This window comes from Nocardiopsis kunsanensis DSM 44524 (genome assembly GCF_000340965.1).
GTDB lineage: Bacteria > Actinomycetota > Actinomycetes > Streptosporangiales > Streptosporangiaceae > Nocardiopsis > Nocardiopsis kunsanensis.
This window is the reverse complement of sequence record NZ_ANAY01000042.1, coordinates 1-47,818: the sequence shown is the minus strand read 5'-3', so window position 1 is coordinate 47,818 and position 47,818 is coordinate 1. Positions and strand designations below refer to the sequence as shown.

Genomic DNA, 47,818 nt, shown 5'->3' with positions numbered 1-47,818 from the left:
GCGGTCACTGGTCGCCTACGACCACTGACCAGGGCACACATTTCCCATCAACGATCTAGAGTGTGGCCCGTGACACACTCTCCAGTCATCGCAGACCCAGAGGAACACGTTGCCGTGCGCCGGGTGTGGGAAGAACTCGGGCTGCCCGGGCTCGTGGACGTGCACACCCATTTCATGCCCGGCAACGTGTTGCGCAAGGTCTGGGCCTACTTCGACGACCTCGGCGAAGGCGTCTGGCCCATCACCTACCGCGACGACGAGGACTCGCGTGCCGAACGCCTCCGCTCCTTCGGGGTGCGCCGCTTCACGTCACTGTTCTACCCGCACCGCCCCGGTATGGCGCGCTGGCTCAACGGGTGGGCCGCCGACTTCGCCGGACGCAACCCCGACTGCCTGCGCAGCGCCACCTTCTATCCCGAGCCGGACGCCGCCGACTACACGGCCGAGGCCGTCGCCGACGGAGCCCGTGTCTTCAAGGCCCACCTCCAGGTGGGGGCCTACGATCCCCGCGACCCCCACCTGGACCGCGTGTGGGGCGTACTCGCCGAGTCGGGGACACCCGTGGTCGTGCACTGCGGCTCCGGCCCCTACCCCGGACGGTTCACCGGCCCCGGGCCCTTCGCCGAGGTCCTGCGGCGCCATCCCGCGCTCACCGCCGTCGTCGCCCACGCCGGGGCACCCGAGTACAGCGCGTTCCTCGACCTCGCCGAACAGTACGAGCGCGTGCACCTCGACACCACGATGGCCTTCACCGACTACATCGAACGCGATGCCCCGTTCCCGAGGGAGGAGCTCCCGCGCCTGCGTGCGATCGGCGACCGGGTCCTGCTGGGCACCGATTACCCCAACATCCCCTATCCCTACATCGACCAACTCCGTGCGCTCACCCGGCTCGGCCTGGGCCGGGACTGGCTGCGCGCGGTCATGCACGACAACGGCGCCCGCCTGTTCGACCTGCCACCAGAGCGGATGTAGAGAGAAGGCACCATGGAGCTGGCACTGACGCCCCTGGAGTTCGCCCGCCGCACCCGGAGACTGCACCCTCAGCGCGAGGCCGTCGTCGACCGCGGTCTACGACTGACCTACGAGGAGTTCTTCGACCGCTGTGACCGGTGGTCCGCCGCGCTCCAGAGCATGGGCGTGGCCAAGGGCGACCGGGTCGCCTACATCGCCCCCAACACCCACGCGCAACTGGAGTCGTTCTACGCCGTCCCGCAGCTCGGTGCGGTACTGGTCCCGGTGAACTTCCGCCTCACCGCCGACGACTTCGTCTACATCGTCAACCATTCCGGCGCCAAGGTCGTGTGTGTGCACGCCGACCAGCTCGAGGCCGTGGACAGTGTCCGGGACCGGATGCCGGGCGTGGAGCGGTTCGTCGCACTCGAGGACCCGAGTCCCGGCTGGGAGGACTACGAAGCGCTCGTCGCGGACTCCTCCCCCGACTACACCGCGCCCACGATCGTCGAGACCGACCTGCTCACCATCAACTACACCTCGGGGACCACCGCCCGGCCCAAGGGGGTGATGATCACCCACCGCAACGCCTACATGAACTCCGTCGGCACTCTGCTGCACCTGCGCATGGACATCGGCGACCGGTACCTGTGGACGCTCCCGATGTTCCACGCGAACGGCTGGACCTACACCTGGACGGTCACCGCTGCGGGCGCCACACACGTGTGCCTGCCCGCGATGGACCCGGCCCGGGCCTTCGAGCTCGTCCGCGACGAGCAGGTGACCTGGCTGTGTGCGGCCCCGACGGTCCTGATCATGCTGTCCAACGCATCGGAGTCCCAGCGCGGCGAGGTGCCCTCCGGCGTGCACGTGGTCACCGCCGGCGCCTCCCCGGCCTCCGACACCATCGAACGCCTGGAGGACGGCTTCGGCTGGACCGTCACCCACGTGTACGGGCTGACCGAGACGACGCCGTTCATCACCGTCTGCGAGCCGCGCCCCGAGCACCGGGAACTGGACACCGGCGAACGCGGGCGCCTGAAGGCCCGCCAGGGCGTCGAACTCATCACCTCCGGTGAACTACGGGTGGTCGACGAGCAGGGTGAGGAGGTTCCGTGGGACGGCGAGACCGTCGGGCAGATCACCGTGCGCGGCAACGTCGTCATGGCCGGCTACTACAAGGACTCCGAGGCCACTGCGAAGGCGATGGGCAACGGCTGGTTCGGTACCGGTGACGCCGCCGTCGTCCACCCCGACGGGTACACCGAGATCCAGGACCGGCTCAAGGACGTCATCATCTCCGGCGGCGAGAACATCTCCTCCGTGGAGGTCGAGGGTGTGCTCCTTCGCCACCCCGCCGTGTTGGAGGCCGCCGTCGTCGGTGTGCCCCACGAGCGGTGGGGTGAGACCCCGCTCGCGACCGTGGTGCTGCACGAGGGTGCCACCGCGACGGAGGCGGAGATCATCGCTTTCGCGCGCGAGAACCTCGCGCACTTCAAGGCACCCACACAGGTGGCGTTCACCGAGCAGCTGCCGAAGACCGCGACGGGCAAGATCCAGAAGTTCGTGCTGCGCGGCGGTGCTTCCGCCGTCACGCGGCAGTGACCGGGGCGTGTGTGGATCGGGCCGGCACCGGACGCATCCGTGGTCGGCTCCCCGGGAAGGGGTAGGGATGATCAGGAGGGAGGAACCATGGACGACGAACAGCTCTTCGACGAGCTCCTCCGCAGGCTGAACTCCGAGGGTGACTCGGCCGAGTACTCCGATGACCGGAGCGGGGTCCTCCTGCATCGTTTCCAAGGCACCGACCATGATCCGCCCTTCGTCCTCCACGTGGACGCGCGGACACTGGGTGAGCACCTGCGGTCGATGGGCGGCCTGCGGGAGCTCTTCCCGGACGAGTCCCCGGACATCTCCGCCCTGCAGCTCTTCCTCGTCCGGGTCATGGAGACCGTCGACCTCGTTCTGAGCAGTTCCGGCGCCTCGGACTCCGACCGCCGCCACCTGGTACCGGTCGCTTCCGGGGTCAGCTCGCGGACCGAGCCCCCGGTTTCCTCCTGACCCGTCCCCCACTTCTTCGGGCCCACGGCAGGGGGCCGGGCTGTGCTGCCGGCCGCGTGCCGTGGGCGGCCCTGCCGTCGGGAAGCGCGGACGGGCAGGACCGGATGACGGATGTCATGGCACGGGCCGTGCGGGACGCAGGGTCGAGCGGTGATGCGCGGCACTGCCGCACCGGGGGCTCGGCGTTCTAGGTTCGGGGCATGGACAACGAGCATCCTTCCTCCGCGCATCCGACACCCCCTGCCACGGATCCGGGCCCGGTGGGGCCCACGCCGCCCCCGCGGCGGCGCGGGCCACGGTCTGCGCCGCCGGGGGTTCCGTACCACCGCGTGCTCGCGACGGAGAAGCGGCAGTTCTGGCGGGGCGTCGCCGCGCTCCTGCTCCTGCTGGCCGGCCTGTTCGCCTTCTCCTTGGGTTTCGGGGCCCTCGGGCTCTTCGCCGAGTCGGCGCTCGGCCTCACCGATCCGGCCTCGGACGACATCGAGATCACCCCGGTCTCCCAGGCCACGGCGCTGTTCTCGCTCGCTCTGCTCCTTCCGTGGAGCATGCTGGTCCAGCGTTGGGTCTACAAGGTCGAAGGGGTTTCGCTGCACTCGGTCCGGTCGTTCTTCCGGTTCGACCTGATGGCGCGGGCTCTCCTCGTCGTCCTGCCGGTCTGGACGGTGTACATGGTCGCCTTGAACATGTTCCTGCCGTACGGGGAAGGGCACTGGAGCAGCTTCGACCTGTTCGCCACGTTCGCGATCGTCATCGTTCTGACGCCGTTGCAGTCGGCCGGTGAGGAGTACGGGTTCCGCGGGCTCGCGTTCCGGGTCGCCGCGAGTTGGGGGCGGGGGCCGCGCACGGCGCTCTTCCTCGGCGTGGTCGTCTCCAGCCTGTTGTTCATGGTGGTCCACCTGGCGCTGGACCCTTGGCTCAACCTGTACTACTTCTCGCTCGGTGCGACCCTGGCTCTGCTCACGTGGCGGACGGGCGGGCTCGAGCTCGCCGTCGTCGTCCACGCGGTCAACAACACGGTCGCCTTCCTCCTGGTGCTCATCACCCGCACCGACCTGGCCGAGGGCATGGACCGGTCGGTGGGTACGGGATCACCGGTGTTGCTGCTGCCTTGTGTCCTGCTCCTGGTGTTCACGGCCGTGGTGTGGCGGCGTGACCGGCGGTCCGGCCCTCCTCTGACCACGGGCCCGCCGCCGGCGTGAAACGCGGAGATGCGGGCTCCAACGGGTCAGCGGCCGATCCGTAGGGCGAGGTCCACGTGCCCGCCCGCTGTGAGCTCCTCCCAACCGTGGACGGCGGCGTACCACTCGTCGGGCACAGCCGAGGCGCCCCAGCGTGCGCCGAGGAGGGAACCGGCAATGGCGGCGACGGTGTCGGTGTCGTCGCCGGCGCGCACGGCGGCCTCCAGTGAGGACCGCAGGTGACCGGTACCGCCGTCCGTGAGCGGGGTACGGGTGATCGCCGACCAGGCGGCCTGGAGCGCGGTGACGACGAACCCGTTGCTGCCGAAGGTATGGGGCTCGGCGGACTCGGCCGCGTCGAGACGGGTGTTCCAGTCCGCGCGCCGTTCCGCGGGCAGGAGTCCCACCCCTGCACGTACCCCGTCGAAGGTTCCGTGGACCACGGCGTGCCGGATCCCTTCGCACCAGATCACGCAGGCGTCGCCGGCGAGGGGGTCGGCGTGGGTGAGGTCGCTGACCAGGCGCGCGGACTCGGCCGTGGTCCCGGCGTCGTCCACGGTGTGGAGGGCGACGGGCCCGGTGCGCATGAGCGATCCGTTTCCGGCGGTGCGTCCTCCGTCGCGGTGGAGGCCGCGCGAGGTACGCAGTAGCGCCGCGGCCGTCCCGTGCGGGTCGGCGGTCTCCAGTGCGGAGTCGAGGACGGCACGGGTCTGGTTGCCGATGTCGGTGGCCCCGGAACGGCGCCAGTGGAGGAAATGGTCGGCGACGGCGTCCAGTACCCGTGTGTCCCGGAGGGGGAGACCGTCGGCTCCGGCGAGGGCCCGGGCGATGCACACGGCCATCTGGGTGTCGTCGGAGTACTCCCCGGGCGCGTAGGGGCCGAGGCCGCCGCCGATCATCCCGGGGACGCTGTCCTGTCCGAGGCGTGGAGCGAATTCGTAGGGGACCCCGAGGGCGTCGCCGCAGGCGGCGGCGAGCAGGACGCCTGCGGCGCGGTCCTCGCGTCCGGTGGTTGGTGTGAGGGGATGGGGCATGGGCGGCGCTTCCCTTCGGGACGGTGAGTACGGGCCGACCGCCGACGGGGCGATCGGCCCCTCGATTCTTCCGCCGGTGACGGAGGACCGCCAGGTTCTGCCGAGAAGGGCCGACACCGGTCACCAACGCATACACCGGGTGCCGGAGGGACGGTCCGCGGGTCTCTTCGGGGGCAGCGGTGCGGAAGGCCGACCGACATCCGGGTGAGGGGCCTCCACCAGAAGTCGCAAACCAGGTTCCTGCTCGGGGCAGAAGACCGGGACCACCCGTCTCCGCGATTCTGAAGACATACAAAACGGGTGCTTTCCACGGCACCGCCCCCGATCCGTCGATCCTCAGGAGTAGCTCGTGTTCCCGAGCAGGCCAACCCCCCGGGCCCAGCGCCCCCGGCACGGTCGCCGTCCCCTCGCCGTACTCGCCGCGGCGGGCACCGTCGCGGTCCTGGCTACCAGCTGTGCCGGCGCCACCGGGGCGGGCCCCGCCCCGCCGCCGAGCGTCCCCAACCCGGAGGCCGCCGGTGCAGAGCTCACCGAACAGGACGTCAACGCCTGGCTCGACGGGGTCCTGCCCGCCTATCTGGATCAGGCCCAGATCGCCGGAGCGGGTGTGAGTGTGGTCGCCGACGGCGAGTTGCTCACCGCTCGCGGGTACGGCTACTCCGATGTGGAGGCCCAGGAACCGGTCGACCCAGAGGAAACACTGTTCCGTGTGGCTTCGGTGACCAAGACGTTCACCGCGACAGCGGTGATGCAGATGGTCGAGGCCGGAGAGCTCGACCTGGACACAGACGTGGACGAGTACCTCGACTTCGAGGTGGACAAGTCCTACGACCAGGACCTCACCCTCCGCCACCTGCTGTCGCACACGGGCGGGTTCGAGGAGCGTGTCGCCAACGCGATGCTCGGCGAGGGCAAGGAGGTGGACCTGCGCTCGGTCGTGTCCGAGGACCCGCCGGAGCAGGTCTACGAACCGGGGACGACACCCGCCTACTCCAACTACGGCATCGCGCTCGCCGGTTACGTCGTCGAGAACACCAGCGGGACGCCCTTCACCGAGTACATCGAGGAGAACGTGCTCGCCCCGGCCGGGATGGACTCCTCCACCCTCGAGCAGCCGCTGCCCGAAGAGCTGGAGTCCCGTCTCTCCGAGGGTTACGTCCTCGACGAAGAGCCCGCCGTCGAGCGGTTCGAGACCGTCTCCGACTCCCCGGCGGGGGGCCTGACCTCATCGGTGACCGACATGGCCGAGTTCATGCGCGTGCACATGGAGGCGTCCGAGGGCGCCGGTGTGCTGGAGCCGGAGACGATCGCCCAGATGCACGAGCCGGCACTGGGTGAGGAGAGCCTCGGCGGTCTCGCCGGCGGCGCGCAGATGGGCCTGGGCTTCTTCCAGGAGGAGCGCAACGGGAACCGGGTCGTCAGCCACGGTGGGGACACCGACGTGTTCCACTCCGAGATGCAGATCTACCCCGAGGAGAACGCGGGGATCTTCATCACGTTGAACAGCTCCGGCAACAGCAGCCTCATTTCGCACAGCATGCGTCTCGCGCTGGCCGAGGGCTTCGCTGACCGCTACTTCCCCGGTGAACAGGCCGACGGTGGGCAGGTCGAGCCCACTGCGGGGGAGCACGCCGCGCTTTTGGAGGGCAACTACACGAGCTCCCGGTCGATCCACAGCAACTTCGCCTCTGCCCTCTACACCGTGGACGAGACACAGATCGTGGCGACGGAGGACGACACGATCGTCCTGACCAGTCCCGAGACCGGGCAACCCACGGAGTACATCGAGGTCGAACCCTGGGTGTGGCGCGAGATCGACGGGCATCGCACGCTGGCGGCGGACGTGGTCGACGGCGAGGTCAGGGCGATCGGGACGACGGCCTTCACCTTCATTCCGGTCGACGAGAACACCCAGGCCGCAGTGGTCCTGCCGGTCGCCATCAGTTCGGTCGCTGTGATCGTGGTCGCCATCCTCTCGTGGCCCGTTTCGGCCTTCGTGCGCTGGAGGACGTCGCTGCCCAAGCGCGACCGGACCGGCCTGTGGGCACGGCTCCTGACCCGGACCGCCATGATCCTCACCCTGCTCGGGTTCGTCGGCTGGGCCCTGGCGCTCAACGTCGCCCTGAGCTTCGAGCCGGTCTCCTTCGGGGAGCTGAGGAGCATCCAGGTCGTGCAGGGGCTGGGCGCGCTCGGGATCTTCCCGGCGGCCTATGTCCTCTACGACAACATCCGCCGCGGTGAGGGCTGGGGCCGCTACATCGGCAGCTCACTGGTCCTGTTGGCACTGTTGGGCACCGGCTGGATCGCCACCGTGTTCGGGATGGTGGCCGGAAGTGTCTCCTTCTGAGTAATCTCTGCGGTACCCCGAGGGTGCGGGCGGGCCGGATCCCGCCCGCACCGGCCGCCCCTCCCCCACCCACGAGCAGAGCGGAATCGATGAGCCGTGAGAACTCGGCGTGCCCGGTCGTGGCCGACGCCGGACAGAACACCTTCGACCGGCCGTTCCCCGGGCCGTTGGCACCGCTCGACAAGGGGCTCACCCGCCTGGGCTTCCGCGGTCCGTTCAGCCGCGATCTCCTCCTGAGCGTGGTCGTCACACTGGCCTCGCTCGCGATGCTCTCCTCGATCGTGGGTCTGGCGAAGGCGGAGGGGACCCCGTTCACACCCGCCGCCGTGGCCGTACTCGCTGCCCTGACGGCCGCACAGTCGATGGTGGTGTGTGTACGCAGGACCGCGGCGCTCCTGTGCCTGTTCGCCGTGGTGGCGACCCAGGTCGCGATCATCGCCCTCCTGCCGGCCGACGTCGCCTTCCAGGGGTTGGCGGCCTTCTTCGTGGCCTACACCTGCGGCACCGTGCTCCCGCTACGGCAGCTGGCCCGGGTGGTCGCGGCGGTCACGGTCGTCCTGGGCCTGTTCGGGGTCCTGTTCGCCTTGCCGCCGTTGGCCTCGCTCTCACCCCCCGCTCAAGTACCGGATCCCCTTCTGGCCGGTGCGGGGCGTGCGCTGTCCTCCTTGCTCGCCTTCGGCGCGCTGGGCCTGGTCGGCAACGACGTGGCCATGCGGCGCCGTTTCGCCCGGTTGGAGCGGCTCAGGATGGTCGAGATGGAGAAGGAGCGGACCGAGCGTGCCATCAGGGAGGAACGCACGCGTGTGGCACGGGAGCTGCACGACGTAGCCGCGCACCACCTCTCCGGGATGGTGGTGCAGGCGGGTGCGGCCGAGAAACTCGTGGGCCGGGACTCTCCGGCCGTCGCGGAGACGGTCGGCTGGATCCGGGTCCAGGGCAAGGAGACCCTGGAGAACATGCGGCTGGTGGTCGGTGCGCTGCGCGAGTCCGGGGAGCAGTCGTACGAGGAGGTCGAGGGCGCCCCGTCCACGGACGGGGCGCCCGTCCCCGGGATCGCCGATCTCGACCACCTGGTGGCGGGGGAACGCGCGCAGGGGTGCGAGGTCGCCCTGGAGCGCACCGGCACCGCCCACGAACTCCCGCCGGCCGCCGATGTCACCTTCTACCGGGTGGCCCAGGAGGCGTTGGCCAACGCGCGCGACCACGCGTGGGGAGCATGGGTACGTGTGGAGCTGCACCACCGCGAGGCCGAGATCGTGCTCCAGGTCGACAACGGCCCCGGCTCGGAGCGCGAGGAGTCGCCGAAGGGGACCCGGGGGCTGGGTCTGCTCGGGATGAAGGAGCGCGCCGACCTCATCGGCGCGGAATTGGAGACGGGGACGACGGACTCGGGTGGGTGGCGCGTCCGACTCACTCTGCCCCTCGGTTGACCGCGCTCGGCCGGAGGACGGGCCCGGCGGAAGGGTCCGCCGGGCCCGTTCCCGTTCTCCGCGCGCGTTCATCGCCCGCCGAATCGGCCTTAGACTTCCGTGTGCAGAGCGGCCAGGCCCTTCCGGCCGCCGGACCTCTCGACCCCCGAAAGCCGCGCCTGGCGCCTCCTGCAGCTCCGATGCCGCTGCGAAGAAAGGCGAACTCCATGGTCAGGGTGGCCCTGGTCGACGACCAGTTCGTGGTCCGGGCGGGTTTCCGGGTGATGTTGGAGACCGCCGAGGACATCGAAGTGGTCGGTGAGTGCGGGGACGGCCGGTCCGCGGTCGAACTCGTCGAGCGGGTGCGCCCGGACGTGGTCTGTATGGACGTGCGTATGCCGCGCGGGGACGGGTTGACGGCGACCCGGGAGATCCTCGCCCGTGCCTCGGAGATGCCCCCGGCGATCCTGGTGGTGACCACCTTCGACCTGGACGAGTACGTGTTCGGGGCGCTCGAGGCCGGCGCGAGCGGGTTCGTCCTGAAGGACACCGCCCCCGACGACCTGGTCGAGGCCGTACGTCGGCTCGCCGACGGGTACGGCCTGGTCGACCAGGCCGTCACCCGCCGGGTCATGGCCGAGTTCGCCAGGCGGCGGTCCGTGCGTGGTACGGACAACGGCTCGCTCGATCTGCTCACCGAACGCGAGCTCGAGATCGTCCGGTTGCTCGCGCAGGGCATGTCCAACGTCGAGATCGCCGACAAGCTCATCATCGAGGCGAGCACCGTCAAGTCACACCTGGGTCGGGTGATGACCAAGATCGGTGTCCGCGACCGGCTGCAGACCGTTGTCTGGGCCTACCGGAGCGGTGTCGCCACCCCTTGACGCTCTCGGGCACGGCGCGGGTCAGGCCTCCAACCCGCGGCGGGCCAGCAGCGGCTCCAGGCGCGGCTCGCGCCCGAGGAAGTCCCGCACCGCACCCATCGGGTCGACGCTTCCTCCCACCGCCAGCACCTTCTCGCGGAACCGGTCGCCGTTCTCCCGCCGCAGCCCGCCGTGCTCACGCAACCACTCGACACTGTCGGCGTCCAGCACCTCGCTCCAGACGTAGGAGTAGTAACCGGCGCTGTAGTCCCCGGCGAAGATGTGCAGGAAGTACGTGCTGCGGTACCGCGGCGACACGAGCGGGTGCACGACCCCGGCGCGCTCCAGTGCGCGGGCCTCGAAGGTGGCCGGGTCCTCGATCTTCTCCCCCGGTGCGAGCCGGTGCCAGGACCAGTCGAGCAGCGCTGCCGCCAGGTACTCGAAGGTCGAGAACCCCTGGTTGAACCGGTTGGCGCGTTCCAGCGCCGACACGAGCTCGGCGGGCACGGGCTCCCCGCTCTCGTGGTGGCGCGCGTATCCGGCCAGGACCTCCGGGTCGGTCGCCCACACCTCGTTGACCTGTGAGGGGTACTCCACGAAGTCGCGGGGCACGCTCGTGCCCTCCACCAGGGGGAACCGCACCGCCGACAGCAGGCCGTGCAGGGCGTGGCCGAACTCGTGGAAGGCGGTCTCGACCTCGTCCCAGGTGAGCAGGGTGGGGCCGGAGGCGGGTTTGGTGACGTTGAGGTTGTTGACGACCACGGGGCGGTCGTCGAGCAGGAAGGACTGTGCGACGAGGTTGTGCATCCACGCGCCGCCCTCCTTGGTGGGGCGTGCGTAGGGGTCGAGCAGGTACAGGCCCAGGCCGGTGCCGTCGGTGTCGAAGACCTCCCACACGCGTACGTCCGGGTGGTACCCGTGCAGGTCGGTGCGTTCGGTGAAGGTGATCCCGTACAGCAGGTGGGCGGCGTGCAGGACCCCCTGCTCGATGACCCGGTCGAGTTCGAGGTAGGGGCGCAGCGCCTCCTCGTCGAAGTCGTAGCGCTCCTTGCGCACCTGCTCGGCGTAGTAGGCCCAGTCCCACGGCTCGATCTCGTGGCCGGCCTGTTCGGCGAGGGCGGCGGCCTCGCGTTCGACGTTGCGGCGGGCCGGTTCGACGAGGCGTCCCAGGCGCTCCTCGACGGCTTCGACGGTCTTGGCGGTCTGGTCGGCGACCTTGTAGGCGGCGTGGTCGGTGTAGCCGAGGAGGCCGGCGTGTTCGGCGCGCAGCTCGGCCGTGCGGGCTGCGATGGCGAGGTTCTCGGGGGCGCGTTCGGTGCTGAGCCGGTACAGCTTCTCGCGGGTGGCGCGATCGGTGAGCTGGGCGAGGGCGGGCTGCACGGAGGTGTTGAGCAGGGGCAGTACGTAACGCCCGTCCTGTTCCAGGGCGGCTATACGTTCCTCTCCGAGGCCGTGGAGGTCGGCCGGGTCGTCGGTGACCAGCGCGGAGTCGGCGCTCGCGCGGACCAGGTTCTGACCGAAGTCGGAGGCCAGCTCGGCGAGTTCGGCGTTGATGGCGCGCAGCCGCTCCTGCTGTTCGTCGTCGAGGTCGGCGCCGGCCTTGACGAAGTCGGTGCGGTAGTGCTCCAGGAGTTGGCTCTCCTCCGGGTCGTCGGTGGCGACCTGCTTGATGCGCTGCCAGAGTCCGCGGTCGAGGAAGACCGCGTCCCGGTGGCCGGCCGAGCGGGGCGCGAGTTCGCGTTCGATCTGTTGGATCCCGTCGGTGGCGTCGGATGCCGCGAGGGTGTGCAGGGCGACGGTCTCCACCCGGTTCAGGGTCTGCCCCGAGCGCTCCAGCGCCGCAATGGTGTTGTCGAAGGTCGGGGGGTCGGGGTCGGCGACGATCGCGGCGATCTCGGCCAGGTGTTCGGCCGCGCCCTGTTCGAAGGCGGGCACGATGTGCTCCTCGCGGACGGCCGCGAAGTCGGGGAGACCGTAGGGGAGGTGGCTGGGTCGCAGCAACGGGTTGTCGGTCACGGGTGGTTGCTCCTTGCTGTAGGGCGGTCGTGCCGTTCTACCGGATCCTGACCGAGGTCGATGTGTTATGAAAATGTTACTCAGATCGCCGGAGTCGGTACCCCTGTCCCGGCCGTGTTCCGGCAAGCCGCCCGTATCGGGGAAACATGTCTCACAACGCTCTCGGGGAAAGTGCTGCGTGCGCACGGTCACACCCGTGTTCGGTGGCGGCGTTCGGGGACGGAACCCCCACGACTCGGGGCATCCGAAAACGATCAACGGTCACGAAACACCCGTCCGGGACGAATAGCACGTGGTTACACGCATCACTCATGTAACCCCAGAATGGACAGCGACCCAACAGGTTTTTACGTCGGGGTCGCGGTGCACCAACCCCGCACCCACCACCGACCCGTCAAGGAGGTCTACCGTGGCCGAGACAACGGAGAAACCCCCCGGCCGGGCCATGGGCCTGCTCCTGGGGTCCCTGCGCGGGATCGAGAAAGCGGGCAACAAACTCCCCCATCCCTTCTGGATCTTCGCCTTCCTCGGGGGATTCGTGATCCTGCTCAGCGCAGTGCTGAGCTGGGCGGGCGCACACGCCGTCTCACCGATCGACGACGAGCGCATCGATGTACAGAGCCTCCTGTCACCGGAGGGCTTCCAGGTCATCTTCGGTGAAGCCGTCACCAACTACGTGAACTTCCCACCGCTGGGCCTGGTCGTGGTGATCATGCTCGGTGTCGTGGTGGCCGAGCAGACCGGCCTCATCAACGCGATCCTGCGCGGCAGCATCACCCGGGTCCCGGCCAAGTACATGACCTTCGTCGTGGCCCTCCTGGGGATCTGCGGCAGCATCGCCAGCGATGCCGCCTACGTCATCCTGATCCCGCTGGCCGCGGTCGTTTTCCAGGCAGTGGGCCGTAGCCCCACGCTCGGCATCGTGGTCGCCTTCGCCTCGGTCTCGGCCGGATGGAACGCCACGTTCGTCGTGGCCCCCACCGACGCCCTGCTGGGCGGTATCAGTACCGAGGCCGCCCGCGTCATCGACCCCGAGGCGACCGTCACCCCGCTCGCCAACTACTTCTTCAACGCGGTCAGCGCCGTCCTGCTCGCCGTCCTGATCACGCTCGTCACCGAGCTGGTACTGCGCAAACGCACCGAGGGCCTGGACGACGCGACCACCGAGGACGACACGCTCGGCGACTTCCACCTCCAGCCCGAGGAACGCAAGGGCCTGCGGGCCGCCGGCTTGACCCTCCTGGTCATGGCAGTGTTGTTCGTCGCCGCACTGGTGCCGGAGAACTCCTGGTTCCGCGGCGCGGACGGCACGGTCATGGAGTCCCCGCTGGTCAGCGGCATCGCCGTGGTCCTGGCCGTGGCCTTCCTCGCGGTGGGTACCGCTTACGGCCTCGTGGCGGGCACGGTCCGGCAGGCCGCGGACGTGCCCGCCTTCATGGCCAAGGGCATCAAGGACCTCGCACCGGCTCTGGTCCTGTTCTTCGCCGCCTCGCAGTTCCTGGCCTACTTCCAGTGGTCCGGGATGGCCGAGGTGCTCTCGGTCCGCGGCGCCGAATTGCTGGAGGCTCTCGATGTCCCGGTGGCGGTACTGTTCATCGGATTCATCCTCATCGCGACCCTGATGAACCTGTTCATCACCAGTGGTTCGGCCCAGTGGGCGCTCATCGCACCGGTCTTCGTCCCGATGCTGATGCTGCTCGACGTGAACCCGGAGACCACCCAGGCGATGTACCGCATCGCGGACGCCTCCACGAACATCGTGACGCCCATGAGCCCGTACTTCGTACTCGTGCTCGGCTTCATGCAGCGTTACCGCAAGGACTCCGGGATCGGCACACTGGTCTCGCTGACGCTGCCCTTCACGGTGACGATCCTGATCGTGTGGACGCTGTTCTTCCTCGGCTGGTACACGCTGGGTCTCCCACTCGGTCCGGGTGCCCCGGTCAGCTGACTCACGGAGACCGCATACAGAAGGGGTCCCGCGCTGTACATGCGAGGGACCCCTTTCCGTGCTCCCGGGTCAGGAGGCCGGGGTCCCCAGGCGCACCGGGAGGGCGAGCGGGGAATTGATGAAGACCGACGGCATCTCGGCCGGGTCGTCATCGTCCACGGCGGCCCGGGGGAACCGGGTGAACAGGCCCCGCAGGGCCGTCTCCAGTTCCATACGCGCCAGCGACGCACCCAAGCACGTGTGCGGGCCGTGCCCCAGCCCCAGGTTGCGCGGCCGGTCCTCGGTCAGGTCGAAACGCTCGGCGCTGTCCCCGTAGCGCTCCTCGTCGAGGTTGGCCGCCAGGTAGCCCAGCAGCAGGGGCTCACCCTTCGCGACGGTCACACCGCCGATCTCCACGTCCTCCACGGCGAAGAGGAACGGCAGCGCGGCCACGCTCGTGGAGTGGCGCAGGACCTCCTCCACCGCCGTCGCCCACTCGGCCTTCCCCTCTCGCAGCAGGGCCAGCTGTTCGGGGTGGGCCAGCAGCACCTGCACACCGTTGGCGACGGCAGAAGCGGTGGTCTCGAACCCGGCGGTGATCATGAGCCACAGGGTGTCGCGCAGTTCCACGTCACTGAGGCGGTCCCCGTCCTCGTTCGCGGTCACCAGCACCGACGTCATGTCCTCCCCCGGCTCGGTCTGCTTGGCGGACACGAGCTCGTCGACGAAGGCGTCGACGTCGGCGCGCAACGCGGCGACCTCCTCCGGGGTCCCCTGGGAGAAGGCGGTGGCCACCATCGCGCGCATGCGGTCGTGGTGGGAGGGGTCGAACCCGAACAGCGCGGCGAAGACCGCGACGGACAGCGGGTAGGCCAGCTCCTCCTTGACGTCGACCGGTTCACCCTCCGGCCGCTCCGCCAGAGCGTCGATGAGCTCTCGCGCCGTCTTCTCCACGACCGGACGCAGCGCCTCGATCCTGCGCGGGGTGAAGGCGCGTGAGATCAAGCCCCGCAGGCGGCGGTGTTCGGCTCCGTCGGAGGTGAGCATGTTGTCGAGGTGCACCATCGCGCGGACCGGGTGGTTCTCGGGCACCTCGCCCTCGCCGAGTGCCCGCCAGGACCGCCAGTTGCGGCGGAAGCGGGGGTCGTTGAGGGCCGAGCGCAGGGCCTCGTCACCGGTCAGCGCCCAGACTTCGAGATCCGCGACCACAACGCGCGCAACGGGCCCGGCATCCCGGAGTGTGCGTGCGAGTCCCCGCTGGCCTCCTGGTTCGAGGACGATGGGTCGGGTGTGTGCGGACATGACTGGTCTCCAGAGGTCGGGGTCTTCTGCTGGGGCCGGGGGGCGGTCTGCACGGGGGTGAAGGTCACCGGCAGGCTCTCCAGTCCGTGCGCGAAGGGGGACCGCCTCCAGGCCAGGTCGCTCGGGGGCACGGAGAGCGCCATGTCCGGCAGCATCCGGAAGACCGTGCCGACCGTGTCGACACCGATCTGCCGAGCCAGGTTCCGGGCCGGGCACTGGTGGGGGCCGGTGCCGAACGCCAGGTGGGCGCGGGTACCCGAAGGTGAGGTGAGGTCGAGGTGCTCGACGACTCGGGGGTCGGAGTGCGCGGGACCGTACCCCGTGATCAAGCAGTCGCCTTCCCCGACGGTCCAGCCGCCGAGTTCCATCTGCTGAGCGGGGTAGCGGCCCGGCATGAGATAGATCGGGGGAGCCTTCCACAGCACGATGTCGACGAGCTCCTCGATCCGCGCGTTGCCGCTCATGATGTCGGCGCGGGAGCTGCGGTCGGAGAGCAGCGCGTGGAAGGTGTTGGCGATGAGGTTCATCAAGGGGTCGTGTGCGGCCGAGATGATGAGGATGAGCTGGTGTGCGACCTCTTCGTCGTCGAGGCCGTTGGGGTGGGTGATCATCCGGGAGACCACGTCACTGCCGGGGTCCTCGCGCCGCTGCAGGGTGACCGACTGGGCGTACCCGAAGAGCCCGCCCATGGCGGCCTCCGCCTCTTCGCCGCCGTCCCACACCTTGCGCATGAGTCCGACGAGCTGTGTGCCCTGGTCGCTGCCGAGGCCGAAGGCGTCGTTGAGCAGGAGCAGGGGCAGGCGGAAGGCCAGGTCGGAGACGAGGTCGGCCCGGCCGCGGCTCGCCGGTTCGGCCATGAGCTCGCGGGCGAACTCGTCGACGACGTTGTAGGTGCGTGCGGCCGTGAGAACGCTCAGGGCGTCCTCGATGACCTCCCGGTAGCGGCCGTGGTCGGGCGGATCGCTCGCCAGGGCGTTGCGGAAGTACCAGAAGGGCCCGGGGACCTTGTCGGGGGTGGCTCGCCCTTCCTTGGCCTCGGTCCAGCGGCGTGGGTCACGGGGGAAGACTCGGGCGTCCTGCAGGACGGTGCGGTTGAGTTCGTAGCTCAGCAGCACCCAGGCGAGTACACCTGGGGCGACCTCCACGGGGGCCAGGTCACCGAAGCGGTGCCGGAGTTCCTCCATGGTTTCGGGGACGGTCGCCTCGGTCTGCCCGTAGAGGGGGACGGCCGCCTCTCGGGCGGCTGCCATCGGACACTTCGCTGAGGGCGTGCCTGCGGGCCTGTCGGGACTCAAACGTGCAGGTCTCCTTCCTGACCCGTGTCCTGGGGGCACGGATACGCGGGCGCTTGGTCGAGGTCCGACGCGGGGCGCGACACACCGTTCGCGTCGTGTTCGCGCCCCCAAGTAAAGCAGGCACCAAGAACCTCATCCCCACCACGGGGACACATAAGGGAACATTGGGGTATCAATTCCCGCATGCCCCATGCATACCGGCTCATTCGCCGGTGCGGTAGGGGTCCCCGATGGGGTCGTCGCCTTCCAGAGGCACCTCCACGATCGGCACGAACCGGCCGCTCGACTCCCCGCCCATCCGGTCGCTGTAGCTGAGCGTCCCGCCACCTGCGGAGACCTCGTGTGCGCTGTTGAGCAGCATCAGGTGCGAGAACACCTGGGTGGCGGTGGGCAGCTCCTCCCTCTCGCTCTGGTTGGAGATGCGCACCGCGCTCGCCGCGACCGCGACGGCGTCGTGGTTGACCAACGCGTACCCGTTGTCCAGGGCGCCTTCCTCCTCGTTGACGTACTCGCGGTAGGCGTTGGCGAAGCCCCCGTAGTACTCGGGGGCTTCGACGCCGGGTGAGGCGCCGTCCCACCGGGGGTCGGTGGCCGAAGCGTAGAGCAGGCTCATGTTGCCGTCCTCGAGCGATGCCATGACCTCCTCGTCCTGCAGCACGCTCAGGCCGGTGACGGCGAACACCACCCGCAGAGGCTGATCCTTGCACTGACGGATCGCCAGCGAGGACAGGAAGTCCTTGAGGTCGGGTGCCCGTCCGGCGAAGAACAGCGTGTCGCTGCGGGACCAGCACACGTTGTGAGTCATCGCCGTGTACAGGCCTGGGCTCCCCTGTTCCCCGACGGTGGTGCCCTCGTACTCCTGGGCGTGGCCGTCGGTGAAGTCGATGAGGTGCTCCTCGTAGGCCTCCCGAAGGGACGTGACGAACAGGTCCGGCTCGTTCTTGTCGTAGACCAGGGTCGCGTCGGGTTCCTCGTCGAGCCCCTCCAGGTAGGACCGCAGGGCCAGCACGTACTCGGTGTTGCTGGGGGCCGCACGCACCAGTCCGGGGATCTCGCCGTGTTCCAGGCCGTCCGCGGTGACCGCTGAGGAGACCATGGGGATGTTCTCACCGCTCAGGTGCTCGGCGATGTCGCGGGTGGAGTCGATGCTGACCCCCATCCCGGTGACCGCGACGAGGGGGACGTCGTCCTCGGTCATCTCCACGAGTTCCTCCACGACCGGTTCCCACTGGCGCTGTTGGCCGCCGACGTTGGCCAGCTCCAATTGGATCTGCGGGGTGGAGTCCCCGAACCGCGGCGAATGATTGGCGACCATCTGCGCGGTGTGGGCTCCCTCGATCGCACGCAGCATGCGCCCGGGGTCCATGGGGCTGACGTCGCCGAAGGTGAACGTTCCGAGGTGGGCGATCTTGACCGCCTCTCCCCCGCTCTCCTCGGCGACCCGGTCGTTCTCCTCGGCGATGCTCTGCTGGATGTCGGCGAAGTCGTCGTGGAAGGCGTATCCGTCGTCGGTGATGCCCACGCACTGGCCGTCGAGGAAGTACACCCCGTTGCCGGGCGCCCCGCAGAGGAACTCGTCCCAGTACCGCAGGCCGGAGGCGAGGAGCACGAGGGCGAGCACCCCCGTGGTCAAGGGTTTCCAGTGGCGCTTCCACCACGGTCTCCTGGCTCCCCAACCGAAACCGGGTATCTGCCTGTCCTTCTTCGGGGGGTTCGGCATCGTCACTTCTCGCTTCCCGCGGCATCGCTCACTTGAATCGGTCCCACAACGACAAGTGCCGCGCTGCCTCGGCCAGCAGTCGGCTGGAGTCCTCACCCACGAAATCCGCAGCCAGGTCGGAAAGGGTCTGCTGTGCAGCGGCGTGCAGCTCGGCCGTCCGGAACATGTCGGGGTCGCTCACCAGGTGGCGGGCGATCAGAAGTTTGAGGGTGGTGCGCACCAGGGGCGAGGGGTCCGCCGTACGGGTCTGCTCGCTCAGCAGCGTCAGCAACACGTCGAAGTAGGGCCGCTCGAACGTGTTCCGGGGCGGTGCGTCGGCGACGTCCTGCAGTGTCAGCACCCATGCGTCACCATCGACCTCGGGATCGATGAGCCGTTCGACGAGGAACTCGGCGACCAGTAGGAACTCGCCCGCGCACAGCAGGTGGTAGGCCTTGCGCACCGGGTCGGGCCGCACCGTGCGGTAGTGGTGCACGAGGCTGCGGTGCACGGTGTCCCAGTCGGGGTAGGTGCCGTCCGGCTCGCGCCGGGCCAGGACCCGCTGGAGCAGGCGGCGCAGGACCGTGGGGCGGCCGTCCTCCCACAGGGGGTGCTCGAGCAGGACCGGTTCACCGACCTCGTGGTCGGGACCGCTCTGTTCCCGGTACAGCCAGAGCCCGGACTCGACGTCGCGGGCGGCCGAGCAGGTGGTCAGTGCCGCGAGCAGGTCGGTGTTGAGTGCGTTGGGGGGTTCGCCGAGCACGCTGGTGAACATGAGGTTCTCGGTGGAGGGCAGGCTCTCCATACCCTGCGACGGGGGCCGGGCCAAGAGCGCATCGGTCACCCCGGAACCCGCGCACCGGACCCAGGCCTCCACCAGCGCGGCACTGGCCCCGGGGTGACCCCCGGTGAACCCCCACAGGTGGTCGACGACGTCGTCGGAGTGCCAGCCCTGCCCACTGGCCTCGATGAGTAGATCGCTGACCTCGGCGGTGGTGAAGGGCTGCAGACGGTAGCGGGACCACAGCGTGTCCTCCGTGGCGAGGGGCAGCATGTTGACCACACCGGTGCGCCCGCCGGGGGTGGCCACGACGACGCTGAGATGGTCGCCGCCGTCCTTGGCCGAACCCACGAGTGCGGAGACGAGTTCGGGGCCCGGGCCGCGGTCGACGTTGTCGAGCATGAGGGTGGGTGTGGGAACGCGGCGTTGGGCACGGCTGAGATCACGCAGGTCGGCACGGAGGGCCTTGCACAGGGACTGGGCGGCGAGCTCGCGGTTGTTGCGGCCCAGGACGGCGTTGTAGTGGTCGGGGTCCTGGACCTGATGGCGCAGGGCGATGAGTTCGTCGACCGGTTCGGCGCTGCCGGTACTGAACCAGCGCAGGACCTCGTCGACCGTGTTGACCGCGAGTCCGGACAGGCCGAGGCCGGCGCGGATGATCTCGACGGCGCCGAACCCGGTGAGGAGCTCCTCGGGTGAGATGACCCGGCCGGCGCGTTCGAGTTGGTCGCCGAGCTTGCGCAGGGCCCCGCGGCCCCGGGTGCGCACCTTGCCGATGACCCACTTCATACGCTCGCGTTCGCCCTCGGGGAGGGACTGCTCGCCGAGCGGGTCGAAGTCCAGGTCGGCGCGGATCGCCAGGAGTGCGAGCCACAAGCGGGGGAACTCCAGACGACCGAAATCGTCGCGGGTGTGGCCGAGCGCGCTCGCGTTGACCGAGGCCACGAAGCTGAGAACACTCGTCACGTCGGTGAAGCGGTCCTCGGCGAGGTCGACGTAGGCGTAGGGGACGCCGGCGTCGTAGAGGGTGGATGCGGCCCAGCTGAGGAAGTGTGTCTTGCCTGTTCCGTGGCTGCCCTCCACGACCATGACCGGCCGCGGCTCGGAATCGTCACCGCTGGGAGAGGCCAGAGCGACGAAACGCCGCGCGCCCTCCCTGCGGCCGATCGGACTCTCCACGTGTGACTCCGCCACACGGTCCTCCCCCTCGTCGACTGCGGCCTGCCCACCGACCAGTAATGCGTGCAGTCGACATCAATAAAAGGGTACTCATATTTCGTTATTCAGGAGTTATGCGATCTGGATGACTTCTGTGCTCGTTTGTACTTTTTGTTCTGGCTGAGGTAGTGGGCTTCCTTGTAATGCCTGGGCGCCACAGGAACGGTGGGCACTTCCATCCCCTGTGGCGCGGCATTGCGACCAACGGTCGAGGCGTGCGCGCGGCTGCTCGGGCCGGGCCCGCGGCCGCCACCGAACACCGGGGGCGGTGCTTTCCGCAGGCGCGAGGGAACGGCCCTCCCCGAACCAGTGGGGCGGCGCGCCCCGGCTCACGTACCGGCACACGTGGCGGGCCGCGCCGCCGTGGTCCCGAGGCCCGGCGTCAGAGCCGGGCGGCCTCACGGGCCAACTCGGTGACCTCGTCCCAACGCCCGGCCTCCACCAGCGATGCGGGCGTGAGCCAGCTTCCGCCCACGCACCCGACGTTGGGCAACGCCAGGTAGGTGGGGGCCGAATCGACCGTGATCCCGCCGGTGGGGCAGAAACGCGCCTGCGGCAGCGGGGAGGACAGCGCCTTCAGGAAGGCCGCGCCACCCGCCGGCTCCGCGGGGAAGAACTTCATCTCGTGCACGCCCTGTTCCAGCAGCGCCATGGCCTCCGAGACCGTGGACACCCCCGGCAGGAACGGCAGCCCGGTGTCGGCCATCGCCGCGCTCAGGCGCGGGCTGCATCCGGGGCTGACCAGGAACTCGGCCCCGGCCCGTGCCGCGGCCCCGGCCTGCTCCGGCGTCGTCACCGTCCCTGCGCCCACCACGGCCTCGGGAACCTCGGCGGCGACCCGCTCGATCGCCGCCATGGCATCGGGGGTGCGCAGGGTGATCTCCACGCCGGGCAGCCCGCCGGCCACCAGCGCGCGGGACAGTGGCACGGCGGTCTCAGGATCGTCGACCACGACCACCGGCATGACCGGTGCCAGGTCCAGCAGCTCGGCTCCCGAGCGGGGCGTCGTCGTCATGTGTGTCGTCTCCCGTGTGTGCGAAATGGGTGGCTGAAGGACCGTTCACAGGACCCCGGCGCCGGTCTCGGCCGGGCCGACGGCACCGCGCAGGGCCGCGAACAGCTCCCGACCGGTGCCGACGGAGGAGTCCACGCTCGGACGTGCCGCCTCACGGCCGGAGAGATCGGCGAGCACGTCCAGTGTCCCCTTCACCGCGTCCAGGCGCACGGGATCGCCGTCGCGCACGTAGGCGAGGGGGCCGAGGTGTGCCGCCTCCGGGGAGACGTGGATGGCGGCGGGGACCTTGCCCGAGGCGCCCGACATCCGCCCGTCGGTGACCAGGGCGACCTTCTGGCCGCGGTCCTGGAGCACACCGAGCGAGGGCGTGAGCTTGTGCAGTTCCGGCATGCCGTTGGCGCTGGGGCCCTGGAACCGGACCACGGCCACGAGATCCCCGGTCAGCTCACCGGCGGCGAAGGCCTCCTGGAGCTGGGCCTGGTCGTCGAAGACCCGCGCGGGCGCCTCGACGACGTGGCGCTCGTCGGCCACCGCGGAGACCTTGATGACCGCACGCCCCATGTTTCCCTCGAGCATGCGCAGGCCGCCGTCGGAGGCGAAGGGTGCGTCGGTGCCGCGCAGGACGTCCTCGTCACCGCTCTCCGCCGGGCCGTCCACCCACGTGAGGGTGCCGTCCTCGGCCAGCTCCGGGACCTTGCGGTACTGGGACAGTCCGCGGCCCATGACGGTGTCCACGTCCTCGTGCAGCAGGCCCGCGTCGAGCAGGGACCCGATGAGGTGGGCCATGCCGCCCGCCTGGTGGAACTGGTTCACGTCAGCGGCGCCGTTGGGGTACATGCGCGTCAGGAGCGGCACGACCTCCGACAGGGCGGCGAAGTCGTCCCAGGTGAGTTCGATGCCGGCGGCTCGCGCCATCGCGACCAGGTGCAGAGTGTGGTTGCTGGATCCGCCCGTCGCCAGTAGCGCGACGACGGCGTTGACGACGGCACGCTCGTCGATCTGCTCACCGAGCGGAACGTGGTGCCCGCCCACAGCGGTGTGGCCCAGCACGCGGCGCCCGGCCTCGTCGGTCAGGGCGTCGCGCAGGTCGGTTCCCGGGGGCTCGAAGCTCGCGCCGGCCAGGTGCAGGCCCATGACCTCCATGAGCATCTGGTTGGAGTTGGCGGTGCCGTAGAAGGTGCAGGTGCCGGGCGCGTGGTAGGCGGCGGACTCGGCCTGCAACAGCTCACGGCGGCCCACCCGGCCTTCCGCGTGCTGCTGGCGCACCTTCGCCTTGTCGCGGTTGGGCAGACCGGAGGGCATCGGTCCGGCCGGGACGAAGGCCACGGGCAGGTGGCCGAAGGAGAGCGCGCCGATGAGCAGGCCCGGCACGATCTTGTCGCACACACCGAGCATGAGGGCGCCGTCGAACATGTCGTGGGACAGCGCCACGGCCGATGCCATGGCGATGAGGTCCCGGCTGAACAGGGACAGCTCCATGCCGGCCCGCCCCTGGGTGATGCCGTCGCACATCGCGGGCACACCGCCGGCGAACTGGGCGACACCGCCGGCCTCCGACACCGCACGCTTGATGCGGTCGGGGTAGTCCTTGAGCGGCTGGTGGGCGGAGAGCATGTCGTTGTAGGCCGACACGATCGCCAGGTTCGGGGTCACCTCGCCCGTGAGCTTGAGCTTGTCGGAGACCCCACAGGCGGCGGCCCCGTGTGCGAGGTTGGCGCATCCCAACGAGGTGCGGGCCGGACCTTCGCTCGCGGCGGCCCGGATGCGCTCCAGGTAGGCGGTGCGGGACTCGGCGCTGCGTTCGGCGAGACGACGGGTCGCTTCGGCGACGACGGGGTGGACTTCGATGTGCGCGGTCATCGTGGCTGCTCCTGTTCGTACCAGGTCCGGCCGTTGCGGCCGAGGAGCCGGTGGGCGCCTGCGGGGCCGGCGCTCCCGGACGGGTAGATCTCTGGTGGGGTGTTCCGGTCGGTCCAGGCCTCGATCACGGGGTCCACCCAACGCCAGGCCTCCTCGACCTCGTCTCGGCGCACGAACAGGGTGGGGTCCCCGGCCAGGACGTCCGCCAGCAGCCGCTCGTAGGCCTCGGGCGAGCGGTTGGGGAAGGTGTCGGCGAAACTGAGCCGTAGGGGGACGGGGCGCAGTCGCGGGGCGCCCGCGCCGGGTTCCTTGGCCGACATGGTCAGGTGGATGCCTTCGTCGGGTTGGAGGCGGATGACGAGCTCTCCTGCGCCGGGACGGCCGTCGGCGCCGGGGAAGATGGTGTGCGGCACCTCGCGGAAGCGCACCACGATCTCCGAACGCGTGTGCGCCATGCGTTTTCCGGTGCGCAGATAGAAGGGCACCCCGGCCCAGCGCCAGTTGGCGACCTCGGCGCGCAGGGCCACGAAGGTCTCGGTGTCCCCTGTGGAGGGGCCGCCGGCCTCGTCCAGATAACCGACGACTTCCTCTCCCCCGACCGTTCCGGGGCCGTACTGTCCTCGGACGGTGTCGGTGTCGACACGGTCGCCGGTGAGCGGGGCGAGCGCCTGCAGGACCTTGAGTTTCTCGTTGCGCACGGCGTCGCGGTCGTAGCTGGAGGGCGGTTCCATCGCGGTCAGGCACAGCAGCTGGAGCAGGTGGTTCTGCACCATGTCGCGCATGGCCCCGGCGGAGTCGTAGTAACCGCGCCGGCCGCCGACCCCGACCGTCTCGGCTGCGGTGATCTGCACGTGGTCGATCCACCGCGAGTTCCACAGGGGTTCGAGGAAGACGTTGGCGAACCGCAGCACGAGCAGGTTCTGGACCGTTTCCTTGCCGAGGTAGTGGTCGATCCGGTAGGTGGCCGACTCCGGGAAGATCTCGGCGACCTCGGCGTTGACCTCGCGCGCGGAGGCGAGATCGCGGCCCAGGGGTTTCTCGAGGACGACGCGGGCCCCGGGGGCAACCAGCCCGGCGTCGCGCAGGCCTCGGCAGATGGAGCCGGAGAGCATGGGCGGGACGGCGAGGTGGAAGACACGGTCGCGTCCGGGAACGAGGGCTCTGGCGAGGTCCTCCCAACCGCGGGGGTCGCCGCCGACGTCCACGGTGACGTGCGAGAGGCGGTCGAGGAAGCTGTTCAGGCCGTCGTTGTCGTCGACCTCGTGGTGGGAGCGGACGGCGGCAGCCGCCTTGTCGCGCAGGTCGGCGTCGGTGAGTCCGTCGCGGGAGACGGCGACGACGCGGGTTCCGGCGTCGAGGTGGCCGTCACGGTCGAGCAGGTGCAGGGACGGCAGGAGTTTACGCATGGACAGGTCCCCGGTTCCGCCGAAGACCACAAGATCAGTGGGTTCGGAAGCGGGTGGCTGAGGCATGTCGGACTCTTCCGTCGGGAGGAGGGCGCGGCGGTCCGCGCTGGGAGATGCGGGGGTTCGTGCCTGCACACAGGCAAAAGGGTGTAACTACATCGACCATAGATCCGACTATGAACAAAAACCAAGCACACTTCTGAACAATTTTTTACAGAACTACGCACCTTCCCCCGCTCCGGACGTGGGAGGGGCGGGGGATGATTCAATGTGGCATGCCCAGAACCCCGGGACGCCTGTCATCGACCGCCACGAGCGGCCACATCCTGGAGCTCATCCGCACCGGTACGGCCACCAACCGTTCGGAGATCGCGCGAACCACCGGGCTCTCGCGCCCCTCGGTGGCCCTGCGCGTGGCCGAACTCGTCGACGGCGGCCTCGTCGTGGAGCGCAACGGTGCACCCTCCAGCGGCGGCCGCCCGCCCACGCTCCTGGAGTTCGACGCCTCGTCCGGCCTGATCCTCACCAGCGCCCTGGGCATGGCCCGCAGCCAGGCCGCCGTGTGCGACCTCGACGGAGAGGTGCTCGTTCGCACCCCCGGCTCCCCCGACATGGAGAGCGGCCCGGACCGCACCCTGCCGTGGCTGCTGGAGACCTGGAACGAACAGCTCGCCTCCCTGGGACGCGGTGCCGGGGACGTGCGCGGGGTCGGTATCGGGCTTCCGGGAACCGTTGAATACCACACCGGACGCGCGGCCGACCGGCCCTTCCTCGGCACGTGGGCGGGGGTGGCATTGGAACCGCTGATCGCCGAGCACTTCCCGGTACCCGTGACCGTGGACAACGACGTCAACGTCATGGCGGTCGGCGAACTCCTGCACGGCGGGCACGGCAGGCCCGCAGACATGGTCTTCGTGAAGGTATCGACCGGGGTCGGCGCAGGACTGGTGTCCGGCGGACGGCTGCTGCGCGGATCCCTGGGCGCGGCCGGCGAGATCGGCCACATCCCCGTACGCGAGGGGGGCGGACTCCCCTGCCGGTGCGGGAACACCGACTGTCTGGAAGCCGTCGCCGGCGGGCGTGCGCTGCTGAACGAGGCCGCGGCCCGGGGCAAGGAGGTCGACGGGCTCAAGGAACTGGTGTCCCTGGCCCTGGACGGCGACCCGGTGGCCGTCACACTCGTACGCGGCGCCGGACGGCGGCTGGGTGAGGCGCTGGCCGGGGCGGTGAACCTGCTCAACCCCGACACCATCGTGCTGGGCGGTGATCTGTCGGAAGCCTACGACCACCTCGTGGCCGGGGTGCGCGAGGTCGTCTTCCAGCAGTGCACCGCGCTGGCCACACGGCAACTCCGGGTTCTGGCGAGTTCGCTGTGGGACGAAGCGGGCGTGCGCGGGTGCGCGTCGATGGTTGCGGAGGAGATCCTGTCACCCGAGGCGGTCAACATCTTCCTCGCCGGTGCCCCCTCCCAGGACACTTGACAACCCTCCTCCGAGTGGCGGATAGTCACCGACCACCGCGCGGCCCCATCGACCCCCACCCCAAGCGTCGTGCGGTTCTCCGCCCGGAAAGGTCCCCTCGTGCTCGACACCGCCGTTCTCACCGCTCTGCTCGTGGGTGCCGGGATCGCCCTGGTCACCAGTGTGGTCGTCACCGCGATCCAGTCACGCCAGATCCGGCGCACCGACACCCGGGCCGCCTCTCGTACGTCCGCTCGCAGCCTCATGAGCGCCTTCATCTCCGAACGCGAGTCCGACGGGCAGGGCGAGCACTTCCTCAGCGAGGCCGAGATGACGGTCATGGCGATGACCGACCGCAAGACCCGCGACCGGCTCCGCGACCTCATCCGGCTCCTGCGCGAGCGTTCCCTGCCCGAGGTCGAGGAGCTCAGCGGTGTCGACTCCGACCGCGCCCGGCGCCTGCTGTGCGACCACGCCCTGGAGGTGCTCGGCGCACACTTGCGTAACGAGCGCCTGCCGGAGGTGTCTTCGACCGTGCAGAAGATGCTCTCCATCGAGGAGGAGGCTCTGCGCATGCGCTCGGGTGAGGCGGTACCCGCCCCGAGCAAGCCCATCGACAAGAGCTCCGTCACCGAACGGCCCCGCCACACCGGCGGCAAGGGGAGCGACACGGGCGCGGCCACTCGCCGCAAGGGTTCCGGCAAGACCTCGGGGAAGAGCTCCAAGACCTCGGCCAAGACGCCCGCAACCGAGCCCAGGACGGAGAAGAGCGCTTTCTGGGACGACGACGAGTAACCTCGGGCCGGTTCCGCTCCAGTGGCTCTTCCTTGCGATTTTCGGTGATTTCCAGCAGCACCATGTCGCTTGATGGCCGGAAAATCGGGCATACGTAGATCAGAAGGGCCCCGGGCGGCCAGGAACTGTGTGTGGAGCAGTCGCGGTCCGCGCCGGCCCGAGGGCGCAGTCGACGACAACTTCGCCTAGGATCGCCACGCGTGGGTGTCGGTACTCTCCTCCTGGCGCCACCCCTCGGTCCCCCGCACCGTCCCAGGTCGCTCACCCCGCTCATCCCCCGCTCTCCCCCGCACGGACCTCCGCCCGCTGCCGGGCGGCGACGCGGACCTCAGCCCGTCCGTCGCCCGGGACCACCGAGATTGCACGATGGCCGCTGACGACAACCCCATCAATGAACCCGGTCCGGACGGCCAGGCAGACCACGACCCGCCCGGACACGACGACCACCCCTCTCCTGCACCGCCCGACCCCGACGACACCCCCACCACAGAGCACAGCTCCCAGGACCCCACGGAGAACGCCGCGGAAGGCGACACCGACCCTGCCGACCCCGACGACACCCCCACCACGGACGGCAGCTCCGAAAGCGCCCCCGCCACGGAGGGCGGCGCTGCGGGGAAACCGCGCCGGAGCCGGTGGCGGAAGGTGCTCCTGTGGACCGCCGCCTCGCTCGTCCTGGCCATGGTCGCCCTCGTGGGCGGTGCCTACGCCTACTACCAGTCCCTCCGCTCCGACATGGACCAGCACGACATCGACTCGGTCCTGGTCGAGGAGGACCGTCCCGACAAACTCGACGACGCCGTCAACATCCTCTTCATCGGATCCGACGGTTACGAGGAGGACAGTCCTGCCTACTCATCGGAGTTCGAGGGCGAACGCTCCGACTCGTTGATGCTGGCGCACATCTCCCCCGACGACCGCGCTTCGGTGGTGAGCTTCCCGCGCGACTCGCTGGTCCAGCTCCCGGAGTGCGAGCCCTACGGCGACACCGAAGGCACGTCCTCGTACCACGGCATGCTCAATGCGGCGATGTACCACGGCGGCCCGCCGTGTGTGGTGCACACGATCGAGTCGCTGACCGAGATCCGTGTCGACCACTTCGTGCACCTGAGTTTCGCGAGTTTCCGCGACGTCGTGGACGCCATCGGGGGTGTGGAGATGTGCATCCCCGAGCCGATGGAGGACGAGCGCTCCGACCTGGACATCGACGAGGGCGAACAGGTTCTGGACGGGGAGACGGCCCTGTCGTTCGTACGCGCGCGTTACGAGATCGGCGACGGCGGAGACATCGGGCGCATCGACCGGCAGCAGATGTTCCTGGCAGCACTCGCCGAACAGGTGATGAGCAACGAGGTGCTCACGGACCCGAGGAAGATGAACGGTCTCGCCGGCGCGGTCGCAGAACACAGCGCCACCGACCGGGAGCTCACCCTGGACCGCATGGTCTCGGTAGCTTTCACTCTCTCCGGGGTCGACCTGTCCGACATCGAGTTCCACACCGTCCCCTGGTTCCAGGCCCCGCACAACCCCAACCGGGTCATCTGGAACGAGGAGGAGGCGGAGAAGCTCTTCACCGCGGTGCGTGAGGGCAGACCGTTGCCGGAGCTCATGGCGGCCGACGACGCCTCGGTCCCGAAGGAACCGCCGGGTACCGAACCGAGCGAGGCGGCCTCCCCGGAGCCCTCGGCGGAGCCCTCGGACTCTCCGCCCGCGCTACCCGGCGAGGGCAGGGACGCCACCTCCGACCCGTGCGAGGACGGCCTCGGTCTCGGCACCGGGGAAGAGGACGGCTGACGCCTGCCCGGGGACGGGCACAGCAACGGGGGCGGGCCCGCACTGGGTCCGTCCCCGTTCTCGCGTCCGGGCATCGGGGCTCTGCTCGATCACCGTCGCCCGCACCGGGCCCCACGGTCCGTCCGGTACCACTTCGGCGGTGGGTCCGCACACCTCCCGCACACGGGTGCGCCCGCAGTGATCCGCCGGCGCACGTTCCGGACGGTTCAGCCCAGGCCGACCGGCAGCATGTCGGTGACCGGGTCGGTGTTCAGCTCGGTACCGGTCAGGTCCCCGATACCGGACATGGGCAGCGTCTCGGTGCCGACGGTGGGCTCGCCCAGCTCGGGCAGGCCGTCGAGGCCGACGAGGTCCTCGTTGGTCTGCACCTGGTCGGACATCGGGAGGGTCTCGTCCACACCGAGGAGGGGCGCGACCCCGCCGGTCAGGTCGGCGTTCTCTCCGGTGTCGAGGCTGATCGGGCTCTCCCCGTCGGCCATCGGCACACTCCGGGCACCGGCGATGTGGCCCAGGTCTGCCGCGGTGTCGCCGGCGATGTCGGCGACGTGGTCGACGGTGTCCCCGGCGCCGCCGTCGGCCATTTGCAGGGGCTGCTCGTCCAGCTCCAGCGGGCCGACGGAGGTGGAGTTGTCGGTCCCGGTGTCCACGGGAGCGTCCGTGGAGATGTTGTCCAGGGCGGGACCGTTGCCGGAACCGGACTGGTGCTGAAGCCCGGGGTCGGCGGAGACCTCACCGGGGTCGACGTCGAGGGCACCGTCCAGTACCGAGGCCACACCACCCAACTCGTCCAGGGGTGCGGTGTTCTCGAGGGTGTCGGCCCCGGCGACGCCCGTCCCGAGGGCGACGAAGCCCGCGGTTCCGACGGTCAGCAGCAGGGTCCGTGCGGTGTACAACATGGGGGTCCTTCCGATCAGGGTAGGGATGTGCGCTCTGTGCGTTCGGTCCTGTGTCGGTCGCACCTGGGACCGACGTGAACCCCGTCGGCCGGTGGTGGTCCGGCGAGGCTCACGACAGCCCCCAGAGGATGCGGGCGCGGGGCCCGGGGCTGGGAGAAGGTGCCCGGAAAGGACTGCGCGGGGATCGGGCGGGCGTCTCTAGTCGGGCGAGAAGGCCGTCTCGTCCTCGGGGGCGGCGGGCACGGAACGCAGTACGTGCCGGGCGGCCTGGATCTCGCCCGGGGCAGGTGCCGGCGCCCCGGGTGCGGAGAGGTAACCGGGGGCGACCCCGTGCGTGAGCGCTGTGGGGACCGCCGGGGAGGACAGAGCACCGGCGCCGCTGCCGGAACCGGTGGCGGGTGCGGTGTCACCGGTGTCGGGGGACTCGTCGACGGGACCGGCGACGGCCTCGGCCGGGGCAGGCTCGGGTGCGGAGACGGCCTCCTCGACCTGTGGCGGGCTCCCGGAGGGTGCGGCCTCGTGGGGCCGGGGCACGCCCTCGCCCCCGTCCCGCGCGGTCTCCCCCTCCGGTGCGGGCGCGTCCTCGCGGACGGGGCCGGTACCCCGGTGGCCCCCGGGCAGGTTCTCGACCGCCGTGTACACGTCGTCGTGCACGCGCTGGGTGGCCTCGCCGATGCCGGTGGGTTCCGGCGTGCCGGTGTCCACGGGCAGGTGGTCGGAGGTTTCTCGCACCACGGCCCGGATGGCGTGTCCGCCGGCTCCGGCGACCGTGTCGGTGAGGGGTTCGTGCAGACCGCTCGCCTCGAGGGCGGCCCCCTGCTGCAGGTCCTGGCCGACATCGGCCAGGACCCCGGTCCCCGGTGCGGGGCGTTCCTCGGCCTGTACCGGTGCTGCGGCCAGCCACACGGCGGCCAGGGCGACCAGGAGGAGGCCACCGAGCACCAGGACCCGCCGGATCGGGCCGGAGAGCACGACAGCGCCGACGCGGGGGGCGCCGGGGGTGCCGTGGCGTCCGATCACCGGGAACGTCCTTTCGGGTGCAGGGGCCGGATGTGCGACACATCGACACTCCGACACTTTCAGCGAGAAAGCCATCACTCTCCGCTTCCAGGCCACGCCGACGTTAGCACGGGCCCTCCCCCACCTTTCCCTTTTCCTGGAAAATCGGCGACGGAAATCCCGCGCCGCCCTCAGCTGTTCCCCTGACCAGGACAGGGATCCAAATCACCCGAAAGAACAAAATTCAGCCTCTCGGGGTACTCGAAACCCACCACGCGGGGACCTTTGCCTACGGTGACCGCACCGTCGACCCCCGGAAGCGGCGTAGACTCGTCCTTCGGCGCCTCGGCCGTCGATCGCACGATCGACCACCCGAAGCCGCGCACGGCATCCGGATCACAGTCCGGACCCGAGATCGACAACCGGATTCGACCGAGGCTCATATCGACCCGCACGAAGCGGCGTTATCATGAAATACCGAGCAGAGCACGACCATTCCGACACAAGTCATCCCGATAGTGGTGGAGCGCTGGCCGGACGGGCGTGAGAGCCGATAGCTTCGATCACCGCGCCCGAGGGAAACACACCCTGCCAACAGAGCCCCCGCGATCGGCTCTGCGGAGGTTGACCGAGACATGACCGAACTCCCCGAGAGCCACCCCGGCCCCTCCGGGACCCAGCCCTCCACCGATCTGGATGCTCTCCTCACCGGGGTCCACTCGCAGCTCGCCACCGACCTCACCCCCGAGGGACGTGTCCACTCCCTGCTGCAGGCGGTCCTGACCATCGGCGCCGACCTCGATCTGGCCACCGTCCTGCGCCGGCTCACCGAAGCCGCCGCCGGTCTCACCGGCGCACGTTACGCCGGTCTCGGTGTACTCGACGAGAACGGTGCGTTCAGCGAGTTCATCCCCGTGGGGGTGTCCGAAGAACGCACCGAGCTGATCAACCGCTTCCCGCACGGCAAGGGCATCCTCGGCAGGCCCCAGCGCGACCCGACCCCGTTGCGCCTGTCCGACCTGCGCGACCACCCCGATTTCAGCGGTTTCCCGAGCGGGCACCCGCACATGATCAGTTTCCTCGGTGTGCCCATCCAGGTCCGGGACGAGGTCTTCGGCAACCTCTACCTCACCGACAAGACCGACGGCAACGAGTTCGACGCCGAGGACGAGGCGATGGTCACGGCGCTGGCCACTGCAGCCGGTGTCGCGATCGAGAACGCCCGGTTGTACGAGGAGACACGGCTGCGCGAGCGCTGGCTGGCCGCCTCCACCGAGATCACCACCCGGCTCCTGTCGGGGGCCGACACCAAGGAGGTCCTCGGGTTCATGGCGGGGCAGAGCCGGGAGATCGGCGGTGCCGACACCGCCGTGATCCTGCTCCCGGACCGCCACGCCCGCGGCCACCTGTTCGCCGAGATCGCCGACGGGCCCGTGGCCCAGGAGATCCTCGGTACCCCCGTGGAGATCCGGCAGACCCTCTGCGGGTGGGTGTACGAGAACGGCGAGGCACGCACGATCTCCGACCTGCGCGAGGCCAACTGCCCGATGCTCACCCACCGGGGGTACGGGCCCGGGCTGATGATCCCGCTCGGTACCCCCGGCAACACCAGGGGTGTGCTCCTGCTCGGCAAGCTCTCCGACCGCGCACCCTTCACCTCCACCACCAGCCGGATGATGCACTCCTTCTCCGTGCAGGCGGGGGTGGCGCTGGAGCTGGCCGAGGCGCGCCGCGACACCGAGCGTCTCGTGGTCCTGGAGGAACGCGACCGCATCGCCAAGGACCTGCACGACGTGGTCATCCAACGCCTGTTCGCGTCGGCGATGACCCTCATGAGCACGATGCGGCTCATCACCTCGCCCGAGGCCGAGGAACGTATGCAGCGCACCATAGACGAGCTGGACGGCACGATCCGCGAGATCCGGTCCACGATCTTCGCACTGCAGAACCCGCCGAACCGCAAGGACACCTCACTGCGCGGACGCATCCTCGAACTGTCGGAGAACACCGCCAACAGCCTGGGGTGCCACCCCGGCGTCAGCCTGGACGGCCCCATCGACGCCTCTGTGCCCGACGAGACCGGTGAACAGCTGCTGGCGGTGCTGGGCGAGAGCCTCACCAACGTGGCCAGGCACGCGCGCGCCACCGAGGTGCACGTGTCGGTGAGTGTGGACGAGCCCGGCGCCCCGGGCCGGCCCACCTCCCTGACGCTCACCGTCACCGACAACGGCATCGGGCTGAGCGAGGGCGGGCGCCGCAGCGGTCTGCGCAACCTCGACGAACGCGCCCGTGCGCTGGGCGGGGACTTCTCCGCCGAACGCGGGGATGAGTACGGCACGATCCTGGTGTGGCGTGTGCCGGTCCCCGACGACGGCAGCGACCACACCGAGGGGCTCTGAGCCCGGGCCGCGCCCCTGCCGGACGAGCTCAGTAGCGGCGGCCCCGCAGTTCGGCGACGAGTACGGCCGCCTGGGTACGGCGTTTGAGGTCGAGCTTGGACAACAGCGCCGACACGTAGTTCTTCACGGTCTTCTCCGCCAGGTACAGGCGTTCGCCGATCTGGCGGTTGGTCATGCCCTCGCCGATGAGGTCGAGGATCTGGCGCTCCTGCGGGGTGAGTTCGGCCAACGGGTCGGGTTCGGACTGCCCGCCGCGCAAGCGTTCCATCATCGCCCCGGTGCTACCGGAGTCCAGCAGCGAACCACCGGATGCGACGGTCCGCACCGCCCCGACGAGGTCGGCTCCGTGGATCTGTTTGAGCACGTATCCGGCAGCGCCCGCCATGACGGCGTCGTAGAGGGCGTCCTCGTCGGCGAACGAGGTGAGCATGAGGCAGGCGATCTCGGGATGGCCGGAACGGATGTCGCGGCAGACCTGCACACCGGACCCGCCCGGCAGTCGCACGTCGAGGACGGCCACGTCGGGGACCACGACGGGGATACGGGACAGGGCCTGTTCGGCGGTCCCGGCCTCGCCGACGACCGTCATGTCGTCCTCGCTCTCCAGCAGGGCCGCCACACCTCGGCGCACGACCTCGTGGTCGTCCACGAGGAAGACCCTGATCTGCTTCCCAGCACCGCCCGTCATCGGACCATCCTTACCCCGGGGTCTGCGCGTGGCGCACACCGCGCCCAGGAGAACGGTAATACGGGAAGGGCCCGGCATGCGGGCCCGAAGGGCGTTCCGGCCCCGGCCGAAAGTCCTGGATGCGGACATTACGCACACGAAACGGTGGTCGTGCCCGCACCCGGACGCTCAGGAACGTGATGATGCCGTGATCTGCCCACGCACGTCCGTCATCTCCCTCACGGACGGTGCCCTGCCCAGGGGCGTGCGAGCTCGAAGGCCCGGCAGGCCGCCAGGACCCGACCGTCGGAGTGGCGCGGACCGATCACCTGCAGACCGATGGGCAGGCCCGCCTCACTGAACCCGCACGGCACGCTCGCGGCCGGCTGCTGGGTCATGTTGAACGGGTAGCTGAACCCCGCCCAGGAGGTCCAGCGCTGCCCGGCCAACTGCGGCGGGGACTCCGTACCGGCCTCGAAGGCGGTCATCGGCATCGCCGGGGTGAGCAGCAGGTCGTAGGTGGTGTGGAACAGGCCCATGCGCTTGCCCATGTCCATACGGGTGGCCATCGCGGTGAGGTAGTCCTGCGCCGAGAAGGACAGGCCCTCCTCGATGATCTCCCGCAGCCCCGGGTCGAGCAGGTCCCGCTGCCGGTCGTCGAGGTGCTCGGTGGCCTTGGCGGCTCCGCTGTTCCACAGGACCTCGAAGTCGCGGCGGCACTCGGGCAGCCCCGGGTCGGCCTCATCCACGTGTGCGCCCAACGCCTCGAACACGCTGACGGCGTCGGCCACCACACGCGCCACCTCCGGGTCCACGGAGTTGTTGCCGAGTGTGGGGCTGTAGGCGATGCGCATACCGCGCACCAGGTCCTCGGGGTCGCGGTGCAGTCTCACGTCGCCCAGGCCGGGCGCCGGGGTGGGCATGGCCATCCAGTCACGCGGGTCGAACCCGGTGACGGCCTCCAGCATCAGAGCCAGATCACCGACGGTGCGGGTCATCGGACCGGTGTGTGCGAGGGAACCGAAGGGGCTGGCCGGGTAGTGCGGTACCAGCCCCCACGTGGGCTTGATCCCGCAGACACCGGTGAAGCTCGCGGGGATACGGATGGACCCGCCGCCGTCGGTACCGGTGGCCAGCGGTCCCATGCCGGCAGCGACCGCGGCGGCCGCTCCCCCGCTGGAACCGCCCGGGGTGGTCGACAGGTCCCACGGGTTCCGGGTCACCCCGGTGAGCGGACTGTCGGTCACACCCTTCCACGCGATCTCGGGGGTGGTGGTCTTGCCGACGAAGACCGCCCCGTGCTCGCGCAGCCGCGCCGTGACCGGGGAGTCCTCCTCCCACGGCCCTTCCTGCGGTGTGTTGAGCGACCCCTTCAGGGTGGGCCAGCCCTTGGTGAGGTGGATGTCCTTGACCGCGGTCGGCACCCCGTCGAGCAGTCCCTCGGGCGCACCGCGCCGCCAGCGTTCGGCGGAGGCGCGGGCCGCCTCGAGGGCTTCCTCGGGGCGCACGAGGCAGAAGGCATTGAGGGCCGGGTTGTCCTGTTCGATGCGTTCGAGTACGGATTCGGTGGCCTCCACCGGGGAGAGCTCCCCGGTGGCGTAACCGTGCAACAGTTGTTCGGCGGAGAGGTCGGCCGGAACGCCGCTGTGCGCGTCGCGCGCCCGCGGGACACTTGTCCGGCCCACGGCGCCGTCGGCCGGGCCGACGCCCGCGGTCTCTGTCCCGGCCCGGTCGGAACGGATCGTCACTTCAGCCTCCCAGTGTCACACCGCGGTTCGCAGATCAGCCGGGGACGTAGCCCCGGTCCTTGTCGACGACATGGAGCAGTTCGCGCCCGTCCAGGTAGCGGGCGAGGTTGTCCAGGAAGAGGTCGACGAGTTCGTCGCGCCAGCCGACCACGTCACCGGACATGTGCGGCGAGACGATGGAGCCCGGCAGTCCCCACAGGGGGTTGATCGCCTTGAGGGGCTCGCGTTCGAAGACGTCCAGGGCGGACCCGTCGATGGCGCCGCTCTCGAGCGCCGCCACCAGGTCGCTCTGGACGACGATGGGACCGCGCGCCACGTTGACGAGGCGTGCGGTGGGTTTCATGAGGTCGAGGAAGCGCCGGTCGACGAGGCCGTGGGTGGACTCGGTGAGCGGGGCGGCGATGACGACGTAGTCGGCCTCGGGGAGTTCCTGCTGCAGGGTGGGGCCGCCGTTCCGGGCGTGCTCCTCCAGCGTGGACTCGGCGACGGTCCCGAAGTCGGTGTCCCCTTCGCGGGCGTGGCTTCCGGAAGCGTGCACCCGCATACCCACCGCGGCGAGTTTGCGCCCGATGTGGCGGCCGATGGGGCCGGTACCCACGACGAGGGCGCGTTTACCGGCCACCCGTTCGGTCTCGCGATGCTTCCAGACACGCTCGTGCTGAAGCTCCCACGTGCGGTGGAAGCCCTTGGCGAAGGCGATGACCTGGCCGAGCACGTACTCGGCGATGGGCTCGTCGAAGATGCCTCGGGAGTTGGTCACCACTACGTCGCTGTCCACGAGCGCGGGGAACATGAGGTTGTCGACGCCGGTGGTGGCGGCGTGGACCCACCGCAGGGAGTCGGCCTCGGGGAAGGCCTCGGCCAGCGCCTCGGAGAACAGGTCCCAGACCAGCAGCGCGTCCGCTCCGGGGAGCGCGGTGCCGAGTTCGTCGGCGGTCACGTGGACCACCTCGCCCAGGCGCGGTTCGTCGTCGATGCGTTCGGGCCGGGGCAGGGGTTCCTCACCTGTGAGTACGACGAGCCGGGGGCTGTTCGGGGCGGACGGGGCGGAACTGTTCACGGGCGTGCACTCCGGTTACGACTGATGCTGCCTGCGGGTGAGGTCGGTTCGCCCGGCACGATGAACGCTAGGGAGCCGCCAGCAGATTGTCAACAATCCACAAAGCGGCTTTTCCTGGGTAAACCGGACCCCTCGAACCCGCACTCACCGCCCCTCTACCCGTGCCCCGGGCTTCTATTGCCGCACCCCAGTCACCAATCGTATGATTGTTGACAATCCATGGTTGGATATGGAACGAAAACCGCCCTCAACTGTGTGAACACCACAGAACGCACCATCCGAAGGGACACACGACGTTGCCCCGACACATGAGGATCACTCTCGCGGAGCGAGGGGTCTCCTGCGTGGCCGAGTTGCTCGACGAGGACGCCCCCCGCACGTGCGAGGCCGTCTGGAACGCTTTGCCCCAGGGTGACGCGGTGCAGCACGCCAAGTACGCGCGCAACGAGGTCTACACGATGGTCCCCCGCTTCGCCGAGACCGAGCCGGGCCAGGAGAACCCGACCGTCACCCCCATCCCCGGCGACATCGTCTACTTCTGTTTCGACGGCGGCATGCTCGACCGCTCGTTCAAGGAGGACAAGAACATCGACCACCTGCCCGGGGTGATCGACCTGGCCCTCTTCTACGGACGCAACAACCTGCTCATCAACGGCGATGTGGGCTGGGTGCCCGGCAACGTCTTCGCGACCGTCGTCGAGAACCTTCCCGCCATGGCCGAGGCCTGCAACGACGTCTGGCGCTCCGGCAGCGTCGGCGAACGCCTGCTCTACGAGCGACTCGACCGGTGATCCACGAGCTCGACACGGACACGAACTCCGCGGGACCGCACACACAACACACACGACACGTTCCGGGAGGTGAGTGACCGATGCGGATCAACCGAAACGAGACAGACACCGGCGCCGAAGCACAGGTCGTCGAACTGGCCGCGAGCCGGACGACGCCCTGGCAAGCGGGCGTGGGCGTCATCGCCCCCTACGACTTCGCGCTGGACCGCGAACTGTGGCGGTGGACACCCGACGACGTCTCACTGCACATCACACGGCTGCCCTACGTCCACGTACCGGTGACGGTCGACCAGGCCGCAGCCCTGAGCCGGGCCGAACAGGTGGATCCCGCGGTCCGCGCCCTGCTCGCCCCGGAACCGCGTGCCATCGGCTACGCCTGCGCCTCGGGCAGCTTCGTCCACGGGTCCGAGGGTGAGAACGCCCTGCACCACACGATGGTGGGAGCGGGCGCTCCCCACGCCGTCACCACCTCCGGAGCGCTGGTCCGGGCCCTGGGCGCCATGGACCTCGACCGGATCGCGGTGGTGACCCCCTACGTGGACAGCGTCACCGACCGGCTCCTGTCCTACCTCGGCGAGCACGGCGTCGAGGTGACCTCCAGCATCGGTCTCGGCCTGCTCAGCCACATCTGGCGGGTCACCTACGCCGAGGTCTCGAACGCCGTGCACGCCGTGGACCACCCCGACGCCGAGGCGGTCTACATCAGCTGCACCAACGTGCTCACCTACGACATCATCGCGCCGCTCGAACAGGAGCTCGGCAAGCCCGTCCTGGCCGCCAACCAGGTGACCATGTGGGCCTTGTTGGCCGACGCCGACCGTCGAGCGGTCGCCCACGGGCAGGGCCTGGTGGAGGCGACCGCGCCGAGCAGGGTGTGAGCCCCCGACCCGAAGGAGAACGAGTGACCCGCGTCGGATTCCTCTACCCGGGGCACAGCGCCCAGGACGATTACCAGGCCTTCGCCGAACGACTCGGCGACGGTATCGAACTCCCGGTGGTGCACACCCTCATGCGTGAGGACGCCCACCGGGTGGACGCCCTACTGGACGTCGGCGGCCCCGACGTCCTCGCCGAGGGCGCCGACGAACTCGCCCGCATGGACGTGGACGCCGCGGTGTGGGCCTGCACCAGCGGCAGTTTCGTGTTCGGTCGGGACGGTGCACGCGACCAGGTCGCTGGGGTGCGCGCTCGTGCCGGGGTGCCGGCCTCCAGCACCTCGTTCGCGTTCGTGCACGCCCTGCGTCAGCTGCGCGTGCACGATGTGGCGATCGCGGCGACCTATCCCGACGACGTCTCGGCGAAGTTCGTGGAGTTCCTGGGGGCCGCCGGGGTGAACGTGCTGTCACTGGCCAGCCATGGCGTGCCCACCGCTGCCGAGGTCGGTGTACTCGATCCGGGCGAGGTCGTCGACTTCGTCGTCAGCAACGACCACTCCGCGGCCGGGGCCGTCCTGGTGCCCGACACCGCCATGCACAGCGCCGACCTGGTCGATGCGCTGGAGTCCCGTCTGGGCAAGTCCGTGCTCACCGCCAACCAGGTGAGTGTGTGGGAGGGCCTGCGGCTGGCCGGGGCGACCGACACCGACAAAGGTCCCGGATCGCTCTTCCGTTCCGGGACCGGTCCGGTCGACACCGACCTGTAGAGCCGCTGATCCCGTTCCGGTGCCGGGCGCGGGCCGCTCCGCGCCCGGCCGCCGACGAGCGACGATCCGCCCGCACACGGACGAAGGCCCGGAGAACATGCCATAACCTCAACGTCACGTCGAGTCCGATCCCCGTCCTCAGGAAGGAGAACGACCCATGTCCGCCTCAGGACAACTCAGACCCGTGCCCCGACGCTCCACCGCCGAGCTCATCGCCGACCAGCTCAGGTCTGCGATCATGTACGGTTCCCTCTCCCCCGGCGACCAGTTGGGGGAGGCGGACCTGGCCGGACGGCTGGGGGTGAGCCGCGGGCCGCTGCGCGAGGCGATGCAGCGGCTGGTGCAGGAGGGGCTGCTGCGCAGTGAACGCCACCGGGGGCTGTTCGTCCGCGAATTGACCCCGGACGACGTACGCGACGTCTACACCGCCCGGCTCGCCGTGGAACGCACCGCGTGCGAGCTCATCATCCGGGGCAACCGGGGCGAGGCCGTGGCCCGCCTGACCCCCGCTCTGGAGCGTCTGGCCGAGGCTGCGCGGAGCCACGACCGGGATCTCATGAGCGACGCCGACCAGGCCTTCCACCAGACCTTGGTCAGCTGTGCGGGCAACAGCCGACTGGAGCGGATGGCCCAGACATTGCTGGTGGAGACCCGCATGTGCCTGACGGCGATGCAGGAGACCTACCCGGAGCCCGACGAGCTCCTGCAGGAGCACCGCCGCATCCTCGACGCGATCGTCGACGGCGCCGAGGATCGGCTGCTGGAGCTCATCGAGGAGCACATGATCGACACTGTGGACCGGATCAACGCCGAGCGGCCCACGCCGGACTCGCCCGAGGGCTGACGGACGGTGATCCGCGTGGGCCGCAACGGTGCGGCTCGCGGGATCAGACCCCGCCGACCCCCACGTACTTGTACTCGAGGAACTCGTCGATACCGACGTCGCCGCCCTCGCGGCCCAGGCCGGACTGCTTGATCCCGCCGAACGGGGCCGCCGGGTTGGAGACCACGCCCTGGTTGAGGCCGACCATCCCGGCCTCCAGCGCCTCGCTCACCCGGAAGGCCCGGCTGAGGTCGGTGGTGTAGACGTAGCTGACCAGCCCGTACTCGGTGTTGTTGGCGAGCCGGATCGCCTCCTCCTCCGTATCGAAGGAGGACACCGGTGCGACGGGGCCGAAGATCTCGGTGTCGGACATCTCCGCGTCGTGGGGCACACCGGAGAGCACCGTCGGCTGGTAGAAGTGCCCGGCGCTGCTCCCTCGTTCACCGCCCACGAGCACACGCGCACCCTTGCCGACGGCGTCGTCGACCAGCGACTGCACCTTGTCACGGGCCTTCTCGTCGATCAGCGGACCCACGTCGACACCTTCCTCCAGGCCGCGGCCGACCCGGAGCTCGCCCATGCGGCGGCTGAGGCGGTCGGCGAACTCCTCGGCCACCCCGGACTGGACGTAGATACGGTTGGCGGCGGTGCAGGCCTCGCCGATGTTGCGCATCTTCGCGAGCATCGCCCCGTCGACGGCGGCGTCCATGTCGGCGTCGTCGAAGACCAGGAACGGTGCGTTGCCGCCCAGTTCCAGGGAGGTGCGCAGGACCTTCTCCGAGCTCTGCTCCAGGAGTTTGCGTCCTACACCGGTGGAACCGGTGAAGGACAGCTTGCGGATCCGCCCGTCGCGCAGCAGCGGCTCGGTGAGCCCGCCGGCGTTGGTCGTGGGCAGCACGCTCAGCACCCCCTCGGGCAGACCGGCCTCCTGGAGGATGCCGGCGAGGGCGAGGGCGCACAGAGGTGTCTGCTGGGCGGGTTTGAGAATCATGGTGCACCCGGCCGCGATCGCCGGGCCGATCTTGCGGGTGCCCATGGCCATGGGGAAGTTCCACGGGGTGATGAGCACCGACGGGCCGACGGGCTGGCGCATGATGAGGAAACGCGCCTGGCCGTTGGGGGCCGTGGCGAACCCGCCCTCGATGCGGACCGCCTCCTCCGAGAACCAGCGGAAGAACTCCGCCGCGTAGGCGATCTCGCCCTTGGCCTCGGGCAGCGGTTTGCCCATCTCCAGGGTCATGAGGGTCGCCAGCTCATCCTGGCGCTCCATGAGCAGCTCGTAGCCCTTGCGCAGGATCTCACCCCGCTCACGGGGGGCCACCTTTCCCCAGGAGGGCTGGGCGTTGTGGGCTGCGGCGAGGGCGGCCAGCCCGTCGACGTCGGTGGCGTCGGAGATCTCGCAGAGCGCGGTGCGCGTCGAAGGGTCCTCGACCTCGAAGGTCCCGCCCGCGGCCGCTTCCTGCCACTTGCCACCGATGAAGAGTTTCTTCTCCACCTGTGCGACGACTCGTTCTTCCAGATCCGACATGTTCCTTCTTCCGGTCGAGGGGGGCCGACCATCATGGTCGGCCTGTGGTCAGAACTGCCCGACGTGAGCCCACTGGACACCGTCACGGCTGGGATGCTTCCATAGCAACGTCGATTGTCAACAATCCTACGTAAAACCCGAACACGGAATCGAGGCCACCGATGGCGGAGCTCTCCCCGGTTCTCAAGCAGGCGACCCCCGTGCTCGCCGCACGAGGCGAGGGTGTGCACATCTACGACGAGGACGGCCGCCGCTTTCTCGACTTCACGGCGGGAATCGGCGTCACCAGTACCGGCCATTGCCACCCCAAGGTGGTCGCGGCCGCCCAGGAGCAGGTCGGCACTCTCATCCACGGCCAGTACACCACCGTCATGCACCGCCCACTGCTGCGGCTCACCGAACGGCTCGGTGAGGTTCTGCCCGAGGGCCTGGATCAGCTCTTCTACGTCAACTCCGGCAGTGAGGCCGTCGAGGCCGCCCTGCGCCTGGCCCGCCAAGCAACCGGTCGCCAGAACGCGATCGTGTTCACCGGCTCCTTCCACGGCCGCACCATGGGCGCGGCCTCCCTCACCACGTCCGGGACCAAGATCCGCGCCGGCATCGGCCCGCTGATGCCCGGTGTCGTCGTCTCCCCCTTCCCCCACGCCTACCGCCTCGGGATGACGGAGGCCGAGGCCGTCGACCACGCCCTCCGCGAGTTCGACTACCAACTCGCCACCACGACCGCCCCCAAGGACACCGCTGCGGTCTTCATCGAGCCGGTACTCGGCGAGGGCGGGTACGTTCCGGCGCCCGACGCGTTCATGCAGGGTCTGCGCGAGCGCGCCGACCAGCACGGTTTCCTCCTGGTCGCCGACGAGGTGCAGACCGGGTTCGGGCGCACCGGGACCTTCTGGGGCCACGAGCACTCCGGGGTCCGCCCCGACATCGTCATCACCGCCAAGGGCCTGGCCAGCGGGTTCCCCCTCTCGGCGATCGCCGCGCCGGCCTCGATCATGGAGAAGGCCTGGCCCGGTTCGCAGGGCGGCACCTACGGCGGCAACGCGGTCGCGTGCGCCGCCGCGCTGGCCACCCTCGACGTCATCCAGGAGGAGAACCTGGTCGACAACGTCGCCGCTCAGGGCGAGCGGCTGCGCCAGGGCTTGGAGAAGATCGGTTCCGTCCGCCCCGAGATCGGTGACGTTCGCGGCCGAGGCCTGATGCTGGCCAGCGAGTTCGTCACCGCCGACGGCGCTCCGGACGGGGCCGCCGCGTCCCGTGCGCAGCAGGCCGCCGCGCAGAACGGTCTACTGCTGCTGACCTGCGGACCGCAGGGCAACGTCGTCCGGATGATCCCGCCGCTGATCGTCAACGGCGAGCAGGTCGACAGCGCCCTGGAGCTGTGGGCCGCTTCCGTCGAGGAGGCGACCTCCGCCTGACCCACGCGGCCCGGGGCGGCGTGCCCCGCCCCGGGCCGCGTCCAGCGCGTACGAGGCACCCCTGCGGGTGCGGTACCGTCGTAAGGGACGGCGTTCCACGCACGTCACGGTCTTCGCGCACATGGTCCGGTTCACACCGGAAGATGGCACGGAAGCACTCCGAGACTCTGATAGAGTCAAAGATGTCGCCGGGGAGAGCGGAGCTCGACCGGGGAAAAACAAAAGAATCTGCACTCGTAGCTCAATGGATAGAGCATCTGACTACGGATCAGAAGGTTGGGGGTTCGAGTCCTCCCGAGTGCGCCACCTTGAGACAGTGGAGAGAACGCCCGGACCTGCACCAACAGGCCGGGCGTTCTCTTTTGCCGCGGAGTACGGCATCCGGTTGGCAGCGGCCGGATCCGGTCGCCTACGGATGGCTGCGACGAATACGTGGTCAAGAGCTCGGCGCCCGGGGCCAGAGGGGACGGCTTGGCTCAACCAAGCATGTGAACCTGGCCACTGACGGTTTTCTGTGTCCTGAGGTGCGGTCCGGTGCGGGGCGTGATGGTCAAAAACCCTCAAGACCCTTCGCCCCACGGCGCTTGTCACGTTCTTCGTTGCCGTCGATGCACTTGGCGTAGACCCGCAGGAGCGCCTCTTGGCTGTGGCCTGCCCAAGCCGCCACCTGGACGGGGCTGATGCCCTCGTTGAGCCAGGTGGACACGCACGCGCGTCGCAGGTCGTAGGGCGCGCCTGGGCGAGCGTGCTCTCCTGCTGCTCCTTGGTGAATACGGTCTTGCGAGCCCGGTGCCATGCCTGTCGGCAAACACCTGTGGCCGACTGGTGGCCGCGTACACCGAAGAAGACCAAGCCCGTCCGGGCCTTCTCCGAACTCGTCCCGAGGAGCCCGCAGGATTCGGGACAGGCGCGGCGAGCAGGGCACGGGCCTGCTCTCGTTGCCCACGCCGACGCCAACGATCGGGAACGCAAAAAACCCGCAGGGTGCACCGGCGCACCGACTTCTGGTTCGGCGATGACCTGCTCGCCATCGGTTACGGGCTGTGGGCGGTGGACCTGATCAGCACGGCTGTGGAAGAGGGCTACAGCGAGCACGAGTGGCGTGACCTCTTGCTGGAGACCGGGGCAGGAAGCGCGCCCGACAGCGACTCCATCGCGCCCGAACTCATTGACCTGGCCGTGCAGACGTTCGCCCGGGAGTTGCAGGGGCCCCTGGCCGAACTCGCTTTCGCGGGTATCGCCTGCACGCTGATCTGCTACGGCAGACCCACCAAATGAGATTCGCTCTCAGTACGGCGAGGAGGCACCACCACATGGGATTTGACCTGCGGATATTCGTCCGGCCATCCACTCACCACGGATCAGGGTGCGGGGGTTCGAGTCCTCCCGAGCGCGCATCCACAAGACCCTGAACAGGCAATACGCCGCCAGGGGCTTGTTCGTTCCCTCCGCGTGACGGCCGGATCGGCCGCCTTTCGGCCCTCTGCGGCGCATACGTGGAACAGCGACCGCTTCCGAGCACCGGAAAACCAGCAGATTACAGCTCCGACCAGAGAGTACGCCCGTCTCTCCGCTACTGACGGGGCGTCAGACGCTGCCCTGGACAGGGCATCGGTTCCACAGACTTCACCATCTATGGTGCGTCACCAGGCTCAGAAGTCCGCGAAACCCGCCGCCCTCCGGCGCTTATCGGACTCCTCGCCCATATGACCGACCAGAGCAGAGGCGCCCCGAAAGCATGACTGTGACTGTTCCCACACGTGTCGATGGGGGCAGACGGAGAGGCTACCGGCTTCTGGCGTGGCGCTCCGCGTTTCCGGAGCTCGGCCGCCGCCCTGGCTGCTGTCACCGATTGTCCCGAGGCGGCACGCCGCCGGGCCGGGCCACAGAGAAAACACCGTGCGGAACGTCCGGGGCCTGAGTAGCATCACAGCATGTCTGAATCCCGGATCTATTAGCTCCCGACCTCAGTGCCGTACCACCACTGTGTCTTGAGACAGATCCGGAGAGTATTCACTTGATTACCGCAAGCGGTGTTTCCGTGCGCGTCGGCGCGCGCCTGCTGCTCGACAACGTGAGCTTCCACATCTCACCCGGCGACAAGGTCGGACTCATCGGCCGCAACGGCGCGGGTAAGACCACCCTCGTCCGTGTCCTCTCGGGCGAGACGGCGCCCGCGGGGGGCGAGGTCCACCGCACCGGCCCGGTCGGGTACCTGCCGCAGTCCTCGCAGGACGGGGACGTATCCGGCACCGTCGCGGACCGGATCCTGTCCGTCCGCGGCATCGACGAGGCGGCCCGGGACCTGCGTGCCGCCGAGGAGGCCATGGCCCGAGCGCAGGGCCGCGAACTGGACAAGGCCATGCGGGCCTACGCCCGGGCCGAGCACCGGTTCCTGGCACATGGCGGGTACGCGGTCGAGGCCGAGGCGGCCCAGGTCGCCGCCAGTCTCGGACTGTCCGAGGCGGTCCTCCGACAGCGGCTTGACGGCCTCTCCGGCGGGCAGCGCCGCCGGGTCGAGTTGGCCCGTCTGCTGTTCGGTGAACACGACACGCTGCTGCTGGACGAGCCCACCAACCACCTCGACGCGGACTCGATCCGCTGGCTGCGCCGGTTCCTGCGCGAGTACAGCGGCGGCTTCCTCCTCATCAGCCACGACGTCGATCTGCTGGAGTCCACTGTCAACCGGGTGCTCCACCTCGACGCCAACCGGAGCAACATCGACGTCTACAACGCCGACTGGCGGACCTACCTGGCGCAGCGGGAGGCGGACGCCCGCCGACGGCGCCGGGAACGGGTCAACGCCCAGCGCAAGGCCGACGAGCTTCGCGTTCAGGCGGGGAGGATGCAGAGCAACGTGAAGACCGCGACGGCGGCCAAGAACATGATCCGCCGGGCGAACCGCATGCTCTCCGAGGTCGAACCCGAACGCCGCGCGGGCAAGGTGGCGAGGCTACGCCTGCCTGACCCTCCGCCCTGTGGAAAGGTCCCGCTCGTTGCCGAGTCCGTCTCCAAGTCCTTTGGCTCACACGAGGTGTTCACGGGGGTAGACGTGGCGGTCGACCGGGGTTCGCGGATCGCGATCCTCGGACTCAACGGCGCGGGCAAGACCACCCTTCTGCGCATCCTGGCCGGGCGGGAGCGCCCGGACGGCGGGAGTGTCCGGCTCGGCACGGGCGCGCGGCTGGGCTACTACGCGCAGGAGCACGAGACGCTGGCCGCGAACCGGACGGTCCTGGAGAACCTGACCGACGCCGCGCCACACATCACCCACGCTGAGGCGCGCCTGATGCTGGGTTCCTTCCTGTTCTCCGGCGACGACACCCAGAAGCCGGCGGGGGTGCTCTCCGGCGGGGAGAAGACCCGCCTCGCGCTGGCGACACTGGTGTGTTCCGACGCCAACGTGCTGCTGCTCGACGAACCGACCAACAACCTCGACCCGGCGTCACGCGCGGAGATCCTGCGGGCGATCGACTCCTACCGCGGGGCGGTCGTCCTGGTCACACACGACGAAGGCGCCATCGACGCTCTTCGTCCCGACCGTGTGCTCCTGTTGCCGGACGGCGACGAGGACCTGTGGAGGGACGAGTACCACGAGTTGGTCTCCCTCTCCTGATACCGCCTGTGCGCGGTGCGGCGGGCGGACCGGTCCACCCGCCGCACCGCCGCCCCTTCCTGTTGAGAGTTCGAGCCACCACGATGGAGACCGATGTTGCCCACGACGTCAGGCGACCACGAAACCACGGACTCGACGACCTGCGCCGGACCGCGTTGCGACGTGCCGCGTCCGCCGAAGGCGACCGCCCGCTGGCGGTTCTGCTCCACCGCGTGCAGGCAGGCGTCCTACCGCGCCCGGAGTCGCGGCGGGGTGGCGGCCGATACCGCGGTGCCGACACTGGACGAGGAGCTGTGCGCGACGGTTATGAGGCTGCTCGACGCCGTGTTCCGGGCGCGCGGCGGACTCGCCGAGGGCGCCACGCCAAGGTCGGCCGAGGTCGCGCACCTCATCGGACTGGCCCAGGAGGCGACGGACGCGGCCGTTGCGCGCGACCGCGCGGCCGGTGTGTCGTGGTCCGAGATCGCCGACTCCCTCGGCATCACCTTCGCCACGGCCCGCCGCAAGTACGGGACACGCACGGCGGAGGCGCTGGCTCGCTTCCGAGTCGGTCCGCCTGACGGTGGGTCCGGGGCCCCTGAGCCCCGAACCCCGGAGAAGGTGGTGTAGCGGCGTGGCCGGGAGGCGGCCCGTACTCTCCCGGCCGCTCCGCTCAGTCCGGTTTGACCGCCGAGACGATCGGCAGTACCCCGCCGTCGCTGTAGTTCATGGACTCGACCGTGAGGCCGGCTCGTTCCAACTGCGCCCGGGTGTCGCTCTCGCTGACGAAGTTGAGGTATTTTGCCTGGATGATGTCGCCGAACAGGGCGAGTTCCCGGCGCAGGTCCTCCTCGGCGATGCCGTACCTCTCCCACTCGGCGGCCCGCTGGGGCGCCTCCCACGGCGGCGGCGGGGGCGGGGTGAGGAAGCTGACCAGCAGTCGTCCGCCGGGGCGCAGCGCGCGGGCGAAGTTGCGGTACAGCTCGATCAGCCGGTCACCGTCGGGTTCGTACATGTTGAGCCCATTGCTCACCAGCAGGTCGAACTCGGCGTTGATGCCGAGGTCCCAGGCGTCCGCGCGGATGAACTCGCTGCGGTCTCCGAGCCCGCGGGCCCGGGCCTCCTCCTCCGCCAGCGCCAGGGACTCCGTGTCGAGGTCGACCCCGACGAGCCGGACCCCCGGGGCGCTCCCGTAGTCCTGCCGCAACAGGTCGTCCATGACTCCGCACGGCACGGAGGCCAGCACGGCCCCGTCGGTGATCGACCGAGCGATCTCCTCCCTGGAGCGCTGGAACCGCTCGCGGGCGCCGGACAGGAGCGATCTGGTCAGCAGCCACTCCTCCATGGGGGAGGAGGTCGGCCTCCCCGGCTCGAAACGGAAGATGTAGGACGTCCAGTACCCGTTGAGGCCCTGGTTGCGCAGGAGGAACCGGCCCAGGGGGAACTTCTGGAGCTCGGCGAGGATCTCCAGCTCCTCGTCCAGTCCCAACAGGAGTCGGTCGGAGGCGCGGAGCCGGCGCTCGACGGCGAGGACGACCTCCTCCAGCGGTGCGCTGTTCGCGCTGGAGCCGTGCGAGATCACCGCGGCCATCAGACCTCCCACCCGATCTTGCGGAAGCTCGACCGCACCGCCGGGTGCTCCAGCAGCCCCGCCTTTCCGAAGGCGCGCAGCACGTTCTGCGCGATCGGTATGTCGGGCGTGACGTCGAACCCCCCGTACAGGCGGGCGACCGACTGTTCGGCCCGTTCCCGGTCCCCCAGCACACTTTCCAGCAGCTGGTACTACAGTCGCGCTTCCGTTTTGCTCTGACCTGATGTTGTCTGGGATGACCTGA

At 69.6% G+C, this 47,818-nt stretch carries 37 protein-coding genes and 1 tRNA gene; 21 read left to right on the top strand and 17 right to left on the bottom strand.

Features of this window, described 5'->3' with window-relative positions:
- The first annotated feature begins 69 nt into the window (after positions 1–69).
- The 4 genes from D456_RS0121090 (at position 70) to D456_RS0121075 (ending at position 4,214) form a co-directional block, all read left to right on the top strand.
- On the top strand, positions 70–975 hold the full coding sequence (locus D456_RS0121090; protein ID WP_051049520.1) for an amidohydrolase family protein: 906 nt from the start codon (positions 70–72) through the stop codon (positions 973–975).
- A gap of 12 nt (positions 976–987) precedes the next feature.
- On the top strand, positions 988–2,559 hold the full coding sequence (locus D456_RS0121085) for a long-chain-fatty-acid--CoA ligase (protein WP_017578159.1): 1,572 nt from the start codon (positions 988–990) through the stop codon (positions 2,557–2,559).
- 87 nt (positions 2,560–2,646) lie between these two features.
- Positions 2,647–3,015 (top strand): hypothetical protein, encoded by a 369-nt coding sequence (locus D456_RS0121080; RefSeq protein WP_017578158.1) that lies wholly within the window; start codon positions 2,647–2,649, stop codon positions 3,013–3,015.
- Between the two features lie 200 nt (positions 3,016–3,215).
- On the top strand, positions 3,216–4,214 hold the full coding sequence (locus tag D456_RS0121075) for a CPBP family intramembrane glutamic endopeptidase (protein ID WP_026116087.1): 999 nt from the start codon (positions 3,216–3,218) through the stop codon (positions 4,212–4,214).
- 26 nt (positions 4,215–4,240) lie between these two features.
- On the opposite strand, the gene D456_RS0121070 is transcribed toward D456_RS0121075, so the two are convergent.
- The gene (locus D456_RS0121070) at positions 4,241–5,227 is read right to left on the bottom strand and encodes an ADP-ribosylglycohydrolase family protein (RefSeq protein WP_017578156.1); all 987 of its coding nucleotides are present in this window, start codon (positions 5,225–5,227) and stop codon (positions 4,241–4,243) included.
- 349 nt (positions 5,228–5,576) lie between these two features.
- On the opposite strand from D456_RS0121070, the gene D456_RS0121065 reads away from it, so the two are divergent.
- From D456_RS0121065 to D456_RS0121055, 3 genes are all read left to right on the top strand, one after another.
- Positions 5,577–7,574: a serine hydrolase domain-containing protein gene (locus D456_RS0121065; RefSeq protein ID WP_017578155.1), complete on the top strand. Its 1,998-nt coding sequence runs from the start codon at positions 5,577–5,579 to the stop codon at positions 7,572–7,574.
- Positions 7,575–7,663: 89 nt separating this feature from the next.
- Complete coding sequence (locus D456_RS0121060; protein ID WP_017578154.1) at positions 7,664–9,004, top strand: sensor histidine kinase; 1,341 nt, start codon at positions 7,664–7,666, stop codon at positions 9,002–9,004.
- A 206-nt stretch (positions 9,005–9,210) separates the two neighbouring features.
- Positions 9,211–9,867, top strand: a complete 657-nt coding sequence (locus D456_RS0121055; protein ID WP_017578153.1) for a response regulator — start codon at positions 9,211–9,213, stop codon at positions 9,865–9,867.
- A 21-nt stretch (positions 9,868–9,888) separates the two neighbouring features.
- On the opposite strand, the gene D456_RS0121050 is transcribed toward D456_RS0121055, so the two are convergent.
- Positions 9,889–11,862: a M3 family metallopeptidase gene (locus tag D456_RS0121050; protein WP_017578152.1), complete on the bottom strand. Its 1,974-nt coding sequence runs from the start codon at positions 11,860–11,862 to the stop codon at positions 9,889–9,891.
- Positions 11,863–12,307: 445 nt separating this feature from the next.
- Here D456_RS0121050 and D456_RS0121045 point away from each other — a divergent pair, with 445 nt between their 5' ends.
- Positions 12,308–13,813 carry an AbgT family transporter gene (locus D456_RS0121045; RefSeq protein WP_051049519.1) on the top strand — a complete coding sequence of 502 codons (1,506 nt, stop codon included), beginning with the start codon at positions 12,308–12,310 and terminating at the stop codon, positions 13,811–13,813.
- Between the two features lie 69 nt (positions 13,814–13,882).
- On the opposite strand, the gene D456_RS0121040 is transcribed toward D456_RS0121045, so the two are convergent.
- The 7 genes from D456_RS0121040 to zwf all read right to left on the bottom strand — a co-directional run bounded on the left by D456_RS0121040 (position 13,883) and on the right by zwf (position 24,434).
- Positions 13,883–15,001 carry a cytochrome P450 family protein gene (locus D456_RS0121040; RefSeq protein WP_017578150.1) on the bottom strand — a complete coding sequence of 373 codons (1,119 nt, stop codon included), beginning with the start codon at positions 14,999–15,001 and terminating at the stop codon, positions 13,883–13,885.
- Positions 14,971–16,344: a cytochrome P450 family protein gene (locus D456_RS0121035; protein WP_017578149.1), complete on the bottom strand. Its 1,374-nt coding sequence runs from the start codon at positions 16,342–16,344 to the stop codon at positions 14,971–14,973. Before D456_RS0121035 ends, D456_RS0121040 begins: the two co-directional genes overlap by 31 nt.
- 247 nt (positions 16,345–16,591) lie before the next feature.
- On the bottom strand, positions 16,592–18,109 hold the full coding sequence (locus tag D456_RS0121030) for a hypothetical protein (protein WP_239643894.1): 1,518 nt from the start codon (positions 18,107–18,109) through the stop codon (positions 16,592–16,594).
- 28 nt (positions 18,110–18,137) lie between these two features.
- Positions 18,138–20,063 (bottom strand): hypothetical protein, encoded by a 1,926-nt coding sequence (locus D456_RS0121025; protein ID WP_017578147.1) that lies wholly within the window; start codon positions 20,061–20,063, stop codon positions 18,138–18,140.
- Between the two features lie 406 nt (positions 20,064–20,469).
- A complete protein-coding gene (eda, locus tag D456_RS0121020) occupies positions 20,470–21,102 on the bottom strand; it encodes a bifunctional 4-hydroxy-2-oxoglutarate aldolase/2-dehydro-3-deoxy-phosphogluconate aldolase (protein ID WP_017578146.1) in 633 nt (210 codons plus the stop codon).
- 45 nt (positions 21,103–21,147) lie between these two features.
- Entirely contained in the window at positions 21,148–22,962 is a 1,815-nt protein-coding gene (gene edd / locus D456_RS0121015; RefSeq protein ID WP_017578145.1) for a phosphogluconate dehydratase, read from the bottom strand.
- The gene (zwf, locus tag D456_RS0121010; RefSeq protein WP_026116085.1) at positions 22,959–24,434 is read right to left on the bottom strand and encodes a glucose-6-phosphate dehydrogenase; all 1,476 of its coding nucleotides are present in this window, start codon (positions 24,432–24,434) and stop codon (positions 22,959–22,961) included. The genes edd and zwf overlap by 4 nt, the downstream gene beginning before the upstream one ends.
- 209 nt (positions 24,435–24,643) lie before the next feature.
- Between zwf and D456_RS0121005 the strand changes: the two genes are divergently transcribed.
- From D456_RS0121005 to D456_RS0120995, 3 genes are all read left to right on the top strand, one after another.
- Positions 24,644–25,849 (top strand): ROK family transcriptional regulator, encoded by a 1,206-nt coding sequence (locus D456_RS0121005; protein WP_017578143.1) that lies wholly within the window; start codon positions 24,644–24,646, stop codon positions 25,847–25,849.
- A 99-nt stretch (positions 25,850–25,948) separates the two neighbouring features.
- Complete coding sequence (locus tag D456_RS0121000; RefSeq protein ID WP_017578142.1) at positions 25,949–26,623, top strand: hypothetical protein; 675 nt, start codon at positions 25,949–25,951, stop codon at positions 26,621–26,623.
- Between the two features lie 366 nt (positions 26,624–26,989).
- The gene (locus D456_RS0120995) at positions 26,990–28,417 is read left to right on the top strand and encodes an LCP family glycopolymer transferase (protein WP_017578141.1); all 1,428 of its coding nucleotides are present in this window, start codon (positions 26,990–26,992) and stop codon (positions 28,415–28,417) included.
- Between the two features lie 206 nt (positions 28,418–28,623).
- Here D456_RS0120995 and D456_RS0120990 read toward each other — a convergent pair whose 3' ends face one another.
- The gene (locus D456_RS0120990) at positions 28,624–29,313 is read right to left on the bottom strand and encodes a hypothetical protein (RefSeq protein WP_017578140.1); all 690 of its coding nucleotides are present in this window, start codon (positions 29,311–29,313) and stop codon (positions 28,624–28,626) included.
- Positions 29,314–29,511: 198 nt separating this feature from the next.
- Complete coding sequence (locus D456_RS0120985; protein ID WP_026116084.1) at positions 29,512–30,333, bottom strand: hypothetical protein; 822 nt, start codon at positions 30,331–30,333, stop codon at positions 29,512–29,514.
- Positions 30,334–30,947: 614 nt separating this feature from the next.
- Here D456_RS0120985 and D456_RS0120980 point away from each other — a divergent pair.
- Positions 30,948–32,711 (top strand): sensor histidine kinase, encoded by a 1,764-nt coding sequence (locus tag D456_RS0120980; RefSeq protein ID WP_017578139.1) that lies wholly within the window; start codon positions 30,948–30,950, stop codon positions 32,709–32,711.
- Between the two features lie 28 nt (positions 32,712–32,739).
- Here D456_RS0120980 and D456_RS0120975 read toward each other — a convergent pair whose 3' ends face one another.
- The 3 genes from D456_RS0120975 to D456_RS0120965 form a co-directional block, all read right to left on the bottom strand.
- The gene (locus tag D456_RS0120975) at positions 32,740–33,399 is read right to left on the bottom strand and encodes a response regulator (RefSeq protein WP_017578138.1); all 660 of its coding nucleotides are present in this window, start codon (positions 33,397–33,399) and stop codon (positions 32,740–32,742) included.
- 218 nt (positions 33,400–33,617) lie between these two features.
- Complete coding sequence (locus tag D456_RS0120970; protein WP_017578137.1) at positions 33,618–35,126, bottom strand: amidase; 1,509 nt, start codon at positions 35,124–35,126, stop codon at positions 33,618–33,620.
- A 34-nt stretch (positions 35,127–35,160) separates the two neighbouring features.
- Positions 35,161–36,186: a D-2-hydroxyacid dehydrogenase gene (locus D456_RS0120965; protein ID WP_017578136.1), complete on the bottom strand. Its 1,026-nt coding sequence runs from the start codon at positions 36,184–36,186 to the stop codon at positions 35,161–35,163.
- 308 nt (positions 36,187–36,494) lie between these two features.
- On the opposite strand from D456_RS0120965, the gene D456_RS0120960 reads away from it, so the two are divergent.
- The 4 genes from D456_RS0120960 (at position 36,495) to D456_RS0120945 (ending at position 39,463) form a co-directional block, all read left to right on the top strand.
- Entirely contained in the window at positions 36,495–36,977 is a 483-nt protein-coding gene (locus tag D456_RS0120960) for a DUF3830 family protein (RefSeq protein WP_026116083.1), read from the top strand.
- An 80-nt stretch (positions 36,978–37,057) separates the two neighbouring features.
- Complete coding sequence (locus D456_RS0120955; protein ID WP_017578134.1) at positions 37,058–37,855, top strand: maleate cis-trans isomerase family protein; 798 nt, start codon at positions 37,058–37,060, stop codon at positions 37,853–37,855.
- 23 nt (positions 37,856–37,878) lie between these two features.
- Positions 37,879–38,619: a maleate cis-trans isomerase family protein gene (locus D456_RS0120950; protein ID WP_017578133.1), complete on the top strand. Its 741-nt coding sequence runs from the start codon at positions 37,879–37,881 to the stop codon at positions 38,617–38,619.
- A 157-nt stretch (positions 38,620–38,776) separates the two neighbouring features.
- Positions 38,777–39,463, top strand: coding sequence for a GntR family transcriptional regulator (locus D456_RS0120945; RefSeq protein ID WP_017578132.1), 687 nt, complete (start codon positions 38,777–38,779; stop codon positions 39,461–39,463).
- Between the two features lie 43 nt (positions 39,464–39,506).
- On the opposite strand, the gene D456_RS0120940 is transcribed toward D456_RS0120945, so the two are convergent.
- Positions 39,507–40,970: an NAD-dependent succinate-semialdehyde dehydrogenase gene (locus tag D456_RS0120940; protein WP_017578131.1), complete on the bottom strand. Its 1,464-nt coding sequence runs from the start codon at positions 40,968–40,970 to the stop codon at positions 39,507–39,509.
- Between the two features lie 161 nt (positions 40,971–41,131).
- Here D456_RS0120940 and D456_RS0120935 point away from each other — a divergent pair, with 161 nt between their 5' ends.
- The 5 genes from D456_RS0120935 (at position 41,132) to D456_RS24725 (ending at position 46,613) form a co-directional block, all read left to right on the top strand.
- Complete coding sequence (locus D456_RS0120935; protein ID WP_017578130.1) at positions 41,132–42,388, top strand: aspartate aminotransferase family protein; 1,257 nt, start codon at positions 41,132–41,134, stop codon at positions 42,386–42,388.
- Between the two features lie 230 nt (positions 42,389–42,618).
- Positions 42,619–42,694: transfer RNA gene (locus D456_RS0120930), tRNA-Arg, on the top strand.
- A 678-nt stretch (positions 42,695–43,372) separates the two neighbouring features.
- Positions 43,373–43,666 (top strand): hypothetical protein, encoded by a 294-nt coding sequence (locus tag D456_RS0120920; protein ID WP_017578128.1) that lies wholly within the window; start codon positions 43,373–43,375, stop codon positions 43,664–43,666.
- 739 nt (positions 43,667–44,405) lie between these two features.
- Positions 44,406–46,004, top strand: a complete 1,599-nt coding sequence (locus D456_RS0120915; protein WP_026116082.1) for an ABC-F family ATP-binding cassette domain-containing protein — start codon at positions 44,406–44,408, stop codon at positions 46,002–46,004.
- A gap of 96 nt (positions 46,005–46,100) precedes the next feature.
- A complete protein-coding gene (locus D456_RS24725; RefSeq protein ID WP_152442639.1) occupies positions 46,101–46,613 on the top strand; it encodes a hypothetical protein in 513 nt (170 codons plus the stop codon).
- 43 nt (positions 46,614–46,656) lie between these two features.
- Here the strand turns inward: D456_RS24725 and D456_RS24720 are convergent, their stop codons facing one another.
- Both D456_RS24720 and D456_RS26955 read right to left on the bottom strand, forming a co-directional pair.
- A complete protein-coding gene (locus D456_RS24720; protein ID WP_017578125.1) occupies positions 46,657–47,574 on the bottom strand; it encodes an SAM-dependent methyltransferase in 918 nt (305 codons plus the stop codon).
- Positions 47,574–47,747 (bottom strand): hypothetical protein, encoded by a 174-nt coding sequence (locus tag D456_RS26955; protein ID WP_017578124.1) that lies wholly within the window; start codon positions 47,745–47,747, stop codon positions 47,574–47,576. Before D456_RS26955 ends, D456_RS24720 begins: the two co-directional genes overlap by 1 nt.
- Positions 47,748–47,818: the final 71 nt, after the last annotated feature.

Excerpts from the sequence above, each read along its gene's own strand:
- D456_RS0121085 (WP_017578159.1), top strand. The coding sequence starts at position 988 with ATGGAGCTGGCACTGACGCCCCTGGAGTTCGCCCGCCGCACCCGGAGA.
- D456_RS0121080 (WP_017578158.1), top strand. The coding sequence starts at position 2,647 with ATGGACGACGAACAGCTCTTCGACGAGCTCCTCCGCAGGCTGAACTCC.
- D456_RS0121075 (WP_026116087.1), top strand. The coding sequence starts at position 3,216 with ATGGACAACGAGCATCCTTCCTCCGCGCATCCGACACCCCCTGCCACG.
- D456_RS0121070 (WP_017578156.1), bottom strand. The coding sequence starts at position 5,227 with ATGCCCCATCCCCTCACACCAACCACCGGACGCGAGGACCGCGCCGCA.
- D456_RS0121060 (WP_017578154.1), top strand. The coding sequence starts at position 7,664 with ATGAGCCGTGAGAACTCGGCGTGCCCGGTCGTGGCCGACGCCGGACAG.
- D456_RS0121055 (WP_017578153.1), top strand. The coding sequence starts at position 9,211 with ATGGTCAGGGTGGCCCTGGTCGACGACCAGTTCGTGGTCCGGGCGGGT.
- D456_RS0121045 (WP_051049519.1), top strand. The coding sequence starts at position 12,308 with ATGGGCCTGCTCCTGGGGTCCCTGCGCGGGATCGAGAAAGCGGGCAAC.
- D456_RS0121035 (WP_017578149.1), bottom strand. The coding sequence starts at position 16,344 with ATGGCAGCCGCCCGAGAGGCGGCCGTCCCCCTCTACGGGCAGACCGAG.
- D456_RS0121030 (WP_239643894.1), bottom strand. The coding sequence starts at position 18,109 with ATGCCGAACCCCCCGAAGAAGGACAGGCAGATACCCGGTTTCGGTTGG.
- eda (WP_017578146.1), bottom strand. The coding sequence starts at position 21,102 with ATGACGACGACGCCCCGCTCGGGAGCCGAGCTGCTGGACCTGGCACCG.
- edd (WP_017578145.1), bottom strand. The coding sequence starts at position 22,962 with ATGACCGCGCACATCGAAGTCCACCCCGTCGTCGCCGAAGCGACCCGT.
- zwf (WP_026116085.1), bottom strand. The coding sequence starts at position 24,434 with ATGCCTCAGCCACCCGCTTCCGAACCCACTGATCTTGTGGTCTTCGGC.
- D456_RS0121005 (WP_017578143.1), top strand. The coding sequence starts at position 24,644 with ATGCCCAGAACCCCGGGACGCCTGTCATCGACCGCCACGAGCGGCCAC.
- D456_RS0120995 (WP_017578141.1), top strand. The coding sequence starts at position 26,990 with ATGGCCGCTGACGACAACCCCATCAATGAACCCGGTCCGGACGGCCAG.
- D456_RS0120990 (WP_017578140.1), bottom strand. The coding sequence starts at position 29,313 with ATGTTGTACACCGCACGGACCCTGCTGCTGACCGTCGGAACCGCGGGC.
- D456_RS0120980 (WP_017578139.1), top strand. The coding sequence starts at position 30,948 with ATGACCGAACTCCCCGAGAGCCACCCCGGCCCCTCCGGGACCCAGCCC.
- D456_RS0120975 (WP_017578138.1), bottom strand. The coding sequence starts at position 33,399 with ATGACGGGCGGTGCTGGGAAGCAGATCAGGGTCTTCCTCGTGGACGAC.
- D456_RS0120960 (WP_026116083.1), top strand. The coding sequence starts at position 36,495 with ATGAGGATCACTCTCGCGGAGCGAGGGGTCTCCTGCGTGGCCGAGTTG.
- D456_RS0120955 (WP_017578134.1), top strand. The coding sequence starts at position 37,058 with ATGCGGATCAACCGAAACGAGACAGACACCGGCGCCGAAGCACAGGTC.
- D456_RS0120945 (WP_017578132.1), top strand. The coding sequence starts at position 38,777 with ATGTCCGCCTCAGGACAACTCAGACCCGTGCCCCGACGCTCCACCGCC.
- D456_RS0120940 (WP_017578131.1), bottom strand. The coding sequence starts at position 40,970 with ATGTCGGATCTGGAAGAACGAGTCGTCGCACAGGTGGAGAAGAAACTC.
- D456_RS0120935 (WP_017578130.1), top strand. The coding sequence starts at position 41,132 with ATGGCGGAGCTCTCCCCGGTTCTCAAGCAGGCGACCCCCGTGCTCGCC.
- D456_RS24720 (WP_017578125.1), bottom strand. The coding sequence starts at position 47,574 with ATGGCCGCGGTGATCTCGCACGGCTCCAGCGCGAACAGCGCACCGCTG.